The following is a 57,390-nucleotide window of genomic DNA, read 5'->3' on the forward strand; positions in this document are numbered from 1 at the left end:
TACGGCGTTGGTGCAGGCGGCAGGGCCGGCGGGAATGAAGACGCTGTCCCAGACTGCGCCGTCCGTTGCGGACAGCGAGATCGTGGCGGCTGCCGTGGCCGGGTTGAAGGAAGCCGTGCCTGCGGATGGGGGGAAGATCGTGCAAGCGGCCGTCATCTCGCCGGTGTTCGGTCTGCAAGGGGTCGATCCGGCCAAGGTCTTGTCGGGATCGCCCGGCGATCTGGATAGCGCCAAGCAGAAGCTGCAGGCGGCCGCGGCGTCCAGCGGGCGCGGCATTCCGCCTTACTTTGGGGGCATCATTGCCGATGTGCAGGTCAAGGACGTGCCGGCGGTTGTGATTGCTTTGTCGTACGCAGATTGCGCCGTTGCCCAACAGGCGGTTGATGGTGTTGCCGCTTCGTGGAAGCAAGGCATGGCGGCCGCGGTGCAGGCCGATGTGAAGGGGCGGACCGTTCAGGCGGGCAAGCTTTGCGCGGCGGTTGTCAGCTTGACTGCTCCGAAAGCTGAGAATGTGGGCAACCCGATCCTTAGCCAGATCATGAACCGCTATATGCAGCGCGACGCGTCGATTCTGCAGATCGGTTCTTCGCAGCAGTAACTGACCGACTCCGAATCTGCGACTTGATGGGCAGGTTCGGAAGTCACTGCACTGAGCCTATGGGGCAGGCGGCACGCTGTGTTGCTTGCACCCGCCCCGCGCTTCAGCAGCCATGCCAGCGGCCAGCTGGACCCCCGATGACGCGCGCTGCAATGAAGGTCATGCGCCGGCGCCGTCAATGGGCGGAGCAAAGCCCCTCGATAACTCGACGTGCGTGAATGATGAATGCCTCGGTTTCAATCGCATGCCGCTGCGCCAAATCGTCCGGCGCTTGCCCAAGATAAATCCCCCGCGCGTGGCTGAGGGTCGGCCGATACTGCGGTTCGATCCGCGCGAGCAGCCACGCTGCCGCGTCCGCCTTCGAGGCGATTTCCCCCGTCACGGCCGTGTACCAGATGCGCGCGAGCGCCAGGATGATGTTCCGCTCGTCGTCCGCCCAGTCGTCCGGCTGGTTCCATTGGGCAACGGTGTCGAGCAGCGCGCGCGTCAGATCTTGGCGCGGAACGGCTTCGAAAAGCTGGTCGGCGGGCGGGCCGAAGATCGGAATGCTGTGGCCTAACACCTTTGTCAGAACGATAGCGAGGTCGTGGTCCTGCATGGGCGGCTCCACGATGCCCGCCAGTAAGTCTTCGCGCAGCCATTCGCCAAACTGAAGTTCTCGGCGGGCCGGGTGGCGCCAAGGCACGACATGCTGAAGCGTCATCACGGTGACTTCAAGCGCGCGCAAACTGGGCGACTGGCCCGGTGGCGCGGAGACCGTCAGCAGTTCTATCGCCAACGCACGGAGCGTGGCCGCATCGGGCGGCTCCGTCACGGTGACGAGCAAGTCGATATCGCTGTTGGGTTGCAGCCCGCCGTCGACGGCGGAGCCGAACAGATGGATGGCGGCCAGACGTACGCCGAGATGGCGTTCGATGATGTGTTTGGCGTCAGCGATCTGCGGTGCGATTGCGGTAGGCGGGGCTTGGGTCATGCAAGGATAATAGCCAAGCGTCCGCGCCTTGGGCAGACCGACGGTCGCGGCGGGTGATCGGCATCCCTCAACAGCAGCCCGATATCCGCGACGAGCCAGTCCATATCCATAACCGTTCTCACCCAAGCTTCATGACCAACTACCCCCAACTATTCAGTCTTCAAGACAAGATCGCGGTCGTACTCGGCGCGGCTTCTGGCATCGGTCAGGCGTCGGCGCACGCGCTGGGCGCGATGGGCGCATACGTGATGTGCGCGGACCGTGACGAAAGCGGTGCGCAGGCCACCGCGCAGCAGATCATCGACGGCGGCGGCGCGGCCGGCTGGATGCAGACCGATGCCGCCAGCGGCGAGTCCATCGCGCAGTTGGCTGCCAGGGTTTTAACCGAGCAAAAAAGGATCGACATCGCCGTGGCGACGCCGGCGTTGAACATCCGCAAGCTGATCGTCGATTACACGGAAGACGAGTTCGATCAGGTGGTGAACCTGAACCTGCGCGGCGCCTTCCACTTCATGCGCCACTTTGGCCGGCCGATGATGAAGCAGGGCGCGGGCAGCATGATCCTGTGTTCGTCGATGCGCGCCGTGACGATCGAGCCCGGTCTGGGCATCTATGCGGCGACAAAAGCGGGCATCGAGCAGATGGTCAAGGCGTTTGCGGCCGAGGTCGGCAGCTACGGCGTGCGCGTCAATGCGGTGATGCCGAGCATCATCGAGACCCGTCTGACCGAGCCGCTGAAGGAACGTCCCGAGATCTACAACACCTACGCCGGCCACACGGTATTGAACCGCTGGGGCCAGCCTTCCGAGGTGGGCGCTGCGGTGGCGTTTCTGGCGTCGGATGCTGCGAGCTATATCTCGGGCAGCAGCCTGGCGGTGGATGCGGGGTGGACGGCGATCGATGGGCCGCCCACGGGGCTGACGCAGACGCGGCCGTCTGCATAATCGCGGTGGCGCTTGTTGGCGTTACGATTGTGAGCCTTGAGTTCCCTCGCACGCCGGTCTAACTGGCCGATTTGCCGCTACCGACTTCCAACGCCTGGCCGTTCAGACGCGCGAGGCTTGCCCCGGAGAATGCTCACGTGATGACGTTTGAATCGCAGAAGGGAAAATACTTCGTCCTTAGCGCAAGCCTCTGGAGCGATGGCATTGGCCCGGGCCTGGTAATCGCCAACGAGGAAAAGCTGATTCGGCCCGGCATGTACACGATGGAAGCGCCCGACGGCGATCCTTCGCAATATTGCGAACGGCCGCACATCGTCCATGTGCCGGAAGAAGGCGGAGCGCTTCGGCAATTCGAGCAGTGGTGCGGCATCTGGATCGTCTCGGAGCCGTTGAAGCGAGTGTTCGAATCAGTTGATCCCGAGGCCTTTGTATTCAGCGCTTGCGACTATACGCAGGCTGACGGCTCGCCAGGACCGCAATATTATTTTTGCAGCGTGATTCGCACGCTCGATGCGCTGGATGTGGGAGCGTCACGGGTCAAGAAAAAGTACGATCGAAATTTCCTGACCGGCGAAGACGAGCTGTATTACAGCGTCGTGGGCGGCGCCAATCTTGTATTTCGAGACGAGCGCGTCGGCAATGCGCACATATTCCGCCAGACGCTGATGTCGATCGACCCGGTGGTCGACCGGGTGATGTATGACGCGCTGAATGCCGCGGATTTGGATGGCGTGCGGCTGCGGGACGCGGCGGATTTTTGATTGCAACTGGCGCCCGGCGAGTGCGCCGGGCGGCAGGCTGATCTGCACTTATCCCTGATCCCTGACCGCGACCCCTTACCCCAGACGACCCATGATGCTGAGCGCCACGGCCTCGGCAATCTTGATCCCGTCCACGCCGGCCGACAGAATCCCGCCCGCATAACCGGCGCCTTCACCCGCGGGGAACAAGCCCTGCGTGTTGATGCTTTGCAGCGTGTCGTTATCGCGCTTGATGCGGATAGGCGAAGACGTCCGCGTTTCCACGCCCGTCAGCACGGCATCGGGCATGTTGAAGCCCTTGATGGTCTTGTCGAAGGCCGGCAATGCCTCGCGAATGGCGGTGATGGCGAAGTCGGGCAGGGCGGTGGCCAGGTCGGTCAGGTGGACGCCCGGCGTGTAGGAAGGCTGCACGGAACCGAATTCCGTCGAGGCCTTGCCTTGCAGGAAATCGCCAACCAACTGCCCCGGCGCGCTGTAGTCGCGGCCGCCCAGCTCGAAAGCCTGCGATTCCCATTTGCGCTGGAAGTCGACACCGGACAGCACGTGCTCGGGATAGTCGACTTCCGGCGAGATGCCCACAACGATGCCGGCGTTGGCGTTGCGTTCGTTGCGCGAGTACTGGCTCATGCCGTTGGTGACGACGCGGTTGGGTTCTGACGTGGCCGCGACGACCGTGCCGCCGGGGCACATGCAGAAGCTGTACACGGAGCGGCCGTTGCTGGCGTGGTGCACCAGCTTGTAGTCGGCGGCGCCCAGGATCGGGTGGCCAGCATTGGGGCCGAAGCGCGCCCGGTCGATGAGGGACTGCGGATGTTCGATCCGGAAGCCGATGGAGAAGGGCTTGGCTTCCATGAATACGCCCTGGTCGAGCAACATCTGGAAAGTGTCGCGCGCGCTGTGTCCGATGGCGAGGACGACGTGGTCGGCTTCGATGTGTTCGCCGTTGGCCAGCGTGACGCCGGTGACCTTGCCGTTTTCGCGGTGCAGCGTTTCAACCCGGCTGGAGAAGCGGACTTCGCCGCCCAGCTTGGTGATGGTGTCGCGCATGACTTCGACCATGCCGACCAGGCGGAATGTGCCGATGTGGGGCTTGCTGACGTAGAGGATTTCCTCGGGCGCTCCGGCCAGGACGAATTCCTTCAAGACCTTTTCACCGTAGTGCTTGGGGTCTTTGATCTGGCTATACAGCTTACCGTCCGAGAACGTGCCGGCGCCGCCTTCGCCAAACTGGACATTGGAGTCCGGATTCAGGATGCGCTTGCGCCACAGACCCCAGGTGTCCTTGGTGCGCTCGCGCACGGCCTTGCCGCGTTCCAGGATGATGGGCTTGAAGCCCATCTGCGCCAGCACGAGGCCGGCAAAGAGGCCACAGGGGCCGGTGCCGATGACGATGGGGCGCTTGGTGAGCGTGGCGGGCGCCTGGGCGACGAATTTGTATTCGGTGTCCGGAGACGGCTTGACGTTGCGGTCGTCATGAAAGCGTTTGAGGATCGCAGCTTCGTTGGCGACATCGACATCCAGCGCGTAGATGAGCAGGATGTTGTGCTTTTTGCGCGCATCGTAGCTGCGCAGAAAGATGGTGAAGCCGTTCAGGTCGCTGGCCGGAATGCCCAGTTTCTTGAGGATTGCCGCGGGCAGTTCCTCGGGCGTGTGGTTCAACGGCAGCTTGATTTCAGACAGACGCAACATGCTTGGGGTCCAGACAGAGGGGCGATCACAACGTCGCCAAACGCGGATTGTACTGGACGGCTGGCGTCGGCTGGCCCGGCTTGCGCAACCGGGTCGGCCCGTTTTTACCGCTGCGCCTGCCCGGCGCGCCACCAAGCCGTTCCCGCTTGTGGCGCCCCGATATCGACGCGCTCTCCCATGACCGGTGTGGCCAGATCGACGCCATGGTCCCGTGCCAATGCCGTGATGCGCTCGAACGGCTGTTCCCACGGGTGCATGGCCAGGTCGAAGGTGCCGTTGTGAATCGGCAGCAGCCAGCGGCCGCGCAGGTCCAGGTGTGCCTGAAGGGTCTCTTCGGGTCGCATGTGGACGAAGGCCCAGCGCGTGTCGTACGCGCCGGTTTCCATGAGGGTCAGGTCGAAGGGGCCGTAAGCGTCGCCGATGGCCTTGAAGCCGTCGAAGTAGCCGGTGTCGCCGCTGAAGAAGACGCGCAGGTCGGCGTCCTGGATGACCCACGAGGCCCACAGGCTGCGGTCGCTGTCGGTGAGACCGCGGCCGGAGAAGTGCTGGGCGGGCGTGGCGGTCAGTCGCAGGCCGTCGACCTCAGTGGACTGCCACCAGTCCAATTGCTGGACGCGGGCGGGGTCGATGCCCCAGGCTACCAGTTGGTCGCCGACCCCCAGCGGCGCGATGAAGTGCGCGGTCTTGCTCGCAAGCTGTGCGATGGCGGCGCGGTCGAGGTGGTCGTAATGGTTGTGGGACAGGATGACGCCTGCGATCGGAGGCAGGTCGTCGATGCTGATGGGCGGCGCATGAAAGCGGGCGGGGCCGGCCCATTGCACGGGTGAAGCGCGTTCGGAGAAGACGGGGTCGGTCAGCCAGAAGCGGCCGCGCAGTTTCATGAGGATGGTGGAATGTCCAAGCCGGTAAAGGCTACGGTCGGGGGCGGCTTCCAGGGCTGCGCGGTCCAGCGCGCGCACGGGGATGGCGATGTCGGGAACCGTGCCGCTTGGCTTGGCGAAGAGGACGGTCCAGGCGAGTTTGAGGCCTTTCCAGAAGCCCATGGCGGGGCGCGGTCGCGGATTGCTGAAACGTCCGTCGCGCTGTTGGGGGGATTGCGGATAAAGCGGCAAGGCGCGGCGGTTGCAGGCGGAGAGGACGGTCACGGCGGGTGTTCCCATGAGATTCGAAAAATGGCGCGACGGCGGCAAACCGCTCGCGCCAAAAATTACACTGCACAGTGTAGTTTCCAAAATCAGAAAAGTACACCGTCGGGTGTAGAATTTCGCCCATGTCGACGAAAGCTCCCGATTCCGCCAAGGAACGCCCGCCCAAACGCCTGACCGACCGCAAGCGAGAGGACATCGTGCGCGCGGCGGTGGAGGAATTCCGCACTGCGGGGTTCGAGGCCACCAGCATGGACCGCATCGCTCAGGCTGCTGGCGTGTCCAAGCGCACGGTCTACAACCATTTCCCGAGCAAGGAGGCGCTGTTCGCGCTGATGCTGGAGCAGTTGTGGGCCAGCAGCGCGGCCAGCGTCGACATGGCCTACCGGCCCGATCTGCCGCTGGCGCAGCAATTGCGACAGTTGTTGATGCAGAAACTGGAGTTGCTGGGCGACGCCAGCTTCATTGATCTGGCGCGGGTCGCCATGGCGGAGATCATTCATTCGCCGGACCGCGCGCAGGACATCGTGTGCCGGATGGACGAGAAGGGCAGCGGGGTGACGGCGTGGATTCAGGCGGCGATTGCCGATGGTCGCCTGGCCGAGGTGGATCCCGTATTTGCGGGCCATCAGCTCGAGGGACTGGTCAAGGGCTTTGCGTTCTGGCCGCAGGTCACGCTGGGGCAACCACCGTTGAAAAAGGCGGAGCGCGAGCGCGTGGCGCATTCAGCGGTAGGGATGTTTTTGGGGTATTACGGCCGAGGCGCGTAGCCCGCCGCGCGTGCGCGCCTAACTCTTAGAAGAACTCGTCCAGCAGGCAGTAAAACGCAAGACGGCGGTCATCCGGTTCGACGCCATAGCTGCGAAAGAACGGTTCGATCCACTCGCGTCCCAGATTGCGTTCGATGCTGCGCGCGGCCAGCGCAAGATCCTGGTGGCGGTCGCTGACGCCGAGGCGGCCGCAGTCGATGTAGCCGGTGAATACGCCGCCATCGGCCATGAAGTTGGGCAGGCACGCATCGCCGTGCGCCACGACGAGATCGTGCGTGGTGGGCCGCGTCGCAAGGAGTTCCGCAAACGCGTCTTCGGCGGTGCGTCCAATTCTCTCGTCATCGAAATCCGATTCGTCCACCAGGCCGGCGTCCAGCGCCCGTCTGGCCTCGGCGATACGCCGTTCAAGGGTGTGATCGAAAGGGCATTGGTCGATGGGAATGCAGTGCAGACGATGCAGCGCATCGGCCATGATGGCGATCACCTGCGCAGGCGGCAGACCCGCGCTGGCCAGATCCTGGCCAGCTACGGCGCTCATCAGCAGCCAGTGCCGCGTGGGTGTGGCGGCCGCGTCGATCACGGTGGGGCACGGCAGGCCGTGCTCGGCCATCCATTGCAGGCGCTCGATTTCGTCTGGCAGTTCGGGCAGCGTGCCCGTGTGCTCGGATTTGAGATAGCGATCAGGCTGATTTGCGCTGCGAATGCGATAGACGTCCGCGCGCGACTCACCGATGGATTGCTGCTCGAGGCGCGCTCCGGCAAGGCGCGGTTGCCACTGCAACGGAAGGCTGTCGTGAATGCTGTATTGATGAGCGTGCATGGGGTTCATTTCAGGGATTGCGCGCGGTACACCACGCGTCTGCGGGCCGCATGAATCAAGGGTTTTCGTTCACCTTGCTGTCAGAAAGCGCGGCATTTCCAAGGTTCTTACGTTGTCCTTAATGCAAAAGACTTTCCCACGTCAAGAAATTCCATCTGATACGGTCGAATGAGCAGATCAGAAGCGCATAATGCCGGCACCTGCTCTTACGTCCCTTTTCAAAGAGCAGTGTTGATTTTGAGCAAGAAAAGAGCGTGTTGTCACTAGCTCGGGCAGTTCGTGTTTCCAGGTTTCATGTTCGGTAGCGCGCTAGGACAACTTGGAGTATTCACGGAGATGTCCATGACTGATGACGCACAGCCGCGCCGGCGGTTTCTGCAAACGATGGCCATTGTGCCAGCGTCGACGCTGGCGATCGGCGGCCTGACTGTCGGCTGTACCAACGCCGCCGACGGCAACGCCGCAAAGGCGGCCAAGCCCTACGAGCCCACCTATTTCACCAAGGCCGAATGGGCCTTCATCGTTGCCGCGGTGGATCACCTGATTCCCGCCGACGAGTATGGCCCCGGCGCCATCGTGGCCGGTGTGCCCGAGTTCATCGACCGTCAGATGGAAACGCCTTTCGGCCACGGCAAGCTGTGGTACATGGACGGGCCGTTCCACACCGATCAGGTGCCGGAACTGGGTTACCAGCTCGATCAGAATCCCCGCCAGGTCTACCGCAACGGCATCGAGGCCTGTGATGCCTGGTGCGTGAAGACGCATGGCAAGGCGTACGCTGAACTGGACAAGGCCTTGCAGGAACAGATCCTGAAGGATCTGCAGTCGGGCAAGATCGCATTCGAATCCGTGCCGTCCAAGACGTTCTTCAGTTTCCTGCTGGCCAACACCAAGGAAGGTTTCTTTGCCGATCCGATCTACGGCGGCAACAAGAACATGGTGGGCTGGAAGATGGTGGGCTTTCCCGGCGCGCGCGCCGATTTCATGGACTGGGTCGACCAGCCCAACGTGAAGTATCCCTATGGCCCCGTGTCGATCTCTGGGGAGAAGGGTTAAATCATGGCGATCAAGAAAGACAAAGTTGATGCGGTACTGGTCGGATTCGGCTGGACCGGCGCGATCCTGGGTCAGGAGCTGACCGAAGCGGGGCTGCAGGTGCTGGCGCTGGAGCGCGGCGGCATGCAGGATACGCCGAAGGACGCGGAATACCCCAAGGTGATCGACGAGCTGAAGTATTCGGTGCGGGGTTATCTGTTCCAGGATCTGTCCAAGGAAACCGTGACGATCCGCCACGGCGTGGATGACGTGGCCGTGCCGTACCGCCAGAACGGCTCGTTCCTGCTGGGCACGGGCGTGGGCGGCGCGGGCTTTCACTGGAACGGCATGCACTACCGCGTGCTGCCCGAAGAACTGGAACTGCGCACGCGCTATGAAACGCGCTATGGCAAGAAGTTCATTCCGGAAGGCATGACGATCCAGGACTTCGGCGTGACCTACGACGAACTGGAACCGTACTTCTCGAAGTTCGAATACGTGTGCGGCACGTCGGGCAAGGCCGGCAACCTGAACGGCAAGATCGTCGAAGGCGGCAATCCGCTGGAAGGCAAGCGCAGCAAGGAATTCCCGCTGCCGCCGCTGGCCACGACCTACGGCGCTTCGCTGTTCGAGAAGGCCGCGCGCGAAGTCGGCTTCAACCCGTATCCCACCCCCGCGGCCAACGCGTCGGGTCCGTACACCAACCCGTACGGCGTGCGCCTTGGCCCCTGCAATTTCTGTGGCTTCTGCGAGAACTACGGCTGCTACATGTATTCGAAGGCCTCGCCGCAGACCACCATTCTGCCGGTGCTGCTGAAGAAGCCGAACTTCGAGCTGCGCACGCGTGCGCAGGTCATCAAGGTCAATCTGGATTCGACCGGCAAGAAGGCCGTTGGCGTGACCTACATCGACGCGGACGGCAACGAGGTCGATCAGCCTGCCGATCTGGTGATCCTGTCGGCTTACCAGATGCACAACGTGCGTCTGCTGCTGCTGTCGGGTATCGGCAAGCCGTATGACCCGAAGACCAACGAAGGCGTGGTCGGCAAGAACTACGCCTACCAGATGAACGGCGCGGTCAACGTGCTGCTGCCCAAGGGTACGCAGTTGAACCCGTTTGTCGGCACCGGCGCCGGCGGCGTGGGTATGGACGACCTGAACGGCGACCAGTTTGACCACGGCCCGCTGGGCTTTTTGGGCGGCGCCAGCATCCGCCACGTGCGCTACGGTGGCCGTCCGATCAAGCAGACGCCGACGACGCCGGGCACCCCGACGTGGGGCACGGCCTGGAAGGCGGGCGTGCAGGATGCGTATCAGCGCTTTATGACGATCGGCATTTCCGGTTCGGTGATGTCGTACCGCGATGCCTACCTGTCGCTCGATCCGACCTATAAGGACGCTTATGGCCAGCCGCTCTTGCGCATGACGTTCGACTGGCACGACAACGAGTTCGACATGCTGGGTTACATGGGCAAGCGCATGGAGACCGTGGCCAAGGCCATGAATCCTGAAAAGCATTTCGTGGCCGTGCGCAAGAAGGGCGCGCGCTACGACACGCGCGTCTACCAGAGCACGCACAACACGGGCGGCGCCATCATGGGCTCGAACCCCAAGGAAAGCGTGGTCAACAAGTACCTGCAGAGCTGGGACGTGCCGAACGTGTTCGTGATGGGCGCCTGCGTGTTCCCGCAGAACATGGGCTACAACCCGACCGGTCTGGTTGGCGCGCTGGCCTACTGGTCTGCCCAGGCGATCCGCGAGCAGTACCTGAAGAACCCCGGCCCGCTGGTCCAGGCTTAAGGAGACGGAACAATGATCAAGCAAACCATTGTTGCGGCCTTCTCGGCCCTCGTTGCCAGCGCCGCGTTCGCGGCCGATGGCACGCCCGCATCGACCGACGCGCAGATGATCAAGCAGGGCGAGTATCTGTCGCGCGCCGGCGACTGTATCGCCTGCCACACGGCCTCGGGCGGCAAGCCCTTTGCCGGCGGTCTGGGCATCGATTCGCCGCTGGGCATGATCTATTCGACGAACATCACGCCGGATAAGGAAACGGGTATCGGCAATTATTCGTACGAGGACTTCGACCGGGCCGTGCGCCACGGCGTGGCCAAGGACGGACATTCGCTGTACCCGGCCATGCCGTACACCGCGTACGCCAAGGTCACGCCGGAGGATGTGAAGGCCCTGTATGCCTACTTCATGCACGGCGTCGAGCCCGTGAAGCAGGAAAACAAGGACACCGACATCGTCTGGCCGATGTCGATGCGCTGGCCGTTGACGGTGTGGCGCTGGATGTTCGCGCCGGATGTCGCGACGGCGCCTGTTACGGTGAACACGAGCGGCGCGGACAAGCAGGCGCTGCTGCGCGGCCAGTACCTCGTTGAAGGCCTGGGCCATTGCAGCACCTGCCACACGCCGCGCGGCGTGGCGTTGCAGGAAAAGGCGCTGACGGACGCGGATGGCTCGGCCTTCCTGTCGGGCGGCGTGGTCGAAGGCTGGCTGGCCAAGAACCTGCGCGGCGACGCGACCGACGGCCTGGGCGCCTGGAGCAAGGAAGACATTACTGCCTTCCTGAAGTCCGGACGCAACGGGCATTCGGCAGCGTTCGGCGGCATGGCGCAAGTGGTCGAGGAAAGCACGCAGCACCTGACGGACGACGACCTGAACGCCATCGCGGTGTATCTGAAGAGCCTGCCGCCGGTGAACAAGGACGCCACCAAACCGCTGGCCTATGACGAGTCCGTGGCGAATGCGCTGCGCACCGGCAAGGACAAGAGCGATGGCGCCATGGCCTTCCTGAACAACTGCGCGGCTTGCCATCGCAGCACGGGCAAGGGCTATACCGAGACCTTCCCGCAGCTCGCGTTGAGCTCGACGGTCAACTCGGCCGATCCGGCCTCGTTGATCCACATCGTGCTCAAGGGCGCGCAGATGCCGGGCACGGCGTCGGCCCCGACTGCGTACGCGATGCCGGGCTTTGACTGGCGCATGACCGACAAGGAAGTCGCCGACGTGGTGAGCTTTGTGCGGTCGAGCTGGGGCAACAAGGGCGCGGCAGTCAGCGCGTCCGACGTGGCCAAGGTGCGTAAGGACATCGGCGCGGCGCCGCAGCCGGTGCGCGCGCAGTGATGTGACGATGTCGTGATCGACGGTCCCGCCGCTTTGCCGGCGGGATGGCAAACGGCGCTGGAGAGCTTGAGGCTTTTCAGCGCCGTTTTTCATGCGCGGGTTTCTTGCGGGGCTCACCAGCGACGCCGAGTACGACGCCATCACGGCGTATTTCGTGGGGCCCGAAGAAGAAGAGGGCTGACCATCGTCAGGCACGCTTCGACAGAATCCGGACAGGCCGGCCTGCTATGATTACTGGATAAATAAACAGTCCGTCCGGCCGCCGCCGATGTTGCCCGCCCACCGTTACTACTATCTGCACAATTTCCAGCGCGCGCTGGCGTGGGTCTCGGACCGCTACGCCGACCTGCTGGACGATGACGATTGCCGCTTTCTGGCGGATTTCGCGGCGTTGCCGCAGGCGTCGCAGGCGTTGATGGTGCGCATGCTGATGCGGCGCGGGCCGTGGTTTCGGGCCAGCCGGCTGGTGTACGAAGAGATCCCGGCCGTCGAAGAGGCGGCCGCGGCACTGGAAGCGCTAGGGTGGCTGGACACGCGGGCGCCGATGTCGCTGGATGAACTGTTTGCACTATTGACCAAGCCCGAACTGTGCCGCGTGTTCGCATCGCAGGCGGCAGCCAGGCCGGGCCTGCGCAAGGCCGACATGCTGGAGACGCTGCGGGCGGACATGCCCGACGCCCGGCCGTTCTGCGGCTGGGCGCCCGATTCCTTGGAAGCCGTCTGGCGCGTGATGGTGGCGGACCGCTGCGAACGGCTGCGCCTCATGTTTTTTGGCAATCTGCACCAGGATTGGTCGGAGTTCGTGCTGGCGGACCTGGGCGTATTCCAATACGAGACCGTGCCGTTCGATGCGGCGTCGCGGGCGTTTCAGACGCGGGCTGACGTGGACTGTTATCTCGCGTTGCATGCGTGCAGGCAGGCGCTGGACGACGGCGTGGCCGTGGACGACCTGCTGCGCGCGGCAGAGGATTGTGTCAGTGGAAACGCCTGGCTGGAAAAGCGCCGCGCCAAGGTGTTGCTGCGTATCGGACAAGCCTGCGAGCGTGCGCAGGATTGGGAAGCCGCCCAGCGCGTGTACGCGGCCTGCGGCTATCCCGGCGCGCGGCATCGGCGCATCCGTGTGTATGAACGGATGCAGCGGTTTGAAGACGCGATGGCGCTGGCCATGACGGCGGCGAACGCGCCCGAAAGCGAAGAGGAAAGCCAACGCGTAGCGCGCATGATGCCGCGGCTGCGTCGCGGGCTGGGGCAGGGCGCGGCGGCGCGTGCGGCAGCGCCCATCCTGCCGCGCACGGAACTGGCGCTGGTCCGCCCGGCGCATCCATCCTCGGTCGAGTACGTGACGCGCGATCACCTGCATCACGCCGACGCGCCGGTGCATTACGTCGAGAACGCGCTGATCAATTCGCTGTTCGGTTTGCTGTGCTGGCCGGCCGTGTTCGCGCCGTTGCCAGGGGCGTTCTTTCATCCTTTTCAACGCGGGCCCGCCGACCTGGAAGCACCCGATTTCCACGCGCGGCGGCAGGCGCACTTCGCGGCCTGTCTGGCGCAGCTGGATACCCCCGCCTATCGCGACGTCATTCTTCGACGGTACGCCGACAAGGCGGGCTTGCAGTCGCCGTTCGTGTTCTGGGGCGCCTTGTCCGAAACGTTGCTGGCGCAGGCGCTGGACTGCCTGCCGGCTGCGCATCTGAAGCTGTTCTTTACGCGTCTGCTGCGCGACGTGAAGGGCAACCGGACCGGTCTGCCGGACCTGGTGCGGTTTTGGCCGGCCGAGCGCCGTTATGAACTGATCGAGGTGAAGGGACCCGGCGACAAGCTGCAGGACAACCAGATCCGCTGGCTGCAGTACTGCGTGGCGCACGGCATGCCTGTGCGCGTATGCCACGTGAGCTGGTTGCAGGAGGCCGCATGAGCTACGCGGTGGCGGTTCGGGCGTTGTGCGAATTCACGGCGCGGGCCGGCGATCTTGACCTGCGTTTTACGCCTGCGCCCAGCGGCCTGGAAGGCATGGCGGGGCACGCGGCAGTGACAGGGCGGCGCGGGCCGGACTACGAAACCGAAGTGTCTTTGTCGGGCGTGTTTGGCGATCTGCTGGTGCGCGGGCGGGCCGACGGCTACGACCCGGCGGCCAATCAGCTCGAAGAGATCAAGACCTACCGCGGGCAGTTCGACAGCGTGCGCGAGAATCACCGCGTGGTGCATTGGGCGCAGGCAAAGGTGTACGGCCATCTGCTGTGCCAGGCGCGCGGCCTGGCGAACGTGCGGGTGGCGCTGGTGTACTACAACGTCGCGACCGAGGAAGAAACCGTGCTGGTGGAAACGCACGAGGCTGCGGACTTGGCTGCGTTCTTCCAACTGCAATGCGAACGGTTTCTGGCGTGGGCCAAGACGGAACTGGCGCACCGGCAGGCGCGCGACGCGGCGCTTGAGGCGCTGGCGTTTCCGCATGGCGAGTTCCGAGCCGGGCAGCGCGATCTGGCGGTGGCCGTCTACCGCACGGCGCGCGATGGCCGCTGCCTGATGGCGCAGGCTCCTACGGGCATCGGCAAGACGCTGGGCACGATATTTCCGCTGCTCAAGGCGAGTCCGGGTACGGGCCTGGACAAGGTGTTCTTTTTGGCGGCCAAAGGATCGGGCCGCGGTCTGGCGGTGGAGGCGCTGGAAACCATCAATGCGCAGCCCGCCAAGCCAGGCTTGCGGATTCTGGATCTGCAAGCGCGCGACAAGAGCTGCGTGCATCCCGATCTGGCCTGCCACGGCGACTCCTGCCCGCTGGCGCGCGGCTTCTACGATCGTCTGCCGCAGGCCCGCGCCGCAGCGGTTGAACACACGCGGCTGGACGCGCCTACCGCGCGCGCCATCGCGCTTGAACACGAGGTGTGTCCGTATTACCTGTCGCAGGAGCTGATCCGCTGGAGCGACGTGGTGGTGGGCGACTACAACTATTACTACGATGCCACGGCCATGCTGCATGCGCTGACGCAGGCGCATCAGTGGAAGGTGGCCGTGCTGGTCGACGAGGCGCACAACCTGGTCGACCGCGCGCGCCGCATGTACACGGGCGAGCTCGACCAGAACCGGCTGACCGCCGCGCGGTATGCGGCGCCCAAGGCGCTTAAAAAGCCGCTGGACGGGCTGCACCGGTCGTGGAACGCGCTGAACAAAAAGCAGACGGAACGCTATCAGGCGTACGACGCGGCGCCAGCCGGTGTGCTGACGGCAGTACAGAAGGCCGTGGCGGCCATCACCGAGTTCATCGGCCAGACGCCGCTGCCGCAGGACGATCCGTTGCTGGGGTTCTATTTCGAGGCACTGCATTTCATGCGGCTGGCGGAACAGTTCGGCTCCCACGCGCTGTTTGACGTGACGCTGGGCGAGGCGGGTGTCAGCAGCGCCAAGACGCCGCCGTCGACGCTGTGTGTGCGCAATGTGATTCCTGCGCCGTATCTGGCGGCGCGCTACGCGACGGCGCATGCGACGGTGCTGTTTTCCGGCACGCTCAGTCCGCAACAGTTCTACCGGGACACGCTGGGGCTGCCCAAGGACACGCCCTGGATCGATGTGGCCGCGCCGTTTCAGGCGGGGCAGCTGGCCGTGCGCGTGGTGGGCAACGTATCCACGCGCTTTCGCGATCGCGAGCGTTCGCTGGCGCCCATCGCGGACCTGATCGCGCGCCAGTACGACGAGCGGCCGGGCAATTACCTGGGCTTTCTGAGCAGCTTTGACTATCTGAAGCGCGTAACGGACCTGATGCGGGAGCGCCATCCGCAGGTGCCGATCTGGCTGCAGACGCCCGGCATGGACGAGCCGGGGCGTGCGGCCTTTCTGGCGCGGTTTACCGAGACGGGGCAGGGCGTAGGATTCGCGGTGCTGGGCGGCGCGTTCTCGGAAGGCGTGGACTTGCCGGGCAAGCGGCTGATCGGCGCGTTCATCGCCACGCTGGGGCTGCCGCAGGTCAATCCCGTGAACGAAAACATGAAGCGCGCCATGGACATGCGTTATGGCGAAGAGAACGGGTACGACTATACGTATCTGTACCCGGGCATGCAGAAGGTGGTGCAGGCGGCGGGCCGGGTCATCCGGACCGAACACGATGAGGGCACCGTGCACCTCATCGATGACCGCTATCGGCGCGCCAAGGTGCGCGGGCTGTTGCCGGGGTGGTGGCGGGTGGACTGATCGCGCGAGCCGCTAGGCGGGGCGCGCTTCGGGATGTGGTGCGGGATGCGCCGGCGAGCGGAGTTCGGTCAGCGGCTGGTTGGGATCGCGCGACAACTGATAGCCGTACCAGAGGCTGCGCGCCATGCGCTTGGCCATTTCCTGCGCGGCATCGGCCAGGGCGCGATTCGGCAGGGCGTCGGTGGTCTCGCCAAAGAGGACCAGCCAGCGTTCGAAAAGCTCGGCTTTCAGGTTGGGCATGGCCGCGTGTTTGGGCATGGGCATGCCGGTGAACCGCCGCGTGCCCAGGATAACGGCTGACCAGAAGTCCGAGAGCGTGGCCAGGTGTTCGTCCCAGTCGTGGACCATGCCGTTGAAGATGGGCCCGAGCGCTTCGTCGGCGCGCGCCTTGGCGTAGAAGGTATGGACCAGGTCCTGGATTTCGGCTTCGGTGCAGATGTCGGCGGTGGCGGTATCGCTGGCGATGTCGTGCGTGGTCAAGATGGTCTCCGGGCGGGGGGCAGGAGGCGATCTTAGGGCGAGGGTGGAAGCACGCGGGTTGATATGGCTCAAACGGCGCGGCGTAATTTATTCGGACGCGTGCTCGGACGGGACAGGAATTCGTTTTCGGCAATAATGATATCCATTCTTATTAAGGCGGATGGATATGCGACAGATGAACGGGCGGCGCAATGGCCTGACTTCGACGGCAATGGCCGTTGCGTTGAAAGCGGCATTAACGGCTGCGCTGGCTGCGACAGCGCCGGGCCTGGCGGTTGCACAGTCAGCGCAAGGCGCGGTCATGCCGCAGGGCCATGCCGACAAGCCGCTCCCCATGCAAAAGGGTGAATTCGTGGCGGGAACGTGGTCGGCGGACAGCGGCGTGACGCTGGATCTGCTGGACCCGCAAGGGCGCCATGTCCGCCGCCTGAGCGACCGCGAAAAGCCGGCCGGCGTGCTGATGCTGGTGGGGCCGGCCGATGGCGTCTATACCGTACGGGCGCAGGGGCAGGGTGCGTATGAATGGTCCGTGACCGAACGCCTGCCGCTGGCCGAACAGCATGCGCCGGCGCCCACGCTGGACAGCCCGCGCCTGGCCGCGCTGGCCCAGACGTTGTCGCAGGGCGGCACGACGGCCACGTTCTGGGAAGAGATGAAGCGGCAGGGCACGCCGCTGATCGAGCCGGCAAACGCCACGCACGACCGTGTGACCTTCTTGTGGCAGGGCGCGGAACGTAACGTGCGCCTCTTCGGCGGTCCGTCAACGGACCACGCGCAGCTGTCGCAGCTGGGCGATTCCGACGTCTGGTACGTGAGCTTCCTGGTGCCCAAGACGGCCCGCCTGTCTTACCGGTTGGCGCCCGATGTGCCGGAGCTGCCGGGGACCGGCATGGCGCGGCGGCGCGCGATTCTCGCCACGGCGCAGGCCGACCCCAACAATCCCAAGGTCTATCCCGAACGCGGCATCGACGCGTTCCAGACCTATTCGGTGCTGGAACTGGCGGACGCGCCGCCGCAGCCGTGGGTCGAGCCGCGCGCGGGCGTGCCCGCCGGCAGTGTCGAGGCGCTGGAACTGCGTAGCGACATCCTGGGCAATACGCGCACGATTCATCTGTACCGGCCGGCGGGCTGGAAGCCCGATGGCCCGGACAACCACGTGCTGGTGCTGTTCGACGCAGGCGCCTATCTGGGACGCGTGCCCACCCCCACCATCCTGGACAACATGATCGCGGCCGGCGTCATTCCCCCGACTGCGGCCGTGCTGATCGACAACCCCACCGCAGACTCGCGCGGCCGCGAGTTGCCGCCCAATCCGGATTTCGCCGACTTCCTGGCGCGCGAGCTCATGCCGTGGGCGCGCAAGCAGGGCATTGCAGCGCCCGCGGCACGCACGGTGATTGGCGGGTCAAGTTATGGCGGCCTGGCGTCGTCGTATGCGGCGTTGCGTCATCCCGAAGTCTTCGGCAATGTGCTGAGCCAGTCCGGCTCGTACTGGTGGTCGCCGCCCGGCGAGGAAGACCAGTGGCTGACGCGGCAATTCGTGGCGGTGCGCACGCTGCCGGTGCGGTTCTTCCTGGGCGCGGGCCTGTTTGAATCGGGGCGCGGCGGCCAGCCCGGCATCCTGGAAACCAACCGCCATCTGCGCGACGTGCTGCGAGCCAAGGGGTATATCGTGACCCATCGCGAGGTGGCGGGTGGCCACGATTACCTGAGCTGGCGCGGAACCTTGTCGGACGGGTTGCTGGAATTGATCGGCAAGAACGGTGTGGCGCGGCAGTAGACGGGGCGCCGGGCGGCGCGGCAAGCTGCCGTTGTCCTGCCGTTGTCCTGCCGTTGTCCTGCCGTTGTCCTGCCGGTGTCCTGCCGGTGTCCGCGGCGCGCGGCAGCCTTCATGCCCTGGGCGCGGCGTTGCCGATTTGCGTAGTATTGTCGCGATGCGCGCGGCTGGCCGCCGCGCTGCGCCCAATGACAATACGCGCCCGGCGGATCCGCGGCGCGCGCCAAGGAGACGAACGCCCATGCCTACCCCCGCCCCGCTCAATGACATCGTGGCCATGCCCGCGCACGCGCTGTCGGATGCCATCCGCAGCCGCCGGGTGTCCTGCCGTGAAGTGATGCAGGCGTACCTGGCGCATATCGACCGGGTCAATCCCAAGCTGAATGCCATCGTCGCGCGCCGCGATAGCGACGAGCTGCTGCGCGAGGCCGATGCGCGGGATGCGCAGTTGGCCGCGGGGCAGTGGCAGGGATGGCTGCACGGCATGCCGCAGGCCCCCAAGGACCTGACCGCCGTGCGGGGCATGGTCACGTCGATGGGGTCGCTGGTCTATAAGGACGTGGTGACGGCGCACGATTCGATTCTGGTCGAGCGCATGCGCGCCGCCGGCGCGATCTTCATCGGCCGCAGCAATGTGCCGGAATTTGGCCTGGGCTCGCACACCTACAACAAGGTCTATGGCGCCACCGGCAATCCGTATGACGTCACCAAGACGGCCGGCGGCAGCAGCGGCGGCGCGGCGGCGGCGCTGGCGGCGCGCATGCTGCCCGTGGCCGACGGCAGCGACTTCGGCGGCTCGTTGCGCAATCCCGCGGCGTTCTGCAACGTGTATGGGATGCGCCCGTCGGCCGGGCGTGTGCCGTCCGGTCCGTCGCCCGAAGTCTTCCTGAAGCAGCTTTCCTACGAAGGCCCCATGGGTCGCACGCCGCGCGACGTGGCCTTGCTGCTGTCGGTGATCGCCGGCCACGACAAACGCGCGCCGCTGTCGCTGACGGACGATCCGGCGCAATACGCGCAGCCGCTGGATGCGGACTTGTCCGGCAAGCGCGTGGGCTGGCTGGGCGATTGGGGCGGCTACCTGGCGATGGAACCCGGCATCCTGGATCTCTGCGAAGCGGCCTTGAAGGATCTGGAGACCGCGCGTTGCCAGGTCGATGACTACCAGGTGCCTTTTGCGGGCGACCGGCTATGGCGTATCTGGCTGGCGCACCGCCACCTGATGGTGGGCGGGCAGTTCCATGCCCTGGTCAACAATCCCGAGACGCGCAAGCTGGTCAAGTCCGCGCTGATCTGGGAGGTCGAGGGACTGGAGGGCTTGACCGCCCGCCAGATCTATCAGGCGACCGAGGAACGCAGCGCGTGGTATCAGACGGTGCTGCGCATGTTTGAAGACGTCGACTTCCTGGCGGTGCCGTCGGCGCAGGTGTTTCCGTTCGACGTGAACCTGGATTGGCCCAAGGAGATCGCGGGCCGGCCGATGGATACGTATCACCGTTGGATGGAGACCGTCACGCCGTGGACGCTGGCCGGTTGCCCGGTCATCAGCGTGCCCGTGGGCTTTAACGCTGAAGGGCTGCCGATGGGCATGCAGCTTATCGGTCCGCCGCGCGGCGATCTTGCCGTGCTGCAACTGGCCCATGCGTACGAAAAGGCGCGTGATTGGGTGCAGGACAGGCCGCCGGTTGCGCTGTGGGAGGCTGCGGGCTGACCCGCCTGCCGCGTCTGTAAATTTCGCCGGCTGACCTGCCGGCCGCTCCGGAAGCATCGCCGGTTCAGCTGCCGGCGTACCACCGCTAACAAAGGCCGCTTGATTTTATGTAATAGAACTTTGCATTTTCCCGACAAGCTAGCCATGTTTTGCGTTTTCCTGCGTTTTTCATGGCTGTGATGCGGCACCTTTGTAATAATTGTCGAAATTTCCCACATTCGAGCAGGAATGCGCTGATTGCCGGCGGGGAAATACCCAGGGGCGTCCCGGCAGGGCGTCGACGAGTCGATACAGTACAAAGGTCTCCCGGTATGAAGAATGTGACGCTCCGCCAAAGAATCATGGCCAGTTTTCTGGCCATTCTTGCCATCATGACGTTGATGGTGGTGGTGGACTACCGGCGGCTTCTGGATGTCGAAGCGGAAGCGCAGATGATCAACACCGACGCCGTGCCCGGCATCTACTACAGCACGTCGATCCGGGCAGCATGGTTCGCCGGCTTCGTCGTCGTGCAGGACGCCTTCAATGCGCCGACCGAGGCCGAGCGCCGCGCCGCGCTGGAAGCCCTGCCGCGCAACGACCAGCAGCTTGAGGAACACATCGACTTCTACCGGCGCACCATCGCCCGGCAGGACGACCAGCAGATGTTCGACGACTTCCAGAAGGAATTGCTGGAGTACAAGCGCATCCGCGCCGACATCCTGACGCCGGCCCTGCTGGCGGATCCGGCGCGGGCGCAGACGCGGATCCTGACCGAGTTGCGGCCGTCGTTTTATCGGGGGCGCGACATCCTGGCCAGGATGGTGATCGAAAACAAGAAGCAGGCGGATGATGCTGCGGTGAGCATCCAGAAATCCGTGGAGTCGGCCGAGACCGGAATGCTGGTGTCCCTGCTGATGGCGATTGCCGCGTCCATCGTGTGCGGCTACCTGCTGATGCGCGCCATTGCCAACCCCATGCACGACATCGTGAAGACGCTGGAAGCGACGGGCGGAGGCGACCTGACGCGGCGGCTGAAGCTGGCGCGCAACGACGAATTCAACGCCATCGAGACCGGCTTCAACGGCATGGTCGACGAGCTGACCGGCCTGGTCGGCCGGACGCAGCGCTCGGCCGTGCAGGTGGCCACGTCGGTGACCGAAATTGCCGCAACTTCCAAACAGCAGCAGGCCACCGCGTCGGAAGTCGCCGCCACCACCACCGAAATCGGCGCGACGTCGCGCGAGATCTCGGCGACCTCCCGCGAACTGGTGCGCACCATGACCGAAGTCTCCAGCGCGGCTGAGCAGACGGCCACGCTGGCCGGTAGCGGTCAGGTGGGCCTGGCGCGCATGGAAGACACGATGCGCAACGTGGTGGGCGCGGCGGGCTCGGTCAACGCCAAGCTGGCGGTGCTGAATGAAAAGGCCGGCAATATCACGCAAGTCGTGACGACCATCACGAAGGTGGCCGATCAGACCAACCTCTTGTCGCTGAACGCGGCGATCGAGGCCGAGAAGGCGGGCGAGTACGGCCGCGGCTTCGTGGTGGTGGCCACCGAAATCCGCCGCCTTGCCGACCAGACCGCGGTGGCGACCTACGACATCGAGCAGATGGTGCGCGAGATCCAGTCGTCGGTGTCGGCCGGTGTCATGGGCATGGACAAGTTTTCCGAGGAAGTGCGCCGCGGCATGGCCGACATGCAGCAGGTGGGCGACCAGCTCTCGCAGATCATCCAGCAGGTGCAGACGCTGGCGCCGCGCGTGCAGATGGTCAACGAAGGCATGCAGGCGCAAGCCACCGGGGCCGAGCAGATCAACCAGGCCCTGCAGCAGCTCAGCGACGCGGCCCAGCAGACGGTGGAGTCGTTGCGGCAGTCCAGCCTTGCCATTGAAGAGCTGACACTGGTGGCCAACGACCTGCGCAGCGGCGTGTCGCGCTTCAAGGTGTGATCGCGTCCATGACTGCTCCTGCCGTCCGCGCCCGCGCTGCCGCGAGCCACGCCGGCTCCGCGCGCCGGCTGTACCTGCTTTTCAGAATTGGCGCGGATCGCTATGCGCTGGACGCCGGGGATATTGCCGAAGTGCTGGGGCTGCGCGTCTTCAAGCAGGTGCCGGGTGCACCCCATTGGGTGGCGGGCTTGATGGAGCGCCGCGGCGTTGCCGTGCCGGTCATCGACATGAGCGCGCTGGCCGGCGCGGGCACGTTCGCCGCCGTCACCAGCACGCGCGTGGCGTTGGTGCGATACCGGCCGGAACACTCTGACGCCGAGCGGCTGCTTGGGCTGATCCTGGAACAGGCCACCGAAACCGTCCACTACGACCCGTCGGGGTTTCAGCCGCATGCGCTGGACAATGCCGAGGCGCGTTATCTCGGTCCGGTCCTGACCGACGCGCAAGGCATGGTGCAGGCCGTTTCGGTCAATGATCTGCTGCCCGCCTACGTGCGGGCGCTGCTGTTTCCGTCTGACGGCAACGCGTCGGCAGCCGAGGCGCAGCCATGAGCCTGGTCGAGGAATTCAGCGGGCTGCTCAAGCGCCGCATGGGACTGGACAGCGGCTCCATTGGCCAGGCGGCCGTCGAGCGCGCGGTGCGGCACCGGATGCATGCGGCCGGCGTGGACGATGAGCAGGACTATCTGATGCGCGTGCAGGCCTGGCCTGAAGAAATGCAGCAGTTGATCGAAGCCGTGATCGTGCCCGAGACCTGGTTCTTCCGGTATCCGGAATCGCAGGATGCGATGGCGGCGCTGGCACGCGAGCGGTTGTTCGCGCCTGGCTGTGAAGGGCGCATGTTGCGCGTGTTGAGTGTGCCGTGTTCCAGCGGCGAAGAACCGTATTCGATTGCCATGGCGCTGCTGGATGCGGGCGTTCCGTCGCACCGGTTTCATGTGGATGCCATCGACATCAGCGTGCGCATGGTGGAATTCGCCCAGCGCGCCGTGTACGGCCGCAATTCGTTTCGCGGAGGCGATCTGGCGTTCCGCGATCGCCATTTTTCAGAGGTGCCGGACGGCCATCAACTGGCTGCGCGCGTGCGCGGGCAGGTCCGGTTCCAGCCGGGCAACCTGTTTGATCCGAACCTGTTGGCGGGCGCCGCGCCGTATGACTTCGTGTTCTGCCGCAACCTGTTGATCTATTTCGACCTGGCGACGCAGGAACGGGCAGTGCAGGTGCTGCGCCGGTTTGCGCGCGATGACGGTGTGCTGTTCGTGGGACCGGCCGAAACCAGTCTTCTGACCAGCCGCCGCCTGCCTGCCGTGCCGCTCGCGCGGTCCTTTGCCTTCCGCGCCAAGCCTGCGCCAGCGCCGGCAGAGATGCCGGCTGCTGCGCGCGCGCCGCTGTCCGGCCAGGGTCCGATCGTTCACGCCTGGACGCCGCCGCGCCGCCCGGTCGCGCAGACGCCCGCGCCGCGGCTGCCGGTGCCACATGCGGCAATTGCCGATACGCCATCCGCACCGCCCGCCGCCGCAACGAGGCTGGCCGCGCAGACGTCGCTGCGCGAGATCGCCGCGCTGGCCGATCTGGGCCGGGTGCGCGATGCCATGGCGAAATGCCAGGCGCACATCGAGATCCACGGCGCCAGCGCCGACGCGCTGCATTTGCAAGGTCTGCTGCTGGATGCGGAAGGGCAGTCGCGGCAGGCGCAGGCCGCGTACCGCAAGGCGTTGTATCTGGACCCTAACCACCGCGAGGCGTTGCTGCATCTGGCCGCGCTGGTGGCGTCGGATGGCGATCATGAGGGCGCCCGCCGCCTGCAGGCGCGCGCGGCGCGCGGGGAGGCGCGACGTGACTGACGCGATCGAAGCCCTGTCCGGCGTGGACGACTGCTGGAACCGCATCGGGATACGCGGCGACAAAAGCTGCCCGCAGCTTGCCGAGCATGTGCATTGCCGCAACTGTCCGGTGTATGCCGCGGCGGCCAAGCGCATCCTGGACCGCCTGCCGCCCGCCATGGAAGCGGCCGACGAGGCCGCCCCGCCGCAGCATTCGGCCAATCTGTCCTCGCTGCTGGTGTTCCGGCTGCACCGCGAATGGATGGGCCTGCCGACCCGGTCGCTGGACGAGGTGGCCGGCACGCGCGGCATCATCAGCCTGCCGCACCGGCGCGATCCGGCGGTGCTGGGCGTGACCAACGTGCGCGGCACGCTGACGGTGTGCGTATCGCTGCCGCGCCTGTTGGGACTGGATGCCGCGGCGCCGCAGGCGCGCGAGCGTCCTGCCACCGCCCGCATGCTGATTTTCGGCGGGGCGGGGCGCGCCGTGGTGCTGCCCGTGGACGAGGTCGAAGGCATGCACGAAGTGGACCTGGAGGCGCTGGAGCCGCTGCCGTCGACGGTGCAGGGCGCAAGCCTGAAGTATTCGCGCGGCGTGGCGCGCTGCGGCGGCCGCGCCGTCGGCGTGCTGGACGAAACCCTGCTGATGCAGGCTTTGGAACGGAGCCTCGCTTGAATCCCGATCAGATGCGCGACGCCTCGCTCCTCGAACTGTTCCAGATCGAGACCCGCACCCAGGTGCAGGTCTTGAACGACGGGCTGCTTGCCCTGGAAAAGAACCCCACGTCCGCGCCGCACCTTGAAGCCTGCATGCGCGCCGCGCATTCGCTCAAGGGCGCGGCGCGCATCGTGGATCTGCATCCGGCCGTACGCATCGCGCACGCCATGGAAGACTGCCTGGTGGCCGCGCAGGAAGGCCGTCTGCTTTTGCAAGCCGCCGACATCGATGCCTTGCTGCTGGGCACCGACCTGCTGCAGCGTGTCGCGACGCCGGGCGTGGAATTGGACGCCGAGATCGGCGATCTGGTGGCGCGGCTGAGCAGCGCGCCCAATCCGCCCAACGCCTCCAAGGCGCCCAGCACGGCCGGCACGCCGCCGGCGCCAGGCCCGCGCACGGGGCGGCCGTCGGACTACCTGCCGCCCATCGTGCGGATCGAAGACGAGCCTGCCGCCGCCGCGCCGGCTGCCGCCGCAAAGCCGCCCGCACCCGCCACCGTGCCCTCGCGCCGCAGTTCGGACGGCAGCGTGGGCGAGGGCGAGCGGGTGCTGCGCGTGACCGCCGACACGCTGAACCGCCTGCTGGGCTTGTCCAGCGAGACCCTGGTCGAATCGCAATGGGTGGGGCCTTTCAGCACGGCCATGCTGCGGTTGCGGCGAATGCAGACGGGCGCGGCGCACGCGTTGGACGGCCTGCGGGCCGTGCTGGCCGATCAGGAACTGGACGCGCGCGGCCAGGCCGCACTGGACGACGCCCAGCGCATCCTTGAACAATGCCAGCGCGAGCTGACGCAGCGCGCCAGTGAAGTCGACGAATTCGGCTGGCGCATGAATCATCTGACGCGGCGCCTTTATGACACCGCGCTCGCCTGCCGCATGCGGCCCTTTGGCGACGGCGTGGGCGGCATGCCGCGCATGGTGCGCGATCTGGGCCGTTCGCTGGGCAAGCAGGTTCGCCTTGAAATCGAGGGCGAAAACACGCAGGTGGACCGGGACATCCTCGAAAAGCTGGATGCGCCGCTCATGCACCTGCTGCGCAACGCCGTGGATCACGGCATCGAGGCGCCCGACGTCCGCGAACGCGCGGGCAAGCCGGCCGAGGGCCTGATCACGCTGTCGGCGCGCCATTCGGCGGGCATGCTGCTGGTTGAACTGGCCGACGACGGCACCGGCATTTCGCTGGACCACCTGCGTGAAGAAGTCGTCGAACGCAAGCTCACCAATGCCGAGACCGCGTCGCGCCTGAGCGAAGCTGAGCTGCTGGAATTCCTGTTCCTGTCGGGTTTCAGCACGCGTGACGAGGTGACCGAGATATCCGGGCGCGGCGTTGGGCTGGACGTGGTCCAGACGATGGTGCGCCAGTTGCGCGGCGCGGTACGGGTATACCAGCAGCAGGGGCGGGGCACGCGCTTTGTGCTGGAGATGCCGCTGTCGCTGTCGGTGGTGCGCAGCCTGCTGGTCGAGGTGCAGAACGAGATCTACGCGTTTCCGCTGGCGTACGTCAGCCACGCGTTGCAAGTGGACGCCCAGGACATCGAGCAGCTGGAGGGCCAGCAGCATTTCCGGTTCCAGGACCGGCAGATCGGCCTGGTGTCGGCGCGCCAGATCCTGCGCGCCGGCGAGGCCGCGCCAGCCACGGATACCTTGTCCGTGGTGGTGGTGGGCGACCATGACCGGCTCTACGGCATTGCCGTGGACCGCTACGTGGGCGAGCGCACGCTGGTCGTGCAGCCGCTGGATCCCCGCCTGGGCAAGGTGCAGGACGTGATGGCGGGATCGCTCATGGATGACGGCACGCCGCTCCTGATCCTGGACGTCGAGGACATGCTGGTGTCCGTCCAGAAGCTGATCGAGGGCGGGCGGCTGTCGCGGGTCGACAGCGGGTCGGGCGCGGCGGCCACGCGCCGCCGCAAGCGCGTGCTGGTGGTGGATGATTCATTGACGGTTCGCGAGCTTGAGCGCAAGCTCCTGTTGAACCGCGGCTTCGATGTGGCGGTCGCCGTGGACGGCATGGATGGCTGGAACATGCTCCGCAGCGAGGACTTCGATCTGATCGTGACCGACGTCGACATGCCGCGCATGGACGGTATCGAGCTGGTGTCGCGGATCAAGGCGGATCCCAGGCTGCAGACCCTGCCCGTCATGGTGGTGTCGTACAAGGACCGGGAAGAGGACAGGCAGCGCGGGCTGGATGCCGGCGCGGACTACTATCTGGCCAAGGGCAGCTTCCATGATGATGCGCTGCTCGACGCCGTTGAAGACCTCATCGGGAAGGCACGGACGTGAGAATCGGGATCGTCAACGATATGCCCCTCGCCGTCGAAGTCCTGCGGCGAGTCATTACATTGGAACCCGGCCTGGAGGTCGCCTGGACGGCGTCCGACGGTCTGGAGGCCGTCCAGCAATGCGCCCGCGACCGTCCCGATGTCGTGCTGATGGATCTCATCATGCCCGTCATGGATGGCGTCGAGGCCACGCGCCGCATCATGGCCGAAACCCCCTGCGCAATCGTCGTGGTCACCTCCGACGTGGCGGGCCACACGTCGCGCGTTTTTGACGCCATGGGTCACGGGGCGTTGGATGCGGTGGACACGCCGGTGGTCGGCGCCGCCGACATGCGCACCGCGGCGGCCCCGCTGTTGCGCAAGATCCGCAACATCGGCTGGCTGATCGGCCGTTACGGCAATCGTGCCGCATTGACGCCGGTCAGCAAGCCTGCGGCGCCCGCCAGCACGCGCCGGCTGCTCGCGGTGGGCGCGTCGGCCGGCGGCCCGGCGACACTGGCCCAACTGTTGCGCGACATTCCCCTGGATTTTCCGGCCGGCATCGTGCTGGTGCAGCACGTGGACGCGTCGTTTGCGGCGGGCATGGCGGACTGGCTCAATGACCAGGTGCCGCTGCCGGTCAGGCTGGCGCGCGAAGGCGAACGGCCGTTGCCCGGCCAGATCCTGCTGGCGGGCACGGATGACCATCTGACGTTGCTGGAGGATGGTACCCTCCGGTACACGGATTGCCCGCGCGAAAGCCTGTATCGGCCCTCCATCGATGTCTTCTTTCATAGCGTCGCGCAGCACTGGCGCGGCGTCGCGGTCGGCGTGCTGCTGACCGGCATGGGCCAGGACGGCGCGCGCGGCCTGAAGGCGCTGCGCGAGCGCGGATGCCTGACCATCGCACAAGACCAGGCCACCAGCGCGGTCTATGGCATGCCGAAGGCGGCCGCGGCCATGCAGGCCGCGGTGGAAATCCGGCCGCTCGAACAAATTGCGTCCCGCGTCATTCAGGCTTTCGCCTGAGCCGCGGCACATCGTTAGCATCAAGGACTCACTATGCTCCCATCCCCCGACGACACGGTCTCCGCGGATCTCAATTCGCATGGGGCGATGGTGTTGCTCGTCGACGACCAGGTCATGGTTGGAGAAGCGATCCGGCGCGCGCTCGTGCCCGAGGGCAACATCGATTTTCACTATTGCTCGGATCCCTACAAGGCCTTGAGCGTGGCGATCCAGACCCGGCCCACGGTCATCCTGCAGGATCTGGTGCTGCCCGGCGTGGACGGCCTGAGCCTGGTGCGCGAGTACCGCGCCCATCCCGTCACGCGCGACATCCCCATCATCGTGTTGTCCACCAAGGAAGATCCCGCCATCAAGAGCGCAGCCTTCGCGGCGGGCGCCAACGACTACCTGGTCAAGCTGCCGGACTCCATCGAGCTGATCGCGCGCATCCGCTACCACTCGCGTTCGTACATGGCGCTGGTGCAGCGCGACGAAGCCTATCAGGCGCTGCGCCAGAGCCAGCAGCAACTGCTGGAAAGCAATATGGAGCTGCGCCGCCTGACAAATTCGGACGGCCTGACCGGCCTGGGCAATCGTCGCTATTTCGATGAATACCTGAATGCCGAATGGCAGCGCGCGGGACGGGACAGCCGCGAGATCAGCATGCTGATGATCGACGTGGACCACTTCAAGTCCTACAACGACACCTATGGCCACATTGCGGGCGACGAAGCGCTCAAGCGCGTGGCCAACACCATCTTCGCCAGTTGCGACCGATCCACCGACCTGGCGGCGCGTTTTGGCGGCGAGGAGTTTGCGCTGGTGCTGCCGGGCACGCCGGGCGGCAGCGCGCGGCTGGCGGCCGAAAAGCTGCGCCGCGCCGTGGAAGCCATGCAGATTCCCCAGCGCGACGCGGGCTTTGGCCCGTGGCTGACGGTAAGCATCGGGTTGGCGACGGCGGTGCCGCAAGAGGGGCAGCCGTGCACCGAACTGATCCAGGCCGCCGACCGGGGCCTGTATGAAGCAAAGCGGCAGGGGCGCAACCGGGTGGTGCCCGGACAGCTCTGATGCGCTTGCCTGCCGCCCCGCCAGCTAGCGGGGTTGGCGGCGGCTGATGCTGGCTGCGCCCAGCATCAGCAACAGGCTGACGGCAACGGCCACCGCGGCCATCGCCATGCCTTCTCCCACTGATCCCTGCTCGAACTGCCGCCACACGAAGATCGACACGGTCTGCACGCCGGCCGGCGCCAGCAGCAGCGACGTCACCAATTCCCGGGACGCCACCGCAAACACCATCAGCATCGACGCCGCCAGCCCGGGCAACACGAGCGGCAGGACGATGCGCCGCAGCGCGCGTGCCGCGCTGGCGCCGTGCACGCGTGCCGCCGCTTCCAGGTTGGCGCCGATCTGCGCCAAGGCCGCGCCGACATAACGTACCGGGTAGGGCAGAAGCAGGCAGGTGTACGACAGCAGCAGGATGCCCCAGGTGCCGTAGGGAGTTGCCGGCCAGAACGGCTGGTTCCACGCCAGGATCAGGCCGACGCCGACCACCACGCCGGGCAATGCCGCGGGCAGCAGGGCCAGCGCGTCGATGAGCGCGGCCCCGCGCACATGACGACCCGCGACGCACCACGCCGCCAGCAATCCGACCGCGCCTGCCAGGAACGCCGTCCCGCTTGCCAGTGACAGGCTGGTCGACAGGGCTTCCCACGCGTCGCCACGCGCATCGAACAGGGCGGCAAAGTTGGCCAGCGTCAGATTGCCGGCCGCGAGGCCGCCCGACACGTTGCGCGTCAGCGCGGCAGCCAGCATCGAGGCCAGGGGCGCCGCCACCGCAATCAACGCCACCGTGGCAAAACCCAGCAGCACGGGGGCGCGCCATGGGCCGAGTTCAACGCGCGCCAGCGGCGCAGGCTTGCCAGTTGTGGTTTCGAAACCCCGGCCCGCCAGCGCGGCGCGTTGGACGGCGTAGGCGGTCAGGGCCAGCGCCACCAGCACCAGCGACAGCAGCGACGCGCCGGGCAGGTCGATGGGCCAGTCGGCCAGCCGGCGTTCGATGGCGGTGGTCAGCACGGCAACGCCCGATTGCGAGCCGAGCGCCGCGGGTACGCCGTACTCCTCGATGGCGAGCGTGAACGCAAGCAGCAGGCTGGCGGCAATGGCAGGCAGCGCCAGCGGCAGCGTGACGCGCACGAAGGCGCGCCAAGGACCCGCGCCGAATACGCGTGCCACGTCCGCCATCCGCGCGCCGATGGCCGCCATGCTGCGCGAGACGGCGAAGTACACGACAGGAAAGATCGCCAGGCCCATCGCCAACGTCACTCCGGTCGGCGAAAACAGCAGCGGGCCAAGATTGAAGCCCGTCAGCTGTTCCAGATAGCCGCGCGGCTGCAGGGCCATCGTCCACGACAACGCGGCGATGTACGGCGGAAGCAGAAAGGGAACCAGGAACAGCAGGTCCCACATCCGCGCCAGCGGCACGCGGAACAGCCCGCGCAGCGCACCGAGTGGAATGCCGATGGCCGCGCTGACCGCGGCCACGCCAAGGCCGAGTTTCAGCGTGCCGCCGATCAGGCTGAGCGTGCCGGGACTGCCCAGCGTCGCAGGCCAGGCGCCGAACGGATCGCGTAGCGAACCCTCGGCCAGGTAGGGAAAGACGGCTTGCAGCGCCACGAACGCCATGGGCAAGGCGACGAGCACCGCCAGGGCGGCCAGGGTGGCGGCCGCCAGGAGATAGATGCTTTTCATGGAGGGGATCGGATGCCGGGCAGGCCGGCATCCCGGCCTGTCAGTGTTGGCCGAAGATCCGGCCGAAGCGGGTCAGCACCTCGGCCCGGCTGGCGCCGGATTCGGTGGCGGTGTCGGGCAGCAGGGCCAGATCCTTGAACACCGGCCGCTTGGCCGCCACGTCCTGACGCGCGGGCATCAGCCAGGCGTCCGCCACGGCGCGCTGGCCTTCTTCGGACAGCACGTAATCCACGAACTTGCGCGCCTCGTCGGCCTGGCGCGCGGTCTTCAGGATCATCATGGGACGCGGAGCGATCGCGGTGCCGCTGGACGGGAAGATGACCTTCACCGATTCGCCCTTGGCGACGCTGGCATACGACACGTAATCCACCGCGCCGAACACCGCCGCCTTGGCGCCTTGCAGCACTGGCGTCAACGCCTGGGCATTGGGGCCGGAGATGGTCATGCCGTTGTCGCGCAGCGTTTCGAACAGCTTCCACGCGGCCTCGCCCTGGGCGTTTTGCAGACCCAGCAGCAGGTCGAGCGACGCGCCTGACAGGGCCGGATCCGGCATGGTGACCAACTGCTTGAATTGGGGGGCGGTCAGATCTGACCAGTCGCGCGGTTCGGGCGTGCCGCTCTTCGTGTTCCAGACGATGCCCAGCGCCGAGATGCCTTGCGCGACATAGGTGGGCGCCTTGAAGCGCGCAGGCACCTGCGCGGCGTTCGGGCTTTCGTAGGCCATCAGCCAGCCGCGCTGGTCCAGGTCCTGGGCGGTGTCCCACGAGGCCGAGATCAGCACGTCGGCGCGTGGGTTGGCCGCTTCGGCCTCCAGGCGCGCCATGACCTTGCCCGTGGTGGCCTGGAACACGTCCACCTTGATGCCGGTCTTGTCCTGGAAGCCGGCTGCCAGTTGCTTGATGAGGCCGCCCGGTCCGGCGGTGTAGACGGTCAGCGCCTTGGCCTGGCCCGAGGCCAATCCGATAGAAAGCGTCATGAAGAGCGTTGCGAGTAGTTGGGAAGAAGGTGCGAGTGACATTTAAGCAGAGTCCTTGTTGACCGGCACGAGTTCGGCGATGCGGCCGTTTTGCATGCGGGCGATCGTGTGCGCCAGCGCATGGGCTTCCTCGTGGTCGTGGGTGACGTAGACGGCGGTCGTGCCGATACGGCGCAGCAGCGCGCCGATCTCGGCGCATAGCGTTTCGCGCAGCGTCCGGTCCAGGTTGGAGAGGGGTTCGTCGAACAGCAGCACGCGCGGGCGGGCGACAATGGCGCGCGCCAGCGCCACGCGCTGCTGCTGGCCGCCGGACAGGTCGGCAGGGCGGCGTTCGGCATGTTCATGCAGACCGACCATGGCAAGGGCGTCGCGCACGAGCGCGGGGCGCTCGCGGCGCGAGACGCCCCGCATTTCAAGCGGAAAGCCCACGTTGCTGGCCACGCTCATGTGCGGCCAGAGGGCGTAGTCCTGAAACACCATGCCCAGGCCCCGGCGCTCCGGCGGCTCGTGCTGGTCCGCGCCGCTGACCACCGCGCCGCCGAACCGGATGTCGCCGTGCTGCGGCCGCAAGAGGCCGGCCAGCGCCTTGAGCAGCGTGCTCTTGCCGCAGCCGGAGGGCCCAAGCAGCGCCAGGACCGTGCCCGCAGGCACGTCCAGGTCCACGCCGTCCAGCACCGTATGGCCGTTAAACGCATGCCGCAGGCCGCGCACGGCGATGGCCGTGCCGCCGGCATTGGAGGCGGGCGCGTTCAAAACCGATGCCGCATGCCGAGGTTCAGGCCGAACTGGTTCTTGCCCGGTTCGACGTTGGCGCCATACTTGCCGCCGACCACGCTCAAGGACGATTTGTCGTCGTTGATGGCGTAAGCCGCCACCGCGTACAGCGTGGTGCGCTTGGACAGATCGTATTCATTGCCGAGCACGATCATGGTCGACTTCTGGCCCGTGCCGGCGGCCTGTACGGCGGGGCAGGCGGCATTGTTCATGTCGTCGCACACCGAGTCGTTCAGGTGGTAGACGGCGGCCGACAGGCGCATGTTGCCCTGCGGCTTGTAGCTGGCGCCCAGCCACGTCATGTTGTTCTTGTAGCTGCGCTGCGTCAGCTTCTGGTCCAGCCAGCGGTAGCCGGCGTAGACCTTGACGTCCTCGAAGTCGTACGACACGCCCGCGACCACGCGGTCTTCGCGGTTGCCGCTGTTGGCGCCCGTCTTGGGTTTGTCAGCGTTCTTCGAGTGATACAGCACCGCGGCGTCCAGACCGCCCGACTTGTAGCGCAGACCGCCGCCCACCATGCGTCCTAGCTTGCTGTCATCGAACGACTGTTCATTGTTCCAGCCGAAGCTGTAGTAGCCGCCGACGGACACGGCCCCCAGCTTGCCGACGTACATGACGGCGTTGTCGGTACGGTCCGAGAACGCGGCGTCAGGCCGCTTGATCGAGAAGTTGGCGTTGTCGAACGGGTTGTACTTGCTCATCCATTCGATCATCAGCGTGTTGTGGCGGCCCAGCGTCAGGCGGCCCCACGTGTTGCTGGAAAAGCCCACGTAGGCCTGGCGCCCGAACAGCCGTCCGCCTTGCAACGTGGTGCCGTTGCTGGAGTCAAAGCCGTTTTCAAGCACGAAGATGGCGGAAACGCCGTCGCCCAGGTCCTCGGAACCCTTCAGACCCCAACGCGAGCCGTTCAGGTTGCCTGCGCTCATGCCCGTCTTGCTGTTGCCGTCGGGACCGTTGCTGAGGTACTGCAAGCCGGTGTCGACCAGGCCATAAAGCTGGACCGAGGTGGCGGTGGCGGCGAGCGCGGCGGGCGCTGCCAGGGAGAAAGCGGACAGGCAGGCGCCAGCCGCCGCAATGCGGAGTGTCGATTTCAAAATGAAAGTCCTCTTTGGGATTCAATCGGAGCCGACACTCTAGGGGCGTGTTGCTACACGTCGATGACACTGCCCCCCATGCATTTCCCACTGCCTGGCGGGTGAGCCGCGGCAAATGGCCTTTGATGATCCCGCCGCAGGCTACCCGCCCGTCTTGCCGTCCTTGCGATGCGACCGGAACAGAAGATGGGTCGTCGCCAGATGAAAGCGCACGGCGATCTCCGCGCATTCGGGATCGCGCGCGCGGATGGCGGCGATGATCTGGCGATGGTGTTCTACGCTGCGCAGCATGTCGTCGCGGCCGTAGAAGTAGAACGAGCCGATGATGATCGGCATGTCCAGCAGGTTCTCGACCAGGGACCGCACCCGCGCGGACTGCGCGGCGTTGAGCAGGGCGTGGTGGAACAGGTTGTTGTAGTGCTGGACCTGGGCGACGTGGTCGGGCGCGCCGGAGTTGACGGCGTCCAGCATGCACTGGTTGATGCGGTCCAGTTCGTCGATCTGTTCGGGCGTGGCGCGCTCGGCGGCGGCCTTGGCGGAATAGGGTTCGAGCAGCATGCGCAGCTCGAAGGCCTCGTCGATGTCGCGGTCCTGCCAGCCCAGCACGACCGCGCCGCGCCGGCCTTCGCGGGTGACCAGGCCGTCCGCGATCAGGCGTTCGATCGCGTTGCGCACGGGCGTGCGGCTGACGGAAAGCTGCGCGGCGATGTGCTCCTCGCGCAGCGGTTCGCCGGGCAGGAACGAGCCGGCCATCAGGCGGCGGCGCAACTCTCCGTATACGTAATCACTGGCGCTCGACATGACGCGGCTTGGCTCTTCTCGGATTTGGAAGCTGGGACTATAACAACGGCGCGCGGGACCATGGGCGCCGAGGCGTTGGCCGCCGCGCAGGCGGGTTCTACCCCTTCACCCCGTGCTCCGCCAGACGCGCCAGAAAGCGCGGCCAGACCTCGGGATTGAGCAGACGCGCCGGCTTGCGCCCGGCGAGCATGTCCAGGATCTGCGTGGCCGAACCCTGCGCCACCTTGCGGCGGCCTTCGTGCGTGACGCCGCCCGTGTGGAAGGCGGCGGCCACGTCCGACCGCTGCAAAAGGCCGCTGCGCGGAGGCGGCGGTTCCACCTGCCAGACGTCCAGGCCAGCACCCGCAATATGACCAGATTCCAGCGCCGCGAGCAGGGCGTCTTCCTCATGGATGCCGCCGCGTGCGGTGGAGACGAACAGCGCGCCGCGCTTCATCCGGCGCAAGGCGGCGGCGTTGACCATCCCTCGCGTGACGGTGTTCAGCGGGCAGTGCAGGCTGACGATGTCTGCCTGTTCCAGCAGCGCATCGAACGAGACGGGCGCGGCGCCGCGTTCGGCGATCTGCGCGTCCGTGAGCAGCGGATCGTACGCAATGACCTTCAAACCGAAGCCCGTTGCGATCCGCGCCACCCTGCGTCCGATCTCGCCGATGCCCACGATGCCGATGACGCGGCCTTCGATCTCGTGACCCATCAGGGCTTCGCGGCTGACGGCGGTGCCGGCGCGCAGCGCGGCTTCCGATTCGCCCAGCCGCTTGACCAGCGACAGCAGCAGGGCAAAGGTCATTTCTGCGACCGATGCGGCATTGGCGCCGGCCTGGTTGACGACCGCCACGCCCGCGCGGGTGCATGCGGCCACGTCCACCGTGTCGTAACCCGCGCCGCCCGAAGACACGCACAACAATTGCGGACACTGGGCCAGCAGGTCCGCCGACACTTGCCAGCGTGCCGGCACCTCGTCCTTGGCCGCACTGACGTGGTATGCATGCGCGCCGGCCAGGCCGGCCGCCGTCACCGCGTCGCCGCCGGCCGGCAGCACGCGCAGGTCCAGCGTGCCGTCCCGCGCAATGGTCTCGTCGAACACCGGATCGATCCACAGATCCAGACGCGCGACGCGCAACTGAGGCCTGCTGAGTGCCGCACCGCTCATGGCTAGACTCCCGTGCAACCCAACGCGCGCAGACGGGCGTCGACCCACGACGTATCCAGCGTGCCCGCGGCAATGTCCGCCAGCATCTTGGTTTCGACGTCGTGCTTTGCCGCTGCGGCCTCAAAAATGGCCTGCGCCTGATCGAACGGCACGGCAAGCAGCCCGTCGTCGTCGCCCAGGATCAGATCACCCGGGGCGATGGTCATGCCGTCCAGCGCGACCACGCAGTTGATTTCGCCGGGGCCGTCCTTGTACGGGCCGCGGTGCGTGACGCCGGCCGCATAGACGGGAAACGCGCTGCGGCGGATGGTGCCGCAGTCGCGGATGGCGCCGTTGATGATGATGCCCGCGATCCCGCGCGACTCGGCGTAGGTCGTCATGATCTCGCCGATGATCGCGTTGGTCAGATCGCCGCCGGCATCGACCACGATGACGTCGCCCGGTTGCGCCAGGCTCAGCGCCTTGTGCACCAGCAGGTTGTCGCCAGGACGCGTGCGCACGGTGAGGGCCGGGCCGGCCAGTGGCGTGCCGTCGTGCATGGGCCGCAGGCGCGCGCCGCCGGCCGTCATGCGCGACATGCAGTCGCTGACGTTGGCGACCGGCACCTGGCGGAATTTGTCGACCAGTTCCTTGCTGACCGCGCGTTGGCGGGCGTGGATTTCAAAACCTGTCATCACTGCTCCTGATAGCGGAATATCTACAAATCGGGTTCACTGCTTCGGAATGCCGGCTTCCTGCACGACCTTGCCGAAGGCGTCGTGGTCCGTGCGGTGGCGGCGCGCCAGGTCTTCGGGCGAGCCCTTGAGCACGCTGTAGCCGGCGTCTTCAAGCTTCTTGATCAGTTCGGGGTTGGACTGCACCTTCTGCAGCTCGCTGTTCAGCGCGGCGATCACGTCATCTGGCGTCTTGCCCGGGGCCATCAGGCCCCACCAGATCGACTGGTTGATGGTCGGAAAACCGCTTTCAGGAAAGGTCGGCACGTCGGGCAGGGCGGGCGAACGCTCGCTCGCGACGACGCCCAGCGCTCGCACCTTGCCGCCGCGGATCTGCGGCAGCAGCGACGCGACGGAGCCCACGTAAATGTCGATCCGGCCGCTGGCCAGGTCGGGGAACGCCTGGCTCCAGCCGCGGTACGGCACGTGCATCAGTTCCATGTTGGCGGCCTTGCGCCACAAGTAGCCGGTCAGGTCGCCCGTGCCGCCGATGCCGGGAATGCCGAGCGAAACCTGGTTGGGGCGCGCCTGCGCGGCCTTGACGACGTCGGCGATGGTCTTGAACGGCGAATCGGGCACCACGACGAAGACGCTGGGCGAAGACGCCACGGGGCCGACCGGCTTGAAGTCCTTGAAGGTGTCGTAGCTGAGCTTGCTGTAGAGCCAGGGGTTCAGCACGATGTTGTCGGTCTGCGCCATGACCAGCGTGTGGCCGTCGGGTTGAGCGCGCGCCGTGGCGTCCAGCGCCAGGTTGCCGCCCGCGCCGGGCTTGTTCTCGACGACGATGTTCCAGCCGGCGTCCTGGCCGATGGCGCTGCCGATCATGCGCGTCAGCGTGTCGGTGCCGCCGCCGGGGGGAAACGGCGAGATCAGGGTGATGGGGGACTTGCCGAGGTCGGCGCCATGCGCGGCGGCGCAGCCCAGCACGAGCGTTGCGGCCAGCAGTTTCTTGAACAGTTTCATTGTCTTCCTCACGAAGTGTTTGCAGATTCGGTCCGCGCTCTGTGGCGCGGTGGAGATGTCAGGACTGGCGGGCCAGCGTGGTCAGCCAGGCCAGGCGCGCCTCGACCGTATCGGGCGCCGGGGCTTCGCCCTTGGCGCGCGCGGCCTCGATGCCACGGGTGGATCGCGCAAAGAGCTGTTCGACGCCATCAAGCACCAGCGGCTCAAGGCCCGCTTCATGCAACTGGTCGCGCGCTTCGCGCACTTCGGCCAGCCGGCGCGGCGCATGCAGCACGTGCGAGCGCACGAACGAGTCCATGAACGCGGTCAACGGCGTGCGGTCGATGTCGGCCAGCACTTCGTACAGCGATTCGCGCAGACCCATGCGCTCGGCCGCCACCAGGCATTCGACGGCCAGGCTTTCCATGCCTTTGGTCATGATGCTGCGCAAGAGCTTCAAACGCACCGCGTCGCCGGGCTTGCCTTCGATGATCCGGACCGTGGCGCCCGCGCTTTCGCCCAGCGCCGTCACCACTGCCGCGCCCTCGCCGGCGCATAGCAGTGGCGTCTTTTCGGCGAGCAGAGCGATGGCGCCCATGATGGCCACGTCCATGAACGGGATGGCGCTCGCGGCAGCGGCGGCGGCCGCCTTCTGCATGTCGGGCGCGCTGGCCGTGGTGAAGTCGGCGTAGACGGCGCCGGCGCGCATGTGGGGAAAGGCCTGCGCGGCGACTTCCGCCGCGCTGTAGCCGTACACGGCCGAGACCACGACGTCGGCCTCGGCCAGCCAGGCGCCCGGTTCGGCATGCAAGGCCGCGTCTGCGGACTTGGCGCGATCTGCCATTTCCGCGTCCGAGCGCAGGTCGCAGATGCCGACGATGCGATGTCCTGCGGCGATCCAGGCCCGGGTGTAGCAGTGGCCGACCTCGCCGCATCCAATCAGTGCGATTTTCATCTTAGAAACACATAAAAAAAACAATACGTGTTTATAGATCCGGGAATTGCGCGAGAAAAGGCCGTGTTTACCCTAGGATATACGCCTTACTAGTACATTAAAAAAACAAAAAGCAGGTCTTTGGTTTGGTAAGGCAGGTCTTGGCGGGGGTGGCATCGGGGTACAGCCGCAGGCCGCTATCCGCCCCGTCCGCCTGAAAGATTCGCCCCGCGCCCGATCGGCATGCATGCGCCCCTACCCGTCACAACCTGCAATGTTTCGCCCGCGGCGCGGCGTTATTGTCTGCAAGATGCATGTCGCGCCCGCCCGGTCGGCTGGAACACCAGAATGAGGCACACCATGACTTACTCGAGCTATCACAAGAAGGACATCTTCGGCCGCCCCTTGCATGCCGAGACGCAGATGATGTCCTATGGCTACGATCCCTATCTGTCCGAGGGGGCGGTCAAGCCGCCGGTGTTTCTGACGTCCACCTTCGCGTTCCGCACCGCCGAGGACGGCGCGGCGTTCTTTGACTTGGTGTCGGGCCGCAAGCCCTTGCCGCAGGGCGAGACGGCGGGGCTGGTGTACAGCCGGTTCAACCATCCGAACCTGGAAATCGTGGAAGACCGGCTCTCGCTGCTGGACGGTTCGCAGGATGCCGCCGTCACTTCCAGCGGCATGTCTGCGATCAGCGCAGTGCTGATGGCGTTTCTGCGGCCGGGCGACCAGCTGGTGCAATCGGTGCCGCTCTATGGCGGCACCGAGACGCTGATCGGCAAGATCTTTCCGGAGTGGGGCGTGGGTTCGCATCCCGTGGCGGACGGGCTGTCGCCGCGCAACATGCGCACCGCGCTGGAAGAGGCCGCAGCCAAGGGGCCGGTAAAGCTTTTCTATGTCGAAACGCCCGCCAATCCGACCAACGCGCTGTTCGATTTCGAGGCCATGAAAAACGAGCTGGACGCGTTCGAAACGCGCCACGGCTACCGGCCGACCTCGGTGTGCGACAACACGCTGCTCGGGCCGATCTTCCAGAAGCCGGCGGAGCACGGGGTGGATTTGTCGGTGTATTCGCTGACCAAGTACGTTGGCGGCCATAGCGATCTGGTGGCGGGGGCGGTCACCGGCAGCAAGGAACTCATCAAGAAAGTGCGCGCGATCCGCAGCGCCTTCGGGTCGCAACTGGATCCGCATTCTTGCTGGATGATCACGCGGTCGATGGAAACGGTGGTCCTGCGCATGAAGCAGGCCGCGCGCACGGCAACCCGCGTGGCGGAATGGCTGGCGGGCAATCCGCACGAAAAGGTGCAGGTGTTCCATCCGGAACAGATCGCCGATCGCGCCTACCAGGAGGTGTACAAGCGGCAATGCACCGGGCCGGGTTCGACGTTCGCCTTCGTGCTGGACGGCGGCCGCGAGCGCGCCTTCCGCTTCATCAATGCGCTGCATCTGTTCCGTTCGGCCGTCAGCCTGGGCGGCACGGAGACGCTGGTGTGCCATCCGGCGTCGACCACGCATTCCGGCGTGCCCGCGGCGGAGCGAGATGCCGCGGGCGTGTCCGAAGGCTTGATCCGGGTGTCGATCGGCCTGGAACACGAGGAAGACCTGATCGCGGACATGGACCACGCATTCCGCAACGGCTGATCGGTACAGGCAGTGCGCCCGCACGCAGGCAGACCGCTCCCGCCGCGTCCCGGGATTTCAGCCCGGCTGAACCGCCCGGCGGGCGCGGTTCAGCAGCACGAACGCGGCGGTGCCCAGCAGCATGATCGTGGCGGTCGCAATCACCGCCGCGTAGCCCGTCTCGAAGGCGCCACGCGCCATTTCGGTCAGCGTGGCCGCCAGTTCCGTGGGCAGGCTTTCGGCGACGACAAGCGCCTCGTCCAGGCTGTCGCGCGCCGCGCCGGTGGCCGCCACGCCCGCGGGCACGGACAGCGACTGCGCATACACGCCCGACAGGATCGAACCCATCAGCGTCACGCCCAGCGCGCCGCCCAGTTCATATGAGACTTCCTCGATCGACGCCGCCATGCCGGCGCGTTCGGGCGTGGCGCTTTGCATGATGGTGCTGGAGGCGGCGGTCATGGTGGCGCCGATGCCCAGTCCCAGCACGCACAGGCTGATCATCTGCGGGATCACCGCCGCATCGTAGGTCAGGAGGTACCCGCCCATACCCGCGCCTGACACCAGCAGCGACAGAAACAGCATGCGCCGGCTGCCCACGCGCCCGAGCAGAAGACCCGCGAGCGGCCCGGCGACAAAGGCGGCCAGCGGCAGCGGCAGGATGAACAGCGCGGACTGGATCGGCGACATGCCCAGCACCAGTTGCAAGCGTTGGCTGAACACCAGTTCCATGCCAAGCAGCGCCGCGGCCGCAAACAGCGCGGCGGCGACGGCCGAACTGAAGGACGCGTTGCGGAAGATGGCGAAGTCGATCAGCGGATACGGCCGCCGCCGCTGACGGCGCACGAAAACGGCCAGCATGGAGGCGCCCGCCGCGCAGGTCACGATGGCGTGCAGCCAGGACGGCGACGCACGCCCCAGTTCCTTGAGCGCGTAAGCGCACAGGATCATGCCCGCCATCACCTGCAAGGAGCCGACCAGATCCCACGGCCGCGATGCGTCGGGCTGGCTTGCCGGGATAAACCGCCAGGCCAGCGGCAACGCCAGCAGCACGATGGGGACATTGATGAGAAACACCGAGCCCCACCAGAAATGCTCCAGCAGCAGGCCGCCCACGACGGGTCCGAGCGCGGCGCCGCCCGAGGCGACCGACGCCCAGACGCCAATCGCCACGGCGCGCTCGCGCTCGTCGGCAAACGCCAGGCGCAGGATGGACAGCGTGGCGGGCATCATCATCGCCGCGCCCACACCCAGCAGCGCGCGGGCCGCGATCAGGACGACCGCGCCGGGCGAATAGGCGGCGGCGAGCGACGCCGCGCCGAATACGGCCAGCCCCATCATGAAAAGGCGCTTGTGGCCCAGCCGGTCGCCCAGCGTGCCCATGCCCAGCAACAGGCCGGACACGACCAACGCGTATACGTTCACGATCCACAGCTTGGCGGATGCGGTGACGCCCAGTTCGTGGGTGAGCCGCGGCAGGGCGGTGTACAGGACCGTCATGTCGACGACGATCAGCAGCAAGGCGCTGGACACGATGGCCAGCACCAGCCAGCGGCCGGGGGTGGCCGCGGCAACAGCGTTCGAATGAGTCCGCTGCATGGTTCTACTCCTTTAAAGACCGTGATTCCGGGGGCGGCGTGCGCGCTCGGGATCACGGGTTGGCATTATCCATCTACATATCCGCCATAAAAAGTTGGATTGCATCTATAAAATCGATGGATTGAAAGGAGGTCACCATGCAATGGACCTTGGACCAATTACGGCAATTCGTGGCGGCGGCTGAGGCCGGGTCGTTCTCGGCGGCGGCGCGCCGCATCGGCCGCGCCCAGTCCGCGGTCAGTACGGCGGTGGGCCTGCTGGAGGCGGATCTGGGCGTGGGACTCTTTGACCGGTCGCGCCGCAATGCGGTGCTGACGCCGGCCGGCGAGGTGATGCTGCGGGAAGCGAAAGAACTGCTGCGGCAGGCGGGCGGGCTGTCGCAGCGCGCGCTGGCGTTTGCCGGTGGCCAGGAGGCGCGACTGTCGATTGCGCTGGACGAGGCCTTGCCGTATCTGGTGCTAGGCGCGCTGGCGCTGGAACTGGCCGAGCGATTCCCGGCGCTTGAGCTGACGCAGTTGAACGGCACCGCTACCGAGGTCGCCGATTACGTGCGGCAGGGCCGGGCCAGCATCGCGTTCCACTTCGACCGGGGCGACCCCGGCAGCGACTTTGCGCACCGTTCGCTGGGCAACGTGGCGCAAGGGATCTTCGTGGCGTCTGGCCATCCGCTGGCTGCGCTGCCGCAGGTGTCGCGCGAAGACCTGGCGCGGCATCGCCAGCTTGTCATGCAGATGGAAGGCGTGGAGGACATGGTGCTCAGTCCCACGGTGTGGCGCACCGACAGCTTCTACAGCATCGCGGGCATGGTGGCCGACGGTCTGGGCTTTGCGATCCTGCCGTTGAATATCGCGGAATACGAGAGTTTCAGCACCACGCTGACGCCGGTGCCGTGCGCGGAACTGGCGTTGCCGATGCTGTCCGTGCGCACGTTGTGGCTGCAAGGGGCCGTGTTGAACGAGACGGAACGCTGGCTTCAGCAGCGCATGGAGCAATTGCTGCGGGTGGGATAGCGCCGCGGAGCGGAAAGCACGTCAGGCCAGCCGCGTCTCAGGTGCGCAGCACGCCAGCTCAGCCGCGTCTCAGCTCAGCAGCGCGGCAACCAGATCGCTGCCCGCCTGCCGGTCACCGCTGAAATCCAGCGCGGCCAGCACGTGCTCCAGATGTTCGTCCATCAGCGCGCAGGCGCGATCGGCGTCGCCGGCGCGCGCCGCCTCGATGAAGGCGTGATGCTCGCGCGACGAGCAATTGGCGTCGTGAGAGCTTTGATACAGCACGGTGATCACCGCGCTGCGCGCCGACAATTCGCGCAGCATGCCGGTCAGCACCGAGTTGCCCACGGTTTCGGCAAGCAGGATGTGGAACTGGCTGAGCAACCGGTTTCTCGCCTGCACGTCGCCGCTTTCCAGGGCCCGGCGTTCCTCGGCCAGATGCGCATCGATGCGGCGGAAGTCGGCGGTCTTGGCGCAGGCCACGAATTCCCGGGCCAATGCCGCTTCCAGGATGCGGCGCACGGCGTAGACCTCGCGCGCCTCGTTCGCATCGGGCTTGCTGACGAAGGCGCCCTTGTCGGGGACGATGTTGATGAGCTTGTCCTTGGACAGCATCAGGAGCGCGGCGCGGATCTTGGTGCGGCTGACCTTGTAGACCCGGGCCAGGGCCTCCTCGCGCAGTCGGGTGCCGGGCGGAAGCTTGTGCGCCACGATGGCGGCGGACACTTCCTGGGCGATGTCGTCGGCGCTGGGGTCTGGCTGGACGTCCTGATTCATGAGGCGCGGCAGGGCTGCCGGTAGCGGGAAATCGTCGGGCAGCCAGTCTAACAAAAGGCGGCCGGGGCGGCAGACATTTCTTGCATACAAAATCTGTCTGCACGCTGCACGCTAAGGGTGCGGGGCTGCGCGCTGCGCGGGGACCGGGGCACCAGCGCCTGCCGGCCTGCCCCTGTCCTCCCGGCGTCCGTCCCACTTGCTCGTCCCGCCAGCTTGCCCGCTACTTGGCCATCAGCCCCAGGTTTTCGATCAATGCCTTTTCCTTGACGAAGGTGGCCTGCGCCCAGGCCTTGTAGTCCTCGCTGCTGCGGTAGGCCGGTTCCTGATTGAGCTGCTTCATGACGTCCATGCTGGCCTGGTCGAACAGCGCCTTCTTGAACGCGTCATGCAGGATCTTCACGACCGCCGGGTCCATGCCCTTCGGACCGGCCAGACCATACGGCGACGTGGACACAACCTTGTAGCCCAGCTCTTGCGCGGTCGGCACGTCAGGCCAGCGCGTGGTGCGCTTTTCGCCAAAGGTGACCAGCAGGCGCATCTTGCCGGAATCGACGAACTGGTCCCAGCCGGTGGCGTCGCTCTGCGCCATGACATGGCCGCCCAGCAGCGCCTGCTGCATGTCGGCGTTGCCCTTGAACGGCACGTGGTTGAGCTTGACGTTGGCGTTGATGGCGATCTCTTCGATGATCAAATGCGGCGACGAGCCGATGCCGGTGGAGCCGTAATCGATCTTGCCGGGCGCCTTGCGCGCCGCTTCGATGTATTCGTTGAAGGTCTTGTACGGCGAATCGGAGCGCACCGTGAAGCCGAAGGTGTAGCCCGACAGGCCCAGGATGAAGGTGAAATCGTTGATCGGATCCCAGCTGCTTTTCTGCATGTAGGGCATGCGCAGCATCGCCAGCGTGTACAGCGCGATGGTGTAGCCGTCCGGCTTGGCGGTCTTGGCCATGGTCGCCGTGCCCAGCGTGCCGCCGGCGCCTGGCCGGTTTTCCACGATGACGGGCTGGCCCAGGTGTGTGGAAGCGTCCTGCGCAACGATCCGCAGGTGGCGGTCGGTGGATCCGCCGGCCGGGAAGGGCACGATCAGGGTAATGGGCTTGGTGGGAAAGTCGGTCTGGGCGCTGGCGGAAAAGGGCAACGCGGCGCTTGCCAGCGTGAGCGTCAGGGTGGCGAGGACAGCGCGTCGCAGGGGAAGTCGATTCATATTGTTTGTCTCCTGGTGGTTTGCCTGATGGTTGTTATGGGCGGCCGGTCAGTCGCGCAAGTCGACCTTGACGGGCAGCCGGGACAGCGCTTCGCGCAGCTGGGCTTTCAGCGGCGCGGGCGCACCGGCGCGGGCTTCTACGGCGACATCCGGTTGCGCATCGGCCAGCACGCGGAAGACGGGATCGTCTTGCGCGCGGCCAGCCGCTTGCAGGGTGCGCGCCACCACGGCCTCGACCGACACGGCGGTCGCCAGGCGGCGCAAATCGGGTTTGTAGATCTTGCCCACGTTGGTCATCGGCATGGTGTCCAGCACGACGACCCGCTTGGGCCGTGCGGGGCCTTCGTCCACGTGCTCAGCGGCGTAAGCCACCAATTCCGCCTCGGTCACCTCGCTGCCTTCGGCCAGCGTGACGAAGGCGATGGGCAATTCGCCCGCGTAGGCATCGGGGGCGCCGACTGCCGCGCAAAGCTGCACCGCCGGGTGTCTGGCAAGCGCGTCCTCGATGGTCTTGGGGTCGATGTTGTGGCCGCCGCGGATGATCAGGTCCTTGGCGCGGCCCTGCAGATGCAGGCGGCCTTCGGCATCCATCAGGCCGACGTCGCCGCTGATGAGCCAGCCGTCTTCGGTGAAGGCGCGCGCGGTGTCGTCGGGGTCCAGAAAACCGGGGATGACGTTCGGCGCCTTGATCAGCACCATGCCCGGCGTGCCGGGCGGCAGATCGCGCGCGGGCTGGCCCGCGGGCATGTCCAGGCTGACGATGCGGATTTGCACATACGGCAGCGGGAACCCCACACAGTTGACGGGGAATTCGCAGCCGGGGGGCGAGATCGAGGTGATGCCCGCCATTTCGGTCATGCCCAGGCTTTCGCTGACGTGCAGGCCGAAGAGGCGCTTGAAGCGCGCGGCCAGCTCGGCGGGCAGGGGTGCGGCGCCGGTGCGGCAGTAACGGAGCGATGAAATGTCGGCGCCGGCCAGCGGCACCTCCGCCAACGCGGCCAGGATGGTCGGCACGCCCTGCAGGGAGGTCGCGCGGTGCTTTTCGACAAGGCGCCAGTAATTGCGCAGCACGTCGCGGTTGCGCAGCAGCAGGGTGGTGGGAATGACGGTTTCGACGCCGGACGACAAGGCCGCCAGCGATGCCGGCAGCACGCCCGCCACATGAAACAGCGGATAGCCATTGATGACCACATCGCCGGGACCTGCGTTTTGCAGTTGCACGGCCGCCCAGGCGGAAAACACCTGATTGGCGTGCGTGTGGATCGCCAGCTTGGGCGCGCCCGTGGTGCCGCCCGTGTGGAAGTAGGCCGCCACGTCGCTGGCGCGGATGACGCGTTTGCTGACCAGCCGGTCGGAAGGCTGGGCCGCGCGCGCGGCATTGAAATTCAGCGCGAAGTCCGGCAGCGCGGGGCGGTCCGCTTCGGCTTCATGCCACGGCGCCACGCGCAACAGCGACTTCAGGGGCGGCACGCGCTCCATCAGACGCAGCGCCTTGGACCACGAGCCGCACTCCACGTCGGATCCATAGGCGATCAGCGCCTTGGCGCCGGCCGTCGTCATCAGCGATGCCAGCTTGTCTTCGGTGAGCAGCGGATTGAGCGGTTGAACAATGCCGGCCGCCTCGCCGCCCCAGAGGGCAAGGTGGTACTCCAGGCAGCCGGGCAGCAGCACGCCCACGGCGTCGCCTTCCCGGATGCCCAGGCTGTGCAGCAGGTTGGCGGTCTGGTGGATGCCGGCCAGCAGGTCCTGATAGGTCCAGCTGATGGCGTCGTCGGCGGGATCCGCGCTGCGCAGGAAGGTCAGCGCGCGCCGTTCACCGAACGCGGCCGCGGAATTGCAGAAAATTTCGTAGGTGCTCTGCACCGTCAGCGTTTCTTCCAGCGGCCGCGCCTGCAGCCGCTGGACGTCCTCTGCGGTGCGCACCGGGAACGGCGCGGCGAAGGGGCGGGAGAGGGTGGCGGAACGGGATTCGATCATGGCCGTGCGTCCGCGTTCATGCCTGCCCCAGCGCAATGTAGCGGCGCAGGTGGTGGTCTTCGTCGCCCAACTGATGGTCGATCATGACCAGGCGCTTGGCGTAGTGCGCCAGCGGCAACTCCCAGGTCATGCCGATGCCGCCATGCAGCTGGATGCATTCTTCGGCCACCAGCGTGCCGATGCGCCCGATGGTGACCTTGGCGGCCGACAGCGCGCGTTCGCGCGTGACACGGTCGGGGTGGTCGACGGCGGCGGCGGCGTTGATGACGGCCGAGCGCGCCTGTTCGATCTCCAGCAGCACGTCGGCCATGCGGTGCTGCAAGGCCTGGAAGCTGCCGAGCGGTGCGCCAAACTGGCGGCGCGTGCGCAGGTATTCCAGCGTGGCGTCGCGCGCGCAGTCCATGGCGCCGACGGCCTCCGCGCACAGCGCCAGGATGCCGCGTCCCACGGCGCGCTCCAGCAACGGGTAACCGGCGTCCGCCTCGCCCAGCAACGCGCCGGGTCCAAGCTGCACGTTGTCCAGCACCAGCTCCGCGGCGCGCCCGCCGTCAATCAGTCCGTAGCCTCGCAGGCTCAGGCCGGGCGTGGCCTTGGTCACAAAAAAGAGGCTGATGCCGGCCTCATCGTCATCAGCGCCCGACGTGCGCGCCGACACCAGGAAGAGATCCGCGTGTTCGCCCGCGTAGACGACGGCCTTGGCGCCATTGAGCACCCAGCCGTCGGCGCTGCGTTGCGCACGCGCCTGCACCTGGTTGAGGTCGTACCCGGATTGCGGCTCGGCGTGGGCCAGCGCGGCGGTCAGGCTGCCGGCGATCAGGCCTTCCAGCGCCTCGCGCTGTTGGGGCGTGCCCTTTGATGCGATCGCGCTGCCCACCATCACCGCATCCAGGAAGGGTTCTACGACCATGCCGCGGCCCAGCGCTTCAAAGACGACAGAGATGTCAAAGCCCGCGCCGCCCAGCCCGCCGTCCGCCTCGGTGAACAGCGCGCCGATGGCGCCCAGCTCTGCGTAGCGTTGCCAGAATTCAGGGCTGTACCCCTGCGGCGATTCGGCATGGCGCATCCGGGTGGCAAAGTCGTATTGCTCGGCGACAAAGCGGCGCAGCATGTCCGAGAGCATGCGCCGGTCTTCGGTATGTTCGAAATTCATGGCCAGCCCTTACAGTCCCAGGATCATCTTGGAGATGATGTTCTTCTGGATTTCATTGGAGCCGCCGAAGATCGACAGCTTGCGGTTGTTGAAGTACTGCGCTGCGGCGCTGTTGGCGCCGTCCGGGCCGATGAGCGGCGCATCGTAGCCATCGTGCAGCGCCTCGGGCACGAAGGGGCGCGCGTACGGGCCCATGGCGCGGCGGTTCAAGGCGCTGATCTCCTGACGGATCTGCGTGCCGCGGATCTTCAGCATTGAACTCTCCGCGCCGGGCGCGCCACCGCCGGCCACGGCCGCGACCACGCGCAGGTTGGTCGTGCGCATGTTGGCCAGCTCGATCTCGACGCGCGCCAGCCGCGCAGCAAAATCCGGGTCTTCGGTCAGCGGGCGGCCATGCCGCTTCTGGCGCGCGGCCACGGCCTTCAGGCGTTCCAGCGCGGCCGTGGACTGGCCCACGCCCGCAATGTTGGTGCGCTCATAGGTCAGCAGATATTTGGCGCACGTCCAGCCGCGGTTTTCCTCGCCCACCAGGTTCTCGACGGGCACGCGCACGTCCGAGAAGAACACTTCATTGACTTCGTGTTCACCGTCCAGCGTGATGATGGGGCGCACTTCGATGCCCGGGCTGTTCATGTCGATCAGGAGAAAGCTGATGCCTTCCTGGCGCCGGCCTTCCTGCGAGGTCCGCACCAGGCAGAAGATCATGTTGGCGTACTGGCCCAGCGTGGTCCACGTCTTCTGTCCGTTGACGACGTAGCAGTCGCCATCGCGCACGGCGGTGGTTTTCAGCGACGCCAGGTCCGAGCCCGCGCCGGGTTCGGAGTAGCCCTGGCACCACCAGTCCGAGCCGTCGAGAATACGCGGCAGCCAGTAACGGCGCTGCGCCTCGGTGCCGTACTTGATCAGCACGGGCCCCAGCATGCTCAGGCCGAACGGCACGATGCGCGGGGCGTTGGCCAGTGCGCATTCGTTGTCGAAAATGTACTTCTGCGCAGCCGTCCAGCCGGTGCCGCCGTATTCCTCGGGCCAGTGCGTGGCCAGCCAGCCTTGCGCGTTCAGGATCGCGTGCCATTCGGTCATGTCGTCACGCGTCAGCAGCTTGCCTTCGCCAACCTTGTCCGCCAGACGCCGGGGCAGCCTGGCGTCCAGAAAGGCGCGCACTTCGTCGCGGAAGGCGATTTCTTCGGGGGTGAATTCCAGATCCATGCGGGTCTCTCAGTAGATTTCAAACAGGCCGGCCGCGCCCATGCCGCCACCAATGCACATCGTGACGACGGCATAGCGGGCGCCGCGGCGGCGGCCTTCGATCAGGACATGCCCAGCCAGCCGCGCGCCGGTGACGCCGAAGGGGTGACCCAGCGCAATGGAACCGCCGTCCACGTTCAGGCGGTCCATGGGGATGCCCAGCTTTTCCTGGCAATACAGGGCCTGCGAGGCAAAGGCCTCGTTCAGCTCCCACAGGTCGATGTCCTGCACTTTCAGGCCGTGGCGCGCCAGCAGCTTGGGCACCGCGTAGACCGGGCCGATGCCCATTTCGTCCGGCTCGCAGCCGGCGATGGCAAGGCCGCGGAACGCGCCCAGCGGACGGATGCCGGCGCGCTGCGCCTCGGCCGCTTCCATCAGCACGCAGGCGGCGGCGCCGTCGGACAACTGCGAGGCATTGCCCGCCGTGACGAACTGGCCTTCGCCGCGCACGGGCGCCAGGCCGGCCAGCGCCTCGTAAGTCGTGCCGGGACGGTTGCAGGTGTCCTTGTCCACCGTCACTTCGCGTTCGGTGACCGCCCCGGTGGCGCGGTCCGTGACGGACATGGTGGTGGTGACCGGAATGATTTCCTCGCGGTAGCGGCCCGCGGCTTGCGCGGCCTCGGTGCGCGCCTGGCTTTGCGCGGCAAAGCGGTCCTGCGCCTCGCGGCTGATGCCGTAGCGGGCAGCCACGATGTCGGCGGTCTCGATCATGGGCAGATAGAGTTCGGGCTTGTTGGCGACGATCCACGGGTCCATGCCGCTGACGCCATCGTCGCGGGTGCGGATCTGCGACACCAGCTCGACGCCGCCCGCAATCACGGCGGGTGCGCCGTCCATCACGATGCGGCTCGCGGCCGACGCGATCGCCTGCAGGCCGGATGCGCAATAGCGGTTGATGGTGGCGCCGCCGACGCTGACGGGCAGCTCCGCGCGGATCACGGCCTGGCGGCCGATGTTGCGCCCGGTGGCGCCTTCCGGATAGCCGCAGCCGATGAACGCGTCTTCGATCAGCGCGGGGTCGATGCCGGCGCGGTCCACGGCGGCGCGCACGGCGTGCGCGGCCAGCGTGGGCCCGGCAATCAGGTTGAATTCGCCCCGCCCCGCCTTGGTGATGGGGGTGCGGGCAGTGGAAACGATGACGGCTTCACGCATGAGGGTTCCTAGGATGAATTCGGATCAGGCGGCGTTCAGGCTGCCGAAGGTGCGGCCGGACTCGGCCAGTTCCACGAGCAGCGGCGACGGCTTCCAGAACGCGGGGTCTTCCTTCGCATAACTGCGGATGTCGGCAAGAATGCTTTGCAGGCCCACGCTGTCGGCGTAGTGCATCGGGCCGCCGCGGTGGCGCGGAAAGCCATAGCCGGACAGGAACACGACGTCGATGTCGGACGGGCGCAGCGCGATGCCCTGGTGCAGCACGTTCGCCGCTTCGTTGACCATCGCGGCCAGGTAGCGGCGCAGGATGTCTTCCTGCGTGAACGGCCGCGGCGTGACACCGGCGCGGCGGCGTTCTTCGTCGATGATGGCAAGCACTTCCGGGTCCGGCGTGCCCTGGCGCGCGCCGTCGGGGTACAGATAAAAGCCGCGGCCGGTCTTCTGACCAAACCAGCCGCGCTCGCAGAGGCGGTCAGGAATCTGCACGTAGCGCAGCGCCGGGTCGCGGGTGGCGGCGCGGCGTTTGCGCGTCGCCCAGCCGATGTCTCCGCCGGCCAGATCGGCCATCTGGTACGGGCCCATCGGATAGCCAAACGCGCGCACGGCGGCGTCGATGTCATAAGGCGAGGCGCCATCCTCCATCATCATGTCCGCCGCCTGCCGGTGCACGGCCAGGATGCGGTTGCCGATGAAGCCATCGCACACGCCCGCGCGCACGGGAATCTTGCGCAGCCGTCGCGCCAGCTCGAAGCCGGTTGCCACGGTGTCCGGCGCGGTGTGGCGGCCGACCACGATCTCCATGAGCTTCATGATGTTGGCCGGCGAGAAGAAGTGCAGCCCCAACACGTCGGCCGGTCCGCGCGTCGCTTCTGCGATGCGGTCCACATCCAGGTAAGAGGTGTTGGTGGCCAGCACGGCGCCAGGCTTGGCAATGCGATCCAGTTGCGCGAAGACGGCCTGCTTGACGGCCATGTCCTCGAACACGGCTTCGATGATGAGGTCGGCCTCGCCCAGCGCGTCATAGCTGGTGGCTCCGGTGTAGCGCGCCATGCGCGCTGCGCGGTCGTCGGCGGTGATCCGGCCTTTCTTGACCAGCAGGTCGTACACCTGTTCGACGCGCGCCCGGCCCCGCGCCAGCGCGGCCTTGTCCTGTTCCACCATCACGACCGGCAGCCCCGCATCCAGCACCGCCACGGCGATGCCCGCGCCCATGGTGCCGCCGCCGACGATGCCCACGCGCTCAAGACGACGCGGGCGCGCTTCCTTCAGCTCGGGGATCTTCGCGGTTTCGCGCTCGGCAAAGAACGCGTGGACCAGCGCCGCGCGCTGCGGGCTGTCCAGGCATTGCAGGAAGAGCGCGCGCTCGATGCGCAGGCCTTCGTCGAAGGGCTGTTCGGTCGCTGCGCGCACCGCGTCGACGATCTTTGCGGGCGAGTACAGGCCGCGGGTGGTAGCGGCGACGCGTTCGGCGGCGGCATCCACCACCGCCAGTTGCGCTTGCCGGTCTGAGAGAGCCTCGGCCGCATCACGGGTGCGGCGCGGGCCGGCGTTCAGCGCCAGCAGTTCGCGCGTGTAGGCAAGACCTGCATCCAGCGGATCTTCCTCAGTGGACAGCGCGTCGACCAGGCCCGAGGCCAGGGCGGCCTCCGCGGGCAAGTGCTTGCCGGTCAGCATCAGGTCCAGCGCGGCCTGTGCGCCCATCAGGCGCGGCGCACGCTGCGTGCCGCCCGCGCCGGGCAACAGGCCCAGGTTCACTTCGGGCAGGCCGAGCTTGGCGGTGGCCAGCGCCACGCGATAGTGCGCCGCCAAGGCAATCTCCAGCCCGCCGCCCAGCGTTGCGCCGTGCAGCGCCGCCACGACGGGCTTGTCGCTGGCTTCGATCTGGTTGCATAGGTCGGGCAGCAGGGGCGGTTGCGGCGGCTTGCCGAACTCGCGGATGTCCGCGCCCGCGATAAAGTTCTTGCCAGCGCCCATCAGCAGAATCGCGCGGACCCGCGCGTCCGTCTGCGCCTGTGCGATGGCGTCGGACAAGTCTCGACGCACGGCGGCGCTCAACGCATTCACGGGGGGATGATCGATGACGATGACCAGAATGTCTTCGTAGCGGCGCGTCTGGGCCGCGCCGGTGCTTGCGCTGTCTGTCATGGACAGTGTCTCCATTGATGCTTCCTGCTCGCGCGCCGCGCCGGCATGCCGGTGCGCCGACGCCTGGCGCGAACGGAGCCTTGGCGGGCCAGGGGTGGCCCGTCTCTTATGGCTTTATTCTTTCGCAGCAAAGATGTCTTGACAATGACATCGATAATTGACACTACGGACAAGAAAATTTGACAATGCACGGCAAGGAGCGCCGCCATGGACACCAAATCCCTTACCCTGCTGGTCGAAATCCTGGACGCGGGCAATCTCAGCGAGGCCGCGCGCCGCCTGAAGATGACGCGCGCCAACGTCAGCTATCACCTGAGCCAATTGGAGCGTTCGGTCGGCATGCAGCTGGTGCGGCGCACGACGCGGCGCGTGGAACCCACCGAGATCGGCCTGAAGCTGTACAAGCACGGGCGCAGCATCCAGGATGAGCTCGCAGCCGCGCGCGAATCGATCGAAACACTGGGCAAGACACCGCAGGGCAAGGTGCGCCTGAGCGTGCCCAGCGGCTACGGGCAGTTCGTGATGACGCCCTGGCTGCTTGAGTTCAAGAAAACCTATCCCGACATCGTGCTGGACGTGCTGTTTGAAAACAGCGTCGAAGACCTGCTGCGCGACGAAGTCGACATTGCCGTGCGCATCATGTCCGAACCGCCGCAGCATCTGGTCGCGCGCGAACTCGGCCAGGTCCGCTACGTGGCCTGTGCGTCCAGGGACTACGCGGAAAGCCGCGGGCTTCCCCAGAGGCCCGAAGACCTGGCCGGCACGCCCGTCATCAGCGCCGCCGTGATCGGCCGGCCGCTGCGCCTGTCGGCGTACTACGGCGGCCAGCCCCGCCAGCATGTCGTCCTGGAACCCACCGTCATTTCCCGCAACTATGCCTTCCTGCGCGACGCCATCCGCGCGGGCCTGGGCGTCGGCGTGGTGCCGGATTATGTGGTGCACGAGGACATTGCGCGCGGCGAGCTTGTCCCCGCGCTGACCGACTGGCGCTTGAGCATTTTTGGGCGCGGCATGTATATGCTGTACATGCCGAATCGACACCATCCGCGGGCGCTCGCAATGATCATTGAATTCATCCTGGAGCGGGCGCAGCGGCAGCACGAGGGCGAGCCGGGTCTGCTGGCAATCAGCAGCGGCTGAACCTGCCGGGCACGCAACTTGCTGACGGCCTTCGCAAAACGGATGTGAGGGGAAAGATGGACAGCGCGACGCCAGTGGTCACTTCGCCGCAGAGGGAAGGCCCGGAACCCGTAGCGGCCGAGGCCGCCGAAAAAAAGGCCGAGCCGGCGGCGGCAAAGACCGATCCTTCCGAGGAAAAAGTCACGGCGCAGGACGCCGGCCTCATCAAGCCGCCGTCGCCCACGCCGCTCGTGCGCGTCAGCGGCTTCTGTCTGGTGACGCTGACTGTCCTTGCCGTGTTGTTTGGCCTGAAGGCGGGGCAGGAATTCATCGTTCCGGTGGTGATGGCGATTGTGGTCGCCTATACCTTGGATCCCGTCGTCGCCCTGATGGAGCGATATCGCGTGCCGCGCTCGCTGGGCACCGTCATCGTGATGTCGGCCATCGCCGTCGGGATCGTGGGCGTCATCTACGTCACGCAGGACCAGGTCGCCGACATCATCAATGCGCTCCCCGAGATATCAAGCAAGCTGTCCCGCACGCTGGGCGGCCTCTTGAGCGGCGACGGCTCCCTGATGGAAAAATTGCGCAACGCAGCAAGCATCCTGCAGGAGTCGGGTGCGCCCAAGCCCGGCGGTCGCGTCGTCGTGGCCAAGTCGGACGGCGGGCTGAGCGACATCCTGCTGTGGGGCTCCAAGGGGCTGGCCACCTTCGTCGGGCAGGCCACCATGTGCGTGTTCCTGGTTTTCTTCCTGCTGCTGTCGGGCAACGCGTTCAAGCGCAAGTTCGTAAAGATGGCCGGCAAGACGTTGTCGCAAAAGAAGATCAGCGTGCACATGCTGGACCAGATCAACAACTCGATCCACATGTACATGGCGATGATGCTGGTGACCAATGTGGCGCTGGGGCTGCTGTCATGGGGCGCCTTCCGCCTGCTGGGATTGGAAAACGCTGCGACCTGGGCGGTGGTGGCGGGCGCGCTGCACATCATCCCGTACTTCGGCCCGCTGATGACGGCGGTCGGCACTGGCGTCGCGGGACTGGTGCAGTTCGGTGAGCTCGGTCCCGCACTGGCCATCTCCATGAGTTCCGTCGCCATTGCGTTGTTGATGGGCGTCGTCGTCACGACCTGGATGTCTGGCCGCATCGCACGGATGAACGCCGTGGCCGTGTTCATCCTGCTGCTGCTATTCACGTGGCTGTGGGGCATCTGGGGAACGCTGCTGTCCGTGCCCATTGCCTTCATCGCGAAGGTGGTGGCCGATCATATCGAAGGGTTGGAGGCGTTGTCGGAGTTCCTGAGCGAGTAGGGCGGATGGCGGTTCCCGGGTGCAATGGCCGGGCCGCCATCGATTGGTATGCTCGGGGCTTGCACCACCGGATCCTTCATGACCGACACTACGCAACCTCAACGAATCGCCGGCGCGCACACCGCGCTAGATGCCGATGCGCGGCGCGCGCAATTGCGCCGCATGAAGATCGGGGCGCTGGCGCTGCTTGTCGCCATGGTCAGCGGCTTCATCACCAGTCACGTCATGGGCGGGCAGGGCGCGTGGGCCTGGGTGCGGGCGTTTTGTGAGGCAGCCACCGTTGGCGCGTTGGCCGACTGGTTCGCCGTGGTTGCGCTGTTCCGGCGGCCGATGGGTCTGCCCATTCCGCACACCGCCATCATTCCCAGCAACAAGGACCGCATCGGCGACAGCCTGGCGATCTTCGTGCGCGATCACTTCCTGGATCCCGACACCCTCATTGAAAAGCTGCGCGTCTTCGATCCCGCCGCGCGGCTGAGCCGCTGGCTGGCCCGGCCCGCGCAGGCGCACGCCCTGAGCGATGGGGCCCGCCGCGTGGCGCTGCAGACGCTGGACCTGCTGGACGATCGGGCCGTGCGCGGTGTCATCCAGGAATTCGTCGTCAGCAATCTGCGCCGCTGGGATGCGGCGGGCACCGCCGGCGAGGTGCTGGGCCTGTTGACCCGCGACGGGCGGCACCAGGAGCTGCTGGACGCCGCGATGGAACGGCTGGGCGGCTACCTGGCCGAGGAAGACGTCAAGGAGCGCGCGTCGACCCTGCTCGTGAAGTTCGCCCGCAAGGAATGGCCGCGCATCATCGCCGCCGTTGACGTGGTCAAGTCCGTCGACAACATCGCCGACAACCTGGCCGACCGCCTGGCGCGCGCGCTGGTCGAAGAGCTGCGCGACGTGCTGTCCGAGCCCGACCACCCCGTGCGCCGCGACTACGAGGCGTGGGTGATGAACTACATCGAACGCCTGAAGACCGACCCGGCGCTGGCCAGCCAGGTCGAAGCCCTGAAGCAGCGCGCCATCGACCACCCCAAGGTCCAGGAATACGTTCAAGGCCTGTGGGACGACATCCATGCGGCGCTGCGGCGCGACCTGGCGGACGAACATTCCGCGCTGGCCGCGCATCTGGAAAGCGCGCTGCTGGCGCTGGCGCGCAAGCTTGGGGAAGACCCCGGCCTGCGAGAAGCCATCAACAACCACATCCTGGGCGGCGCGCGGCGTCTGACCGGACGGCTGCGTGTTGGTGTCACCGAGCACATTTCGCGCACCGTCAAGAACTGGGACGAGCGTCATCTGGTCGACGAACTGGAACTCAGTGTGGGGCGCGATCTTCAGTACATCCGCTTCAACGGCACGCTGGTGGGCGGCCTGATCGGCGTGCTGCTGCATGCGGTGGTCCTCATCGTGAACGGCTAGGCGGGGCTTCGGCCTTTCCCCACACCGTGTCACAACCTTGTATCAGGAACGAAGTTTTCTGGCGGACCGCCCGGCCCCGGTGCTATCTTCATCTGCGCCGCCGGCTGCGCGAGGCGCGCCTTACCGATGGCCGCCCGCAGCTTGCGGGCATCTTTCCAGGAGGCAATTCATGAAGAAATTCTCGATGCTTGTCACGGCGCTGGCATTGGCGGGCGCGTCCAGCGCGGCGCTGGCCGAAGACGTCTCGATGTCGTTCCTGACGCCCGATGGCGTCGGCAAGAGCGCCGGCACCATCACCCTGAAAGACACCAAGGAAGGGCTGCAATTCACGCCCCACCTCAAAGGTCTGCCGCCCGGCGAGCGCGGCTTTCATGTGCACGAGAAAGGCTCGTGCGAGCCCGGCCCGGTAAGCGGCAAGACCGCGCCGGGCGGCGGTGCGGGCGGGCACCTGGATCCCAAGGGCACCAAGGCGCACAAGGGGCCGATGGCGACCGACGGACATCAGGGTGACCTGCCGTTCCTCACCGTCGCGGCCGATGGCAGCGCGACGAAAACCGTGCTTGCGCCGCACCTGAAGCTGGCTGACGTGAAGGGCCGGGCGTTGATGATCCACGCTGGCGGCGACAACTACAGCGACAAGCCCGAGCCGTTGGGCGGCGGAGGCGGACGTATCGTTTGCGGCGTCGTGAAATAGGGGGAGTGCGCCCGCGGGCGCTTTCCTCAAGCCGTGCCGTTGCGGCCGTACTGCCGGTAGCCGTCGCGCTGCGCCAGCCGGTCGTAGTACGCCGCCACGGCTGGCAGCGCGGGCTTTTCGAACGGCGTCTCGAACCAGCGGTTCACCGACAGCCCCACCGGAATGTCGGCCAGCGTGAATGCATCGCCGGCCACATAAGCGCCGGTGGCGGCCAGCCGCTGGTCCAGAATCCCCATGAACCGGGCCCAGTCGCGGCACGACGCCTCGATGGCGGCCTCGTCCCGGTGCGCGGGCGACTGCCGCGCCAACGCCATGAAGGCGTAGCTCCAGGACCGGTTCAAGTCGGTTGCCTGCCAATCCATCCACTGGTCCACCCGCGCCCGCAGCTTCGGCTCGGCCGGATACAGGTGTTGCCCCTGATACTGGCCCGCCAGATAGCGGATGATGGTGTTCGACTCCCACAGCACGAAATCGCCATCCTGGATCACGGGCACCATGGCATTGGGATTGCGCGCCAGGAACTCCGGTTCGGACGTGGGCCGGAAACCGCTGCCCCAGTCTTCGCGATCAAACGGCAAATTCAGTTCAGCGCACGTCCACAGCACTTTACGCACGTTGATGGACGAGGCTTTTCCCAATATTTTCAGCATGTTGGCTACCGCGGGCAGGGCGCTTTTCGGAATCGAAGGTCGTCGCAGTCTAGCGGGCCGGGGAACGTGCCGCCATATACAGATTCGGGCGCCGGCAGGCAGAACAGATGCCGGGGGAACGGCACGTGACGGACAAGACCACATTGCCGCTATCCACGCGCTCCTATATTGCCGACACCGTTGCGCTGATCCTGTTCTTTACAACGACAGGCATCATCAACGAGCGCTGGATCGCGGGAATGACGTGGGAACAGGTGTTCCACGCGCGGCTGATCGGCGGCGCGCTGATGATTCCGGTAGGTAGGCCTTACGGTCTCTGGCGCGATTGGATAATGCGGCGCGCGAAGGACACGCGCGCGTCCCGGCTGCTTTGGGATAGCGTGGCGCTGATGACTTTCCAGGTGCCTATTTACGCCGCGATCATCGCGATCAGCGGGGCATCGGGCGAGGGCCTGTTGCGA

At 66.4% G+C, this 57,390-nt stretch carries 48 protein-coding genes (2 of these 48 running past the window's edge); 25 read left to right on the forward strand and 23 right to left on the reverse strand.

The window, feature by feature from the left end; translation table 11 throughout:
• Window positions 1-598, forward strand: the 3' portion of a protein-coding gene (locus tag MHZ91_RS04155) for a hypothetical protein (protein WP_239212583.1). Its footprint begins 542 nt before the window's first position; the window shows 598 of its 1,140 coding nt (coding positions 543-1,140); the start codon falls outside the window, past its left edge; it ends in the stop codon at window positions 596-598.
• 175 nt (window positions 599-773) lie between these two features.
• Here the strand turns inward: MHZ91_RS04155 and MHZ91_RS04160 are convergent, their stop codons facing one another.
• The gene (locus MHZ91_RS04160; protein WP_239212584.1) at window positions 774-1,571 is read right to left on the reverse strand and encodes an aminoglycoside adenylyltransferase family protein; all 798 of its coding nucleotides are present in this window, start codon (window positions 1,569-1,571) and stop codon (window positions 774-776) included.
• Between the two features lie 53 nt (window positions 1,572-1,624).
• Here MHZ91_RS04160 and MHZ91_RS04165 point away from each other — a divergent pair, with 53 nt between their 5' ends.
• Complete coding sequence (locus MHZ91_RS04165) at window positions 1,625-2,515, forward strand: SDR family NAD(P)-dependent oxidoreductase (protein ID WP_239212586.1); 891 nt, start codon at window positions 1,625-1,627, stop codon at window positions 2,513-2,515.
• Window positions 2,516-2,655: 140 nt separating this feature from the next.
• Complete coding sequence (locus MHZ91_RS04170; RefSeq protein ID WP_239212807.1) at window positions 2,656-3,276, forward strand: imm11 family protein; 621 nt, start codon at window positions 2,656-2,658, stop codon at window positions 3,274-3,276.
• Between the two features lie 75 nt (window positions 3,277-3,351).
• On the opposite strand, the gene MHZ91_RS04175 is transcribed toward MHZ91_RS04170, so the two are convergent.
• Together MHZ91_RS04175 and MHZ91_RS04180 are read right to left on the reverse strand one after the other, a co-directional pair.
• Window positions 3,352-4,965 (reverse strand): NAD(P)/FAD-dependent oxidoreductase, encoded by a 1,614-nt coding sequence (locus tag MHZ91_RS04175; protein ID WP_239212588.1) that lies wholly within the window; start codon window positions 4,963-4,965, stop codon window positions 3,352-3,354.
• 104 nt (window positions 4,966-5,069) lie between these two features.
• The gene (locus MHZ91_RS04180) at window positions 5,070-6,125 is read right to left on the reverse strand and encodes an MBL fold metallo-hydrolase (RefSeq protein WP_255808780.1); all 1,056 of its coding nucleotides are present in this window, start codon (window positions 6,123-6,125) and stop codon (window positions 5,070-5,072) included.
• 110 nt (window positions 6,126-6,235) lie between these two features.
• Here MHZ91_RS04180 and MHZ91_RS04185 point away from each other — a divergent pair, with 110 nt between their 5' ends.
• Window positions 6,236-6,880 (forward strand): TetR/AcrR family transcriptional regulator, encoded by a 645-nt coding sequence (locus tag MHZ91_RS04185; RefSeq protein WP_239212592.1) that lies wholly within the window; start codon window positions 6,236-6,238, stop codon window positions 6,878-6,880.
• Window positions 6,881-6,905: 25 nt separating this feature from the next.
• Here the strand turns inward: MHZ91_RS04185 and MHZ91_RS04190 are convergent, their stop codons facing one another.
• Window positions 6,906-7,700, reverse strand: a complete 795-nt coding sequence (locus MHZ91_RS04190) for an APH(3')-II family aminoglycoside O-phosphotransferase (RefSeq protein ID WP_218344180.1) — start codon at window positions 7,698-7,700, stop codon at window positions 6,906-6,908.
• A 342-nt stretch (window positions 7,701-8,042) separates the two neighbouring features.
• Here MHZ91_RS04190 and MHZ91_RS04195 point away from each other — a divergent pair, with 342 nt between their 5' ends.
• From MHZ91_RS04195 to MHZ91_RS04215, 5 genes are all read left to right on the forward strand, one after another.
• The gene (locus tag MHZ91_RS04195; RefSeq protein WP_175121198.1) at window positions 8,043-8,756 is read left to right on the forward strand and encodes a gluconate 2-dehydrogenase subunit 3 family protein; all 714 of its coding nucleotides are present in this window, start codon (window positions 8,043-8,045) and stop codon (window positions 8,754-8,756) included.
• 3 nt (window positions 8,757-8,759) lie between these two features.
• Complete coding sequence (locus MHZ91_RS04200) at window positions 8,760-10,535, forward strand: GMC family oxidoreductase (RefSeq protein ID WP_239212593.1); 1,776 nt, start codon at window positions 8,760-8,762, stop codon at window positions 10,533-10,535.
• 12 nt (window positions 10,536-10,547) lie between these two features.
• Window positions 10,548-11,867 carry a cytochrome c gene (locus MHZ91_RS04205; RefSeq protein ID WP_175121200.1) on the forward strand — a complete coding sequence of 440 codons (1,320 nt, stop codon included), beginning with the start codon at window positions 10,548-10,550 and terminating at the stop codon, window positions 11,865-11,867.
• 268 nt (window positions 11,868-12,135) lie between these two features.
• A complete protein-coding gene (locus MHZ91_RS04210) occupies window positions 12,136-13,782 on the forward strand; it encodes a VRR-NUC domain-containing protein (RefSeq protein ID WP_239212594.1) in 1,647 nt (548 codons plus the stop codon).
• Window positions 13,779-16,049, forward strand: coding sequence for an ATP-dependent DNA helicase (locus MHZ91_RS04215; RefSeq protein WP_239212595.1), 2,271 nt, complete (start codon window positions 13,779-13,781; stop codon window positions 16,047-16,049). Before MHZ91_RS04210 ends, MHZ91_RS04215 begins: the two co-directional genes overlap by 4 nt.
• Before the next feature lie 12 nt (window positions 16,050-16,061).
• Here MHZ91_RS04215 and MHZ91_RS04220 read toward each other — a convergent pair whose 3' ends face one another.
• On the reverse strand, window positions 16,062-16,529 hold the full coding sequence (locus MHZ91_RS04220) for a group III truncated hemoglobin (protein ID WP_239212596.1): 468 nt from the start codon (window positions 16,527-16,529) through the stop codon (window positions 16,062-16,064).
• Window positions 16,530-16,695: 166 nt separating this feature from the next.
• On the opposite strand from MHZ91_RS04220, the gene MHZ91_RS04225 reads away from it, so the two are divergent.
• The 9 genes from MHZ91_RS04225 to MHZ91_RS04265 all read left to right on the forward strand — a co-directional run bounded on the left by MHZ91_RS04225 (window position 16,696) and on the right by MHZ91_RS04265 (window position 28,824).
• Window positions 16,696-18,309 (forward strand): alpha/beta hydrolase-fold protein, encoded by a 1,614-nt coding sequence (locus MHZ91_RS04225; RefSeq protein ID WP_239212597.1) that lies wholly within the window; start codon window positions 16,696-16,698, stop codon window positions 18,307-18,309.
• Window positions 18,310-18,547: 238 nt separating this feature from the next.
• Window positions 18,548-20,014 carry an amidase gene (locus tag MHZ91_RS04230; protein WP_239212598.1) on the forward strand — a complete coding sequence of 489 codons (1,467 nt, stop codon included), beginning with the start codon at window positions 18,548-18,550 and terminating at the stop codon, window positions 20,012-20,014.
• A 311-nt stretch (window positions 20,015-20,325) separates the two neighbouring features.
• Window positions 20,326-21,945 carry a methyl-accepting chemotaxis protein gene (locus MHZ91_RS04235; protein ID WP_175121204.1) on the forward strand — a complete coding sequence of 540 codons (1,620 nt, stop codon included), beginning with the start codon at window positions 20,326-20,328 and terminating at the stop codon, window positions 21,943-21,945.
• Window positions 21,946-21,953: 8 nt separating this feature from the next.
• Window positions 21,954-22,496 carry a chemotaxis protein CheW gene (locus tag MHZ91_RS04240; protein ID WP_175121205.1) on the forward strand — a complete coding sequence of 181 codons (543 nt, stop codon included), beginning with the start codon at window positions 21,954-21,956 and terminating at the stop codon, window positions 22,494-22,496.
• The gene (locus tag MHZ91_RS04245; RefSeq protein WP_239212599.1) at window positions 22,493-23,788 is read left to right on the forward strand and encodes a protein-glutamate O-methyltransferase CheR; all 1,296 of its coding nucleotides are present in this window, start codon (window positions 22,493-22,495) and stop codon (window positions 23,786-23,788) included. Before MHZ91_RS04240 ends, MHZ91_RS04245 begins: the two co-directional genes overlap by 4 nt.
• Window positions 23,781-24,443, forward strand: coding sequence for a chemotaxis protein CheW (locus tag MHZ91_RS04250; RefSeq protein ID WP_239212600.1), 663 nt, complete (start codon window positions 23,781-23,783; stop codon window positions 24,441-24,443). Before MHZ91_RS04245 ends, MHZ91_RS04250 begins: the two co-directional genes overlap by 8 nt.
• Complete coding sequence (locus tag MHZ91_RS04255; RefSeq protein WP_239212601.1) at window positions 24,440-26,770, forward strand: hybrid sensor histidine kinase/response regulator; 2,331 nt, start codon at window positions 24,440-24,442, stop codon at window positions 26,768-26,770. Before MHZ91_RS04250 ends, MHZ91_RS04255 begins: the two co-directional genes overlap by 4 nt.
• Window positions 26,767-27,777, forward strand: a complete 1,011-nt coding sequence (locus tag MHZ91_RS04260; RefSeq protein ID WP_175121209.1) for a chemotaxis response regulator protein-glutamate methylesterase — start codon at window positions 26,767-26,769, stop codon at window positions 27,775-27,777. Before MHZ91_RS04255 ends, MHZ91_RS04260 begins: the two co-directional genes overlap by 4 nt.
• 33 nt (window positions 27,778-27,810) lie before the next feature.
• Entirely contained in the window at window positions 27,811-28,824 is a 1,014-nt protein-coding gene (locus tag MHZ91_RS04265) for a PleD family two-component system response regulator (protein ID WP_175183722.1), read from the forward strand.
• A gap of 24 nt (window positions 28,825-28,848) precedes the next feature.
• Here the strand turns inward: MHZ91_RS04265 and MHZ91_RS04270 are convergent, their stop codons facing one another.
• The 9 genes from MHZ91_RS04270 to MHZ91_RS04310 form a co-directional block, all read right to left on the reverse strand.
• Window positions 28,849-30,504, reverse strand: a complete 1,656-nt coding sequence (locus MHZ91_RS04270; RefSeq protein ID WP_239212602.1) for an iron ABC transporter permease — start codon at window positions 30,502-30,504, stop codon at window positions 28,849-28,851.
• A gap of 40 nt (window positions 30,505-30,544) precedes the next feature.
• Entirely contained in the window at window positions 30,545-31,480 is a 936-nt protein-coding gene (locus MHZ91_RS04275) for an ABC transporter substrate-binding protein (RefSeq protein ID WP_175121212.1), read from the reverse strand.
• 42 nt (window positions 31,481-31,522) lie between these two features.
• A complete protein-coding gene (locus MHZ91_RS04280) occupies window positions 31,523-32,233 on the reverse strand; it encodes an ABC transporter ATP-binding protein (RefSeq protein WP_239212603.1) in 711 nt (236 codons plus the stop codon).
• A complete protein-coding gene (locus MHZ91_RS04285) occupies window positions 32,230-33,348 on the reverse strand; it encodes a porin (RefSeq protein ID WP_239212604.1) in 1,119 nt (372 codons plus the stop codon). Before MHZ91_RS04285 ends, MHZ91_RS04280 begins: the two co-directional genes overlap by 4 nt.
• Window positions 33,349-33,489: 141 nt before the next feature.
• A complete protein-coding gene (locus tag MHZ91_RS04290; protein ID WP_175121215.1) occupies window positions 33,490-34,149 on the reverse strand; it encodes a GntR family transcriptional regulator in 660 nt (219 codons plus the stop codon).
• Window positions 34,150-34,246: 97 nt separating this feature from the next.
• The gene (locus MHZ91_RS04295) at window positions 34,247-35,299 is read right to left on the reverse strand and encodes an NAD(P)-dependent oxidoreductase (protein ID WP_239212605.1); all 1,053 of its coding nucleotides are present in this window, start codon (window positions 35,297-35,299) and stop codon (window positions 34,247-34,249) included.
• A gap of 2 nt (window positions 35,300-35,301) precedes the next feature.
• Window positions 35,302-35,973 carry an RraA family protein gene (locus MHZ91_RS04300; protein ID WP_056561950.1) on the reverse strand — a complete coding sequence of 224 codons (672 nt, stop codon included), beginning with the start codon at window positions 35,971-35,973 and terminating at the stop codon, window positions 35,302-35,304.
• A 36-nt stretch (window positions 35,974-36,009) separates the two neighbouring features.
• Window positions 36,010-36,975: a tripartite tricarboxylate transporter substrate binding protein gene (locus MHZ91_RS04305; RefSeq protein WP_239212606.1), complete on the reverse strand. Its 966-nt coding sequence runs from the start codon at window positions 36,973-36,975 to the stop codon at window positions 36,010-36,012.
• Between the two features lie 58 nt (window positions 36,976-37,033).
• On the reverse strand, window positions 37,034-37,909 hold the full coding sequence (locus MHZ91_RS04310; RefSeq protein ID WP_239212607.1) for an NAD(P)-binding domain-containing protein: 876 nt from the start codon (window positions 37,907-37,909) through the stop codon (window positions 37,034-37,036).
• Between the two features lie 339 nt (window positions 37,910-38,248).
• Here MHZ91_RS04310 and MHZ91_RS04315 point away from each other — a divergent pair, with 339 nt between their 5' ends.
• Window positions 38,249-39,532 carry a cystathionine gamma-synthase family protein gene (locus MHZ91_RS04315; RefSeq protein WP_239212608.1) on the forward strand — a complete coding sequence of 428 codons (1,284 nt, stop codon included), beginning with the start codon at window positions 38,249-38,251 and terminating at the stop codon, window positions 39,530-39,532.
• 57 nt (window positions 39,533-39,589) lie between these two features.
• Here the strand turns inward: MHZ91_RS04315 and MHZ91_RS04320 are convergent, their stop codons facing one another.
• Window positions 39,590-41,110 (reverse strand): MFS transporter, encoded by a 1,521-nt coding sequence (locus MHZ91_RS04320; protein WP_239212610.1) that lies wholly within the window; start codon window positions 41,108-41,110, stop codon window positions 39,590-39,592.
• Window positions 41,111-41,247: 137 nt separating this feature from the next.
• On the opposite strand from MHZ91_RS04320, the gene MHZ91_RS04325 reads away from it, so the two are divergent.
• Complete coding sequence (locus MHZ91_RS04325; RefSeq protein WP_239212612.1) at window positions 41,248-42,120, forward strand: LysR family transcriptional regulator; 873 nt, start codon at window positions 41,248-41,250, stop codon at window positions 42,118-42,120.
• Between the two features lie 69 nt (window positions 42,121-42,189).
• Here the strand turns inward: MHZ91_RS04325 and MHZ91_RS04330 are convergent, their stop codons facing one another.
• The 7 genes from MHZ91_RS04330 to MHZ91_RS04360 all read right to left on the reverse strand — a co-directional run bounded on the left by MHZ91_RS04330 (window position 42,190) and on the right by MHZ91_RS04360 (window position 51,749).
• Window positions 42,190-42,876, reverse strand: coding sequence for a GntR family transcriptional regulator (locus MHZ91_RS04330; RefSeq protein WP_218344152.1), 687 nt, complete (start codon window positions 42,874-42,876; stop codon window positions 42,190-42,192).
• A gap of 220 nt (window positions 42,877-43,096) precedes the next feature.
• Window positions 43,097-44,080 carry a tripartite tricarboxylate transporter substrate binding protein gene (locus MHZ91_RS04335; protein ID WP_239212614.1) on the reverse strand — a complete coding sequence of 328 codons (984 nt, stop codon included), beginning with the start codon at window positions 44,078-44,080 and terminating at the stop codon, window positions 43,097-43,099.
• Window positions 44,081-44,128: 48 nt separating this feature from the next.
• Entirely contained in the window at window positions 44,129-46,057 is a 1,929-nt protein-coding gene (locus tag MHZ91_RS04340) for an acyl-CoA synthetase (RefSeq protein ID WP_239212615.1), read from the reverse strand.
• Window positions 46,058-46,073: 16 nt separating this feature from the next.
• Window positions 46,074-47,207, reverse strand: a complete 1,134-nt coding sequence (locus tag MHZ91_RS04345) for an acyl-CoA dehydrogenase family protein (protein ID WP_175183693.1) — start codon at window positions 47,205-47,207, stop codon at window positions 46,074-46,076.
• A 9-nt stretch (window positions 47,208-47,216) separates the two neighbouring features.
• Window positions 47,217-48,413: an acyl-CoA dehydrogenase family protein gene (locus tag MHZ91_RS04350; protein ID WP_239212616.1), complete on the reverse strand. Its 1,197-nt coding sequence runs from the start codon at window positions 48,411-48,413 to the stop codon at window positions 47,217-47,219.
• 9 nt (window positions 48,414-48,422) lie between these two features.
• Window positions 48,423-49,604 carry an acetyl-CoA C-acyltransferase gene (locus tag MHZ91_RS04355; protein WP_105239242.1) on the reverse strand — a complete coding sequence of 394 codons (1,182 nt, stop codon included), beginning with the start codon at window positions 49,602-49,604 and terminating at the stop codon, window positions 48,423-48,425.
• A gap of 24 nt (window positions 49,605-49,628) precedes the next feature.
• Complete coding sequence (locus MHZ91_RS04360) at window positions 49,629-51,749, reverse strand: 3-hydroxyacyl-CoA dehydrogenase NAD-binding domain-containing protein (protein WP_239212617.1); 2,121 nt, start codon at window positions 51,747-51,749, stop codon at window positions 49,629-49,631.
• A 207-nt stretch (window positions 51,750-51,956) separates the two neighbouring features.
• Here MHZ91_RS04360 and MHZ91_RS04365 point away from each other — a divergent pair, with 207 nt between their 5' ends.
• From MHZ91_RS04365 to sodC, 4 genes are all read left to right on the forward strand, one after another.
• Window positions 51,957-52,889 (forward strand): LysR family transcriptional regulator, encoded by a 933-nt coding sequence (locus MHZ91_RS04365; RefSeq protein ID WP_175121231.1) that lies wholly within the window; start codon window positions 51,957-51,959, stop codon window positions 52,887-52,889.
• 56 nt (window positions 52,890-52,945) lie between these two features.
• Complete coding sequence (locus tag MHZ91_RS04370) at window positions 52,946-54,178, forward strand: AI-2E family transporter (RefSeq protein WP_239212618.1); 1,233 nt, start codon at window positions 52,946-52,948, stop codon at window positions 54,176-54,178.
• Between the two features lie 78 nt (window positions 54,179-54,256).
• Entirely contained in the window at window positions 54,257-55,585 is a 1,329-nt protein-coding gene (locus MHZ91_RS04375) for a DUF445 domain-containing protein (RefSeq protein WP_239212619.1), read from the forward strand.
• A 169-nt stretch (window positions 55,586-55,754) separates the two neighbouring features.
• Window positions 55,755-56,279, forward strand: a complete 525-nt coding sequence (sodC, locus tag MHZ91_RS04380; RefSeq protein WP_105239237.1) for a superoxide dismutase family protein — start codon at window positions 55,755-55,757, stop codon at window positions 56,277-56,279.
• A 26-nt stretch (window positions 56,280-56,305) separates the two neighbouring features.
• Here sodC and MHZ91_RS04385 read toward each other — a convergent pair whose 3' ends face one another.
• On the reverse strand, window positions 56,306-56,929 hold the full coding sequence (locus MHZ91_RS04385) for a glutathione S-transferase family protein (RefSeq protein WP_175121233.1): 624 nt from the start codon (window positions 56,927-56,929) through the stop codon (window positions 56,306-56,308).
• A gap of 125 nt (window positions 56,930-57,054) precedes the next feature.
• Between MHZ91_RS04385 and alaE the strand changes: the two genes are divergently transcribed.
• Window positions 57,055-57,390, forward strand: the 5' portion of a protein-coding gene (gene alaE, locus MHZ91_RS04390) for an L-alanine exporter AlaE (RefSeq protein WP_239212620.1). 126 nt of this gene lie beyond the right edge of the window; the window shows 336 of its 462 coding nt (coding positions 1-336); its start codon is at window positions 57,055-57,057; its stop codon lies beyond the right edge, outside the window.

This window comes from Achromobacter sp. ACRQX (assembly GCF_022346505.1).
Lineage (GTDB): Bacteria > Pseudomonadota > Gammaproteobacteria > Burkholderiales > Burkholderiaceae_B > Achromobacter > Achromobacter animicus.

Coding starts and splice junctions, on each gene's coding strand:
- MHZ91_RS04185 (WP_239212592.1), top strand. CDS start 6,236: ATGTCGACGAAAGCTCCCGATTCCGCCAAGGAACGCCCGCCCAAACGC.
- MHZ91_RS04330 (WP_218344152.1), bottom strand. CDS start 42,876: ATGAATCAGGACGTCCAGCCAGACCCCAGCGCCGACGACATCGCCCAG.
- MHZ91_RS04375 (WP_239212619.1), top strand. CDS start 54,257: ATGACCGACACTACGCAACCTCAACGAATCGCCGGCGCGCACACCGCG.
- MHZ91_RS04210 (WP_239212594.1), top strand. CDS start 12,136: ATGTTGCCCGCCCACCGTTACTACTATCTGCACAATTTCCAGCGCGCG.
- MHZ91_RS04175 (WP_239212588.1), bottom strand. CDS start 4,965: ATGTTGCGTCTGTCTGAAATCAAGCTGCCGTTGAACCACACGCCCGAG.
- MHZ91_RS04205 (WP_175121200.1), top strand. CDS start 10,548: ATGATCAAGCAAACCATTGTTGCGGCCTTCTCGGCCCTCGTTGCCAGC.
- MHZ91_RS04365 (WP_175121231.1), top strand. CDS start 51,957: ATGGACACCAAATCCCTTACCCTGCTGGTCGAAATCCTGGACGCGGGC.
- MHZ91_RS04245 (WP_239212599.1), top strand. CDS start 22,493: ATGAGCCTGGTCGAGGAATTCAGCGGGCTGCTCAAGCGCCGCATGGGA.
- MHZ91_RS04190 (WP_218344180.1), bottom strand. CDS start 7,700: ATGCACGCTCATCAATACAGCATTCACGACAGCCTTCCGTTGCAGTGG.
- MHZ91_RS04350 (WP_239212616.1), bottom strand. CDS start 48,413: ATGGATCTGGAATTCACCCCCGAAGAAATCGCCTTCCGCGACGAAGTG.
- MHZ91_RS04235 (WP_175121204.1), top strand. CDS start 20,326: ATGAAGAATGTGACGCTCCGCCAAAGAATCATGGCCAGTTTTCTGGCC.
- sodC (WP_105239237.1), top strand. CDS start 55,755: ATGAAGAAATTCTCGATGCTTGTCACGGCGCTGGCATTGGCGGGCGCG.
- MHZ91_RS04230 (WP_239212598.1), top strand. CDS start 18,548: ATGCCTACCCCCGCCCCGCTCAATGACATCGTGGCCATGCCCGCGCAC.
- MHZ91_RS04265 (WP_175183722.1), top strand. CDS start 27,811: ATGCTCCCATCCCCCGACGACACGGTCTCCGCGGATCTCAATTCGCAT.
- MHZ91_RS04305 (WP_239212606.1), bottom strand. CDS start 36,975: ATGAAACTGTTCAAGAAACTGCTGGCCGCAACGCTCGTGCTGGGCTGC.
- MHZ91_RS04360 (WP_239212617.1), bottom strand. CDS start 51,749: ATGACAGACAGCGCAAGCACCGGCGCGGCCCAGACGCGCCGCTACGAA.
- MHZ91_RS04385 (WP_175121233.1), bottom strand. CDS start 56,929: ATGCTGAAAATATTGGGAAAAGCCTCGTCCATCAACGTGCGTAAAGTG.
- MHZ91_RS04335 (WP_239212614.1), bottom strand. CDS start 44,080: ATGAATCGACTTCCCCTGCGACGCGCTGTCCTCGCCACCCTGACGCTC.
- MHZ91_RS04345 (WP_175183693.1), bottom strand. CDS start 47,207: ATGAATTTCGAACATACCGAAGACCGGCGCATGCTCTCGGACATGCTG.
- MHZ91_RS04160 (WP_239212584.1), bottom strand. CDS start 1,571: ATGACCCAAGCCCCGCCTACCGCAATCGCACCGCAGATCGCTGACGCC.
- MHZ91_RS04275 (WP_175121212.1), bottom strand. CDS start 31,480: ATGACGCTTTCTATCGGATTGGCCTCGGGCCAGGCCAAGGCGCTGACC.
- MHZ91_RS04340 (WP_239212615.1), bottom strand. CDS start 46,057: ATGATCGAATCCCGTTCCGCCACCCTCTCCCGCCCCTTCGCCGCGCCG.
- MHZ91_RS04225 (WP_239212597.1), top strand. CDS start 16,696: ATGCGACAGATGAACGGGCGGCGCAATGGCCTGACTTCGACGGCAATG.
- MHZ91_RS04325 (WP_239212612.1), top strand. CDS start 41,248: ATGCAATGGACCTTGGACCAATTACGGCAATTCGTGGCGGCGGCTGAG.
- MHZ91_RS04295 (WP_239212605.1), bottom strand. CDS start 35,299: ATGAGCGGTGCGGCACTCAGCAGGCCTCAGTTGCGCGTCGCGCGTCTG.
- MHZ91_RS04300 (WP_056561950.1), bottom strand. CDS start 35,973: ATGACAGGTTTTGAAATCCACGCCCGCCAACGCGCGGTCAGCAAGGAA.
- MHZ91_RS04215 (WP_239212595.1), top strand. CDS start 13,779: ATGAGCTACGCGGTGGCGGTTCGGGCGTTGTGCGAATTCACGGCGCGG.
- MHZ91_RS04315 (WP_239212608.1), top strand. CDS start 38,249: ATGACTTACTCGAGCTATCACAAGAAGGACATCTTCGGCCGCCCCTTG.
- MHZ91_RS04180 (WP_255808780.1), bottom strand. CDS start 6,125: ATGGGAACACCCGCCGTGACCGTCCTCTCCGCCTGCAACCGCCGCGCC.
- MHZ91_RS04290 (WP_175121215.1), bottom strand. CDS start 34,149: ATGTCGAGCGCCAGTGATTACGTATACGGAGAGTTGCGCCGCCGCCTG.
- MHZ91_RS04355 (WP_105239242.1), bottom strand. CDS start 49,604: ATGCGTGAAGCCGTCATCGTTTCCACTGCCCGCACCCCCATCACCAAG.
- MHZ91_RS04200 (WP_239212593.1), top strand. CDS start 8,760: ATGGCGATCAAGAAAGACAAAGTTGATGCGGTACTGGTCGGATTCGGC.
- MHZ91_RS04170 (WP_239212807.1), top strand. CDS start 2,656: ATGACGTTTGAATCGCAGAAGGGAAAATACTTCGTCCTTAGCGCAAGC.
- MHZ91_RS04270 (WP_239212602.1), bottom strand. CDS start 30,504: ATGAAAAGCATCTATCTCCTGGCGGCCGCCACCCTGGCCGCCCTGGCG.
- MHZ91_RS04240 (WP_175121205.1), top strand. CDS start 21,954: ATGACTGCTCCTGCCGTCCGCGCCCGCGCTGCCGCGAGCCACGCCGGC.
- MHZ91_RS04195 (WP_175121198.1), top strand. CDS start 8,043: ATGACTGATGACGCACAGCCGCGCCGGCGGTTTCTGCAAACGATGGCC.
- MHZ91_RS04320 (WP_239212610.1), bottom strand. CDS start 41,110: ATGCAGCGGACTCATTCGAACGCTGTTGCCGCGGCCACCCCCGGCCGC.
- MHZ91_RS04370 (WP_239212618.1), top strand. CDS start 52,946: ATGGACAGCGCGACGCCAGTGGTCACTTCGCCGCAGAGGGAAGGCCCG.
- MHZ91_RS04310 (WP_239212607.1), bottom strand. CDS start 37,909: ATGAAAATCGCACTGATTGGATGCGGCGAGGTCGGCCACTGCTACACC.